At 41.4% G+C, this 57,671-nt stretch carries 58 protein-coding genes (1 of these 58 running past the window's edge); 53 read left to right on the top strand and 5 right to left on the bottom strand.

All coding sequences use genetic code 11. The annotated features are described in order from the left end of the window. From BN2425_RS09635 to BN2425_RS09480, 32 genes are all read left to right on the top strand, one after another. Nucleotides 1–1,978, top strand: the 3' portion of a protein-coding gene (locus BN2425_RS09635; RefSeq protein WP_042458284.1) for a heme lyase CcmF/NrfE family subunit. The gene continues 5 nt to the left of window position 1, outside the view; 1,978 of the gene's 1,983 nt are visible here — the last part of the coding sequence; its start codon lies beyond the left edge, outside the window; the stop codon is at nt 1,976–1,978. Nucleotides 1,979–1,980: 2 nt separating this feature from the next. Beyond that, nucleotides 1,981–2,484 (top strand): cytochrome c-type biogenesis protein, encoded by a 504-nt coding sequence (locus tag BN2425_RS09630; RefSeq protein WP_042458281.1) that lies wholly within the window; start codon nt 1,981–1,983, stop codon nt 2,482–2,484. A gap of 12 nt (nt 2,485–2,496) precedes the next feature. Further along, a complete protein-coding gene (locus BN2425_RS09625) occupies nt 2,497–2,871 on the top strand; it encodes a hypothetical protein (RefSeq protein WP_042458278.1) in 375 nt (124 codons plus the stop codon). Next, nucleotides 2,868–3,863 (top strand): hypothetical protein, encoded by a 996-nt coding sequence (locus BN2425_RS09620; protein ID WP_042458275.1) that lies wholly within the window; start codon nt 2,868–2,870, stop codon nt 3,861–3,863. The genes BN2425_RS09625 and BN2425_RS09620 overlap by 4 nt, the downstream gene beginning before the upstream one ends. Before the next feature lie 25 nt (nt 3,864–3,888). Further along, nucleotides 3,889–4,593, top strand: coding sequence for a heme ABC exporter ATP-binding protein CcmA (ccmA, locus tag BN2425_RS09615; RefSeq protein WP_042458272.1), 705 nt, complete (start codon nt 3,889–3,891; stop codon nt 4,591–4,593). Then, nucleotides 4,590–5,270 (top strand): heme exporter protein CcmB, encoded by a 681-nt coding sequence (locus BN2425_RS09610; RefSeq protein ID WP_042458268.1) that lies wholly within the window; start codon nt 4,590–4,592, stop codon nt 5,268–5,270. Before ccmA ends, BN2425_RS09610 begins: the two co-directional genes overlap by 4 nt. Before the next feature lie 3 nt (nt 5,271–5,273). Continuing rightward, nucleotides 5,274–6,035 (top strand): cytochrome c biogenesis protein, encoded by a 762-nt coding sequence (locus tag BN2425_RS09605; protein ID WP_074433037.1) that lies wholly within the window; start codon nt 5,274–5,276, stop codon nt 6,033–6,035. Nucleotides 6,036–6,046: 11 nt separating this feature from the next. Continuing rightward, the gene (locus tag BN2425_RS09600; protein ID WP_081798036.1) at nt 6,047–6,178 is read left to right on the top strand and encodes a CcmD family protein; all 132 of its coding nucleotides are present in this window, start codon (nt 6,047–6,049) and stop codon (nt 6,176–6,178) included. Between the two features lie 69 nt (nt 6,179–6,247). Then, nucleotides 6,248–6,757 carry a TlpA family protein disulfide reductase gene (locus BN2425_RS09595; RefSeq protein ID WP_042458265.1) on the top strand — a complete coding sequence of 170 codons (510 nt, stop codon included), beginning with the start codon at nt 6,248–6,250 and terminating at the stop codon, nt 6,755–6,757. A gap of 442 nt (nt 6,758–7,199) precedes the next feature. Next, on the top strand, nt 7,200–8,117 hold the full coding sequence (gene spoIIIAA, locus BN2425_RS09590) for a stage III sporulation protein AA (protein WP_042458262.1): 918 nt from the start codon (nt 7,200–7,202) through the stop codon (nt 8,115–8,117). Beyond that, complete coding sequence (spoIIIAB, locus tag BN2425_RS09585; protein WP_042458259.1) at nt 8,118–8,633, top strand: stage III sporulation protein SpoIIIAB; 516 nt, start codon at nt 8,118–8,120, stop codon at nt 8,631–8,633. It abuts the gene before it with no gap. A gap of 11 nt (nt 8,634–8,644) precedes the next feature. Next, the gene (gene spoIIIAC, locus BN2425_RS09580; RefSeq protein ID WP_042458257.1) at nt 8,645–8,848 is read left to right on the top strand and encodes a stage III sporulation protein AC; all 204 of its coding nucleotides are present in this window, start codon (nt 8,645–8,647) and stop codon (nt 8,846–8,848) included. 16 nt (nt 8,849–8,864) lie between these two features. Beyond that, nucleotides 8,865–9,254 carry a stage III sporulation protein AD gene (spoIIIAD, locus tag BN2425_RS09575; protein ID WP_235714599.1) on the top strand — a complete coding sequence of 130 codons (390 nt, stop codon included), beginning with the start codon at nt 8,865–8,867 and terminating at the stop codon, nt 9,252–9,254. An 86-nt stretch (nt 9,255–9,340) separates the two neighbouring features. Further along, nucleotides 9,341–10,540: a stage III sporulation protein AE gene (spoIIIAE, locus tag BN2425_RS09570; protein ID WP_074433035.1), complete on the top strand. Its 1,200-nt coding sequence runs from the start codon at nt 9,341–9,343 to the stop codon at nt 10,538–10,540. Between the two features lie 16 nt (nt 10,541–10,556). After that, complete coding sequence (gene spoIIIAF, locus BN2425_RS09565; protein WP_042458250.1) at nt 10,557–11,186, top strand: stage III sporulation protein AF; 630 nt, start codon at nt 10,557–10,559, stop codon at nt 11,184–11,186. After that, nucleotides 11,179–11,847 carry a stage III sporulation protein AG gene (gene spoIIIAG / locus BN2425_RS09560; protein WP_042458247.1) on the top strand — a complete coding sequence of 223 codons (669 nt, stop codon included), beginning with the start codon at nt 11,179–11,181 and terminating at the stop codon, nt 11,845–11,847. The genes spoIIIAF and spoIIIAG overlap by 8 nt, the downstream gene beginning before the upstream one ends. Nucleotides 11,848–12,007: 160 nt before the next feature. Continuing rightward, nucleotides 12,008–12,565, top strand: coding sequence for a SpoIIIAH-like family protein (locus tag BN2425_RS09555; protein WP_042458244.1), 558 nt, complete (start codon nt 12,008–12,010; stop codon nt 12,563–12,565). 365 nt (nt 12,566–12,930) lie between these two features. Beyond that, entirely contained in the window at nt 12,931–13,437 is a 507-nt protein-coding gene (accB, locus tag BN2425_RS09550) for an acetyl-CoA carboxylase biotin carboxyl carrier protein (protein ID WP_042458241.1), read from the top strand. 17 nt (nt 13,438–13,454) lie between these two features. Continuing rightward, entirely contained in the window at nt 13,455–14,810 is a 1,356-nt protein-coding gene (accC, locus tag BN2425_RS09545; protein ID WP_042458240.1) for an acetyl-CoA carboxylase biotin carboxylase subunit, read from the top strand. 18 nt (nt 14,811–14,828) lie between these two features. Further along, entirely contained in the window at nt 14,829–15,236 is a 408-nt protein-coding gene (locus BN2425_RS09540; protein ID WP_042458236.1) for an Asp23/Gls24 family envelope stress response protein, read from the top strand. Nucleotides 15,237–15,417: 181 nt separating this feature from the next. Further along, nucleotides 15,418–15,810 (top strand): transcription antitermination factor NusB, encoded by a 393-nt coding sequence (gene nusB / locus BN2425_RS09535; protein WP_042458233.1) that lies wholly within the window; start codon nt 15,418–15,420, stop codon nt 15,808–15,810. Nucleotides 15,811–15,852: 42 nt separating this feature from the next. After that, nucleotides 15,853–16,707 carry a bifunctional methylenetetrahydrofolate dehydrogenase/methenyltetrahydrofolate cyclohydrolase FolD gene (gene folD / locus BN2425_RS09530; protein WP_042458230.1) on the top strand — a complete coding sequence of 285 codons (855 nt, stop codon included), beginning with the start codon at nt 15,853–15,855 and terminating at the stop codon, nt 16,705–16,707. 124 nt (nt 16,708–16,831) lie between these two features. Next, nucleotides 16,832–18,196 (top strand): exodeoxyribonuclease VII large subunit, encoded by a 1,365-nt coding sequence (gene xseA, locus BN2425_RS09525; protein WP_042458429.1) that lies wholly within the window; start codon nt 16,832–16,834, stop codon nt 18,194–18,196. Continuing rightward, complete coding sequence (locus tag BN2425_RS09520; RefSeq protein ID WP_042458226.1) at nt 18,180–18,413, top strand: exodeoxyribonuclease VII small subunit; 234 nt, start codon at nt 18,180–18,182, stop codon at nt 18,411–18,413. The genes xseA and BN2425_RS09520 overlap by 17 nt, the downstream gene beginning before the upstream one ends. A gap of 2 nt (nt 18,414–18,415) precedes the next feature. Further along, nucleotides 18,416–19,306, top strand: coding sequence for a polyprenyl synthetase family protein (locus BN2425_RS09515; protein WP_042458223.1), 891 nt, complete (start codon nt 18,416–18,418; stop codon nt 19,304–19,306). Between the two features lie 149 nt (nt 19,307–19,455). Then, on the top strand, nt 19,456–21,351 hold the full coding sequence (gene dxs, locus BN2425_RS09510; protein WP_042458220.1) for a 1-deoxy-D-xylulose-5-phosphate synthase: 1,896 nt from the start codon (nt 19,456–19,458) through the stop codon (nt 21,349–21,351). 4 nt (nt 21,352–21,355) lie between these two features. Continuing rightward, nucleotides 21,356–22,189: a TlyA family RNA methyltransferase gene (locus BN2425_RS09505; RefSeq protein WP_042458218.1), complete on the top strand. Its 834-nt coding sequence runs from the start codon at nt 21,356–21,358 to the stop codon at nt 22,187–22,189. 174 nt (nt 22,190–22,363) lie between these two features. Beyond that, nucleotides 22,364–22,813: a transcriptional regulator AhrC/ArgR gene (ahrC, locus tag BN2425_RS09500; RefSeq protein WP_042458215.1), complete on the top strand. Its 450-nt coding sequence runs from the start codon at nt 22,364–22,366 to the stop codon at nt 22,811–22,813. A gap of 16 nt (nt 22,814–22,829) precedes the next feature. After that, nucleotides 22,830–24,530 (top strand): DNA repair protein RecN, encoded by a 1,701-nt coding sequence (gene recN / locus BN2425_RS09495; protein WP_042458212.1) that lies wholly within the window; start codon nt 22,830–22,832, stop codon nt 24,528–24,530. A gap of 151 nt (nt 24,531–24,681) precedes the next feature. Next, nucleotides 24,682–25,968, top strand: a complete 1,287-nt coding sequence (gene spoIVB, locus BN2425_RS09490; protein ID WP_042458209.1) for a SpoIVB peptidase — start codon at nt 24,682–24,684, stop codon at nt 25,966–25,968. Between the two features lie 268 nt (nt 25,969–26,236). Beyond that, nucleotides 26,237–27,031, top strand: coding sequence for a sporulation transcription factor Spo0A (gene spo0A, locus BN2425_RS09485; RefSeq protein WP_042458205.1), 795 nt, complete (start codon nt 26,237–26,239; stop codon nt 27,029–27,031). 152 nt (nt 27,032–27,183) lie between these two features. Beyond that, the gene (locus BN2425_RS09480; protein ID WP_042458201.1) at nt 27,184–27,909 is read left to right on the top strand and encodes a glycerophosphodiester phosphodiesterase; all 726 of its coding nucleotides are present in this window, start codon (nt 27,184–27,186) and stop codon (nt 27,907–27,909) included. Between the two features lie 26 nt (nt 27,910–27,935). On the opposite strand, the gene BN2425_RS09475 is transcribed toward BN2425_RS09480, so the two are convergent. Further along, a complete protein-coding gene (locus BN2425_RS09475) occupies nt 27,936–28,175 on the bottom strand; it encodes a DUF2627 domain-containing protein (protein ID WP_042458198.1) in 240 nt (79 codons plus the stop codon). Between the two features lie 166 nt (nt 28,176–28,341). Here BN2425_RS09475 and BN2425_RS09470 point away from each other — a divergent pair, with 166 nt between their 5' ends. The 15 genes from BN2425_RS09470 to BN2425_RS09400 all read left to right on the top strand — a co-directional run bounded on the left by BN2425_RS09470 (nt 28,342) and on the right by BN2425_RS09400 (nt 46,650). Next, nucleotides 28,342–30,417, top strand: coding sequence for a sigma-54 interaction domain-containing protein (locus tag BN2425_RS09470; protein ID WP_042458195.1), 2,076 nt, complete (start codon nt 28,342–28,344; stop codon nt 30,415–30,417). Nucleotides 30,418–30,592: 175 nt separating this feature from the next. Further along, nucleotides 30,593–31,696: a branched-chain amino acid dehydrogenase gene (gene bcd, locus BN2425_RS09465; protein ID WP_042458192.1), complete on the top strand. Its 1,104-nt coding sequence runs from the start codon at nt 30,593–30,595 to the stop codon at nt 31,694–31,696. A 71-nt stretch (nt 31,697–31,767) separates the two neighbouring features. After that, entirely contained in the window at nt 31,768–32,886 is a 1,119-nt protein-coding gene (gene buk / locus BN2425_RS09460; protein WP_042458426.1) for a butyrate kinase, read from the top strand. Between the two features lie 20 nt (nt 32,887–32,906). After that, complete coding sequence (lpdA, locus tag BN2425_RS09455; RefSeq protein WP_042458189.1) at nt 32,907–34,328, top strand: dihydrolipoyl dehydrogenase; 1,422 nt, start codon at nt 32,907–32,909, stop codon at nt 34,326–34,328. 36 nt (nt 34,329–34,364) lie between these two features. Then, nucleotides 34,365–35,357 carry a thiamine pyrophosphate-dependent dehydrogenase E1 component subunit alpha gene (locus tag BN2425_RS09450; RefSeq protein WP_042458187.1) on the top strand — a complete coding sequence of 331 codons (993 nt, stop codon included), beginning with the start codon at nt 34,365–34,367 and terminating at the stop codon, nt 35,355–35,357. Nucleotides 35,358–35,369: 12 nt separating this feature from the next. After that, complete coding sequence (locus BN2425_RS09445) at nt 35,370–36,353, top strand: alpha-ketoacid dehydrogenase subunit beta (RefSeq protein WP_042458184.1); 984 nt, start codon at nt 35,370–35,372, stop codon at nt 36,351–36,353. Nucleotides 36,354–36,425: 72 nt separating this feature from the next. Next, nucleotides 36,426–37,724 carry a dihydrolipoamide acetyltransferase family protein gene (locus BN2425_RS09440; RefSeq protein ID WP_042458181.1) on the top strand — a complete coding sequence of 433 codons (1,299 nt, stop codon included), beginning with the start codon at nt 36,426–36,428 and terminating at the stop codon, nt 37,722–37,724. A gap of 124 nt (nt 37,725–37,848) precedes the next feature. Beyond that, nucleotides 37,849–39,717, top strand: a complete 1,869-nt coding sequence (locus tag BN2425_RS09435; protein WP_042458178.1) for a methylmalonyl-CoA mutase family protein — start codon at nt 37,849–37,851, stop codon at nt 39,715–39,717. Nucleotides 39,718–39,733: 16 nt separating this feature from the next. Continuing rightward, nucleotides 39,734–41,896 carry a methylmalonyl-CoA mutase gene (scpA, locus tag BN2425_RS09430; protein ID WP_406603188.1) on the top strand — a complete coding sequence of 721 codons (2,163 nt, stop codon included), beginning with the start codon at nt 39,734–39,736 and terminating at the stop codon, nt 41,894–41,896. Continuing rightward, entirely contained in the window at nt 41,896–43,017 is a 1,122-nt protein-coding gene (gene meaB / locus BN2425_RS09425; RefSeq protein WP_042458173.1) for a methylmalonyl Co-A mutase-associated GTPase MeaB, read from the top strand. Before scpA ends, meaB begins: the two co-directional genes overlap by 1 nt. 80 nt (nt 43,018–43,097) lie before the next feature. Beyond that, nucleotides 43,098–43,535: a BrxA/BrxB family bacilliredoxin gene (locus tag BN2425_RS09420; RefSeq protein WP_042458170.1), complete on the top strand. Its 438-nt coding sequence runs from the start codon at nt 43,098–43,100 to the stop codon at nt 43,533–43,535. A gap of 251 nt (nt 43,536–43,786) precedes the next feature. Beyond that, the gene (locus BN2425_RS09415) at nt 43,787–44,566 is read left to right on the top strand and encodes a transporter substrate-binding domain-containing protein (RefSeq protein ID WP_042458167.1); all 780 of its coding nucleotides are present in this window, start codon (nt 43,787–43,789) and stop codon (nt 44,564–44,566) included. Nucleotides 44,567–44,647: 81 nt separating this feature from the next. Further along, nucleotides 44,648–45,307 (top strand): amino acid ABC transporter permease, encoded by a 660-nt coding sequence (locus tag BN2425_RS09410; RefSeq protein ID WP_042458164.1) that lies wholly within the window; start codon nt 44,648–44,650, stop codon nt 45,305–45,307. After that, nucleotides 45,300–46,022 (top strand): amino acid ABC transporter ATP-binding protein, encoded by a 723-nt coding sequence (locus BN2425_RS09405; protein WP_042458161.1) that lies wholly within the window; start codon nt 45,300–45,302, stop codon nt 46,020–46,022. The genes BN2425_RS09410 and BN2425_RS09405 overlap by 8 nt, the downstream gene beginning before the upstream one ends. A gap of 115 nt (nt 46,023–46,137) precedes the next feature. Further along, a complete protein-coding gene (locus BN2425_RS09400; RefSeq protein WP_081798035.1) occupies nt 46,138–46,650 on the top strand; it encodes a L,D-transpeptidase in 513 nt (170 codons plus the stop codon). Between the two features lie 63 nt (nt 46,651–46,713). Here the strand turns inward: BN2425_RS09400 and prli42 are convergent, their stop codons facing one another. Continuing rightward, nucleotides 46,714–46,812 carry a stressosome-associated protein Prli42 gene (gene prli42 / locus BN2425_RS22485; protein WP_154663481.1) on the bottom strand — a complete coding sequence of 33 codons (99 nt, stop codon included), beginning with the start codon at nt 46,810–46,812 and terminating at the stop codon, nt 46,714–46,716. A gap of 163 nt (nt 46,813–46,975) precedes the next feature. On the opposite strand from prli42, the gene mce reads away from it, so the two are divergent. From mce to BN2425_RS09380, 4 genes are all read left to right on the top strand, one after another. Further along, complete coding sequence (gene mce, locus BN2425_RS09395) at nt 46,976–47,389, top strand: methylmalonyl-CoA epimerase (RefSeq protein WP_042458155.1); 414 nt, start codon at nt 46,976–46,978, stop codon at nt 47,387–47,389. Continuing rightward, nucleotides 47,389–48,939 (top strand): acyl-CoA carboxylase subunit beta, encoded by a 1,551-nt coding sequence (locus BN2425_RS09390; protein WP_042458152.1) that lies wholly within the window; start codon nt 47,389–47,391, stop codon nt 48,937–48,939. The genes mce and BN2425_RS09390 overlap by 1 nt, the downstream gene beginning before the upstream one ends. A 92-nt stretch (nt 48,940–49,031) precedes the next feature. Further along, nucleotides 49,032–50,153, top strand: coding sequence for a tripeptidase T (locus tag BN2425_RS09385; RefSeq protein ID WP_042458149.1), 1,122 nt, complete (start codon nt 49,032–49,034; stop codon nt 50,151–50,153). A 74-nt stretch (nt 50,154–50,227) separates the two neighbouring features. Then, nucleotides 50,228–51,502, top strand: a complete 1,275-nt coding sequence (locus BN2425_RS09380) for a DNA polymerase IV (RefSeq protein ID WP_042458146.1) — start codon at nt 50,228–50,230, stop codon at nt 51,500–51,502. 90 nt (nt 51,503–51,592) lie between these two features. Here BN2425_RS09380 and zwf read toward each other — a convergent pair whose 3' ends face one another. After that, entirely contained in the window at nt 51,593–53,062 is a 1,470-nt protein-coding gene (gene zwf / locus BN2425_RS09375; RefSeq protein WP_216628805.1) for a glucose-6-phosphate dehydrogenase, read from the bottom strand. 226 nt (nt 53,063–53,288) lie between these two features. Between zwf and rnz the strand changes: the two genes are divergently transcribed. Both rnz and BN2425_RS09365 read left to right on the top strand, forming a co-directional pair. After that, nucleotides 53,289–54,215: a ribonuclease Z gene (gene rnz / locus BN2425_RS09370; RefSeq protein WP_042458141.1), complete on the top strand. Its 927-nt coding sequence runs from the start codon at nt 53,289–53,291 to the stop codon at nt 54,213–54,215. A 56-nt stretch (nt 54,216–54,271) separates the two neighbouring features. Further along, entirely contained in the window at nt 54,272–55,390 is a 1,119-nt protein-coding gene (locus BN2425_RS09365; RefSeq protein WP_042458139.1) for a Gfo/Idh/MocA family protein, read from the top strand. Nucleotides 55,391–55,562: 172 nt separating this feature from the next. Here the strand turns inward: BN2425_RS09365 and namA are convergent, their stop codons facing one another. Together namA and proC are read right to left on the bottom strand one after the other, a co-directional pair. Beyond that, entirely contained in the window at nt 55,563–56,585 is a 1,023-nt protein-coding gene (namA, locus tag BN2425_RS09360; protein WP_042458137.1) for an NADPH dehydrogenase NamA, read from the bottom strand. Between the two features lie 89 nt (nt 56,586–56,674). After that, nucleotides 56,675–57,514, bottom strand: coding sequence for a pyrroline-5-carboxylate reductase (gene proC / locus BN2425_RS09355; protein WP_042458134.1), 840 nt, complete (start codon nt 57,512–57,514; stop codon nt 56,675–56,677). Nucleotides 57,515–57,671 lie beyond the last annotated feature (157 nt).

Below are 57,671 nucleotides of genomic sequence, written 5' to 3'. Positions count from 1 at the left end.
TTTATTCTCTAATGCAATAATCTATTTAGGATTAGCTATCTCGTTATACTCACTTCTTATTATCACTCTTGGAATCAGCACGAAAAATCAAAAATTTGTTAATAGTGGAAAAGGTGGAATTATTGCTCTGCTTTTATGTTCTTCTTTAGCCATGCTATCACTGTTGTATCTTTTGGGAACATCGCAGTTTCAATATGTGTATGTATCAGACTATACAAGCAGCGAGCTGCCGATCATTTACAAGCTTACCGCCTTATGGGCAGGAAATTCCGGATCCCTGTTATTGTGGACGTTTTTCTTAACCCTTTACACAGCAATGATTGCCTTCTCGAGAAAAATGAAAGGGAATCCAATGGTTCCCTATATTTCTGCCATTCTAATGGCGAATGCGGTATTCTTTTTCTTCATATTGGCCTTTGTCTCTAAGCCATTTGCAATTCTAGACGCAATTCCAATTGAAGGTAAAGGTTTGAATCCAATGTTGCAAAACCCAGGGATGATTATTCACCCAGTAACGCTTTATCTTGGTTACGTAGGTCTTGCCATACCGTTCGCATTTGCAATGGCGGCGTTAATATTGAAAAATGTTGACGATTTTTGGATAAAGATGACTAGGCGATGGACGATTATTGCTTGGCTATTCTTAAGTCTTGGAAATATTTTCGGGGGCCAATGGGCGTATGTTGAACTTGGCTGGGGCGGCTACTGGTCCTGGGATGCGGTTGAAAATGCCTCATTTATGCCATGGCTAACAGCTACTGCTTTCTTGCATTCTGTTATGATTCAAGAACGTAAAAATATGCTCAAGGTGTGGAATATTAGCCTAATAATTGTATCATATGCTTTGACCCTTTTTGGAACATTCTTGGTGCGAAGTGGTGTACTGACAAGTGTACACGCATTCGCCAACTCGAATTTGGGTCTCTACTTCTTAATCTTTATGGCAATTGCTGTTATTGGAGCACTCTACGTGCTGATGAGCCGCTACAATTTATTAAAACGCAGTGCAGGAGAGTTTCAATCCCTTATCTCAAAAGAAAGCAGCTTTTTAGTCAACAATCTTTTGCTTGTTGGGGCTGCATTTGCAACATTCTGGGGAACCATTTTTCCACTTGTGTCAGAAGCAGTCAGAGGAACCAAGGTTACAGTCGGACTGCCGTTCTTTAACAAAGTAGAAGCTCCGATTTTATTATCTATGATGTTCGTCATGGCGGTTTGTCCTTTGTTAGCCTGGCAAAAATCTACGGTTAAGAATTTAAGAAAGAACTTTCTCGTGCCGGCTATAATTGCTGTAGCTGCAATGGGATTAATGATCTTCTTGGGTATGCATAAAGCATGGGCCGTTATTGGCTATGGGGTAATTGCCCTCTTACTTATTACTCATTTCTTGGAGTTTTACCGTGGTGTCAAGGCGCGGAGAAAAATGACCAAAGAAAAACCACTTGTAGCTCTATATCGGTTAATGATCCGTAATCGTCGCAGGTATGGCGGGTATATGGTTCACTTAGGAATTGCTTTTATTGCGATGGGAATTATCGGATCACAAAACTATGATTTGGAGACAATGAAAACGGTACCGCTTGGAGGATCGATTGAATTAAAAGATTACCGACTCAACTACGAACGTCTTGATCAGAAAAAGGAAGGTGTCAATGATATCGTTTATGCTGATATAACGGTATTTAAAAACGGTAAAAAACTAGGAACCTATCAACCTGAAAAGGTATTCTACGGAAATTGGGATCAGCCTTCCTCTGAAGTCTCAATTATCTCTTCTATGAGAGAAGACCTGTATGTCGTTTTAAGTGCATGGGAAGATGACGGCAAAGCAACCTTTGTGGTAAAAATTAACCCAATGATGAATTGGCTATGGGTCGGTTCTTTCATGATTGTTATTGGTGCACTTTTTGCAATCTGGAATGGGAAATATGGTAATGTCACTCCAAGGTACACTGGGGTGTGCAAAGAGGTGGCATAAACATGAAGAATAAAGTATATCTCGGTTTCCTTATTCTGTTCGTCATTTTTCAAACTCCGCTATTGCGGGTACACGCAGCCGAATTTGATTACAAATCTGCTGAATTCAAAGCGGTGGCTTCCCAATTTCGCTGTACCTGCGGATGCGGGCAGGATCATTTTGAGTGTGATCCAAATACCTGCAATGAGACCAAAGAATTTAAGCAAGATTTAGTTGATATGATGAAAAAAGGATGGGATAAAGATAAAATCCGTGATTATTATGTCAACATTTATGGAGAAGAAATACTCACTGCCCCAGAAAAAAGCGGCTTTAGCTTAGCTGCCTGGACTCTTCCTTTTGCAGCAATAGGCATTGCTGGAGCCGGATTGTTCTTTGTCATCCGTAAATGGGTAAAAAGAAAAGCTCCTGACGAGACGAATGAAACGGTACAGGATATAGAAGAGGAAGTTGAGGGGGAAATCCTATCTTCCTTAATTGATGAAGAACGTAAAAAGTATCTTTAGGATGTGAACGTTATGCCGGATATCTCCCTTATTTCCATAATATTTACAGCAGCATTGACATTGGTTTGTTTATTTTTAATCTTATCCCCGTTACTTAAGTGGGATACATACTTTCAGCATAAGACGGGCGGCCAGGATTTATCCATTTCAAAAGAAGCACTGTTAACAACTTTGAATGAATTGGAATTCGAGTACAAAATGGATAAAATATCGCACGCCGACTATAAAAATTTACGGAAGCAATATGAGGTGGAAATTGCGAATATTCTTCAGGAAGAGGAACGATTGCAAACAGTCAATATTGACGAAGAGCTGATGGCCGAAGTGGAAAAAGAAATTGAACTGCAAATGAAAAGCTATAAGAAGCAAAAGGGGGATGTAAAGTGATTAAGAAAATCACCATATTCCTTCTTGGGTGGCTGTTTTTATTTCCAAATTTCGGGCAAGCAGCGGCTGCTGACTCAAACATTGTAATTGATATGGATTATCTCGTTGTTAGTCCCGGGGAAGACGAATCTACCAATATGATGAACATGGTGAATTATTCGAATCCCTCAGATCAGGATTATAAAGGGGACGGACAAGGTGAGGCGGTATTAAAGGTTACCCTTCCTAAAGGGATTAAGGACTTAAATTTTTCGGATAGCAAAATTGCCTTTAAACAGACAGAAACTGGTTTTATTACGACAACTCCAATACCTGCAAATCAAACCATGGTACTGCCCTACAGTTATCGGGTCGAAAAAGGGAAAGAAATAAACCTCACTGTAGACTATTCGGTCCAGTTGTTCCAAATACTTGTGCCAGAGGGGATGGGCAGTATAGAAATTAAAGGAACGGATTATACCAGTCAAGGTCTTTTCAAATTTGATGATCAAAACTATTGGGGATACAGTATTGAAAATATAAAAGCGAATCAAACATTCACTATTTTCTACAACAAAGACATACAGCCTAAAAGTGATACGGCGCTGGCAGAGACAGATAGCACCAATAAAAGTACTAGCTCTGTTACACGAACGGCACCTGCCTTCCATAACCCAGGCCATTTAAGAATGTGGGCCCAATCACCTTTGCACAGATTTAACCCGCATGTGTTTTTAATTATTATGGGTGCCATCGTCATTGCGGGTGTTTCCTACTATATTTACTTTAGAAGAAAAGCTAGATTTGAGCAGGAGCGGCTTGGTGCAGATAAAGAAGAGAAGGCCTTTAAGCTGTTAATGTCTAAGCAAAAAGCCATTATGGATAAAATTATTGAGCTAGAAGAAACCTTTGGTGACGGGAAGCTGACCGAGAATGAATATCAAGCAAAGCTTAATGCCTATAAACAGCATTTAGTACAGGTGAAATTAAGTTTACGTGAATTCATAGAGTAGCTTGCTAGTAAGGGAGGAACAACCAATGATAGAAATAACCAAGCTGACAAAGCAAGCAGATAATAAGTTGATACTGCGTGGTATTGACATCAAGGTAAGCAAAGGGGAAACAGTGGCTATACTTGGTCCAAATGGTGCCGGAAAAAGTACATTGTTAAAGATTATTGCAGGCTTGATTAAACCAACATCCGGGTTAGTTAAAATGAAAGGCTTGGACATAAAAAAAGATGGCTTCGAAATAAAGAAAAGTATCGGTTATTTACCTCATGCTAGTTTACTATATGACCATTATTCACCATTAGAAAATCTTGTTTTTTTTGGGAAGCTTTATGGAGTGGAACAAGTAGAAGAGAGGGCGGTTCAACTAGTGAAAGAGGTGGGGTTATCCTTTTTTCTGCATGATCCCGTTAAAAACTTTTCCCGTGGAATGGTACAGAGGATTGCCATCGCCAGAGCGATTATCCACGACCCGGAAATCCTCCTTTTAGATGAGCCGCATACAGGGTTGGATCAAGGTGCGATGACGATCCTTAATAATGTCATCTTAACTATGAAAAATAAAGGGACAACCACATTAATGGTTACCCATGATTTTAAACAGGCGGCAGAAATTTGTGACCGGATTATTATTATTAAAAACGGGAAACTAGTGGACGATTTTCAAGTGAAAGATCAATCAATCGAATTGGTAACTGAAAAGTATGCGAGGCAACTGGAGGGAGTGTCATGAACCTAGTGAAATCCGCTCTTTTGCTAGCAAAAAAGGACTTGTTTTCTGAGTGGAAAACAAAACAAGTGCTTGTTACCCAAATTATCTTCGCCAGCTTGGTGATTGTGGTATTCAGCTTTGCCTTTGACCCGTCCAATAATATGACAAAGGCGGTCATCCCGGGAATTATCTGGGTTATTATCGTGTTCGCAGGAATATTAGGCTTAAACAGATCGATTGTCTCCGAACAGCGAAATGACACAATGTATGCTCTATTAGTGGCACCGATGGAGCCTGCAGGAATCTATTTAGGAAAGTTCATTGCTAACTTTACCATGATCATGATTGTCGAAACCATTGCTATTCCATTTTTGTTTTTGCTGTTTGATTTCAATATGGCCGGAAGTATACCCTATTTCATTCTTATCATTTTTGTTGGTAGTTTTGGATTTGTTTCCATTGGGACGTTTTTAGCTGCATTGGCTGGAAACTCAAAAAGTAGTGAAATGTTGCTTCCGTTACTGCTGTTTCCAATCGCAAGCCCTGTCCTGATTGGGGTTACCCAGGCAACGAGAATTGTTTTATCGGATATGAGCAAATTATCGAGCGCACTGGCTTGGACCCAGATGGTTACATCCTATGATGTTATTTTCTTTGTAATTTCATTATTCTTAATTGATTATGTACTGGAGGTTTAAGCAATGAGTATGAATCTCGAACAAGAGAAACCACTGCTTCCTGATTCTCCGCTCTCAAAATCAAAGAGCGCCTATCTGCCAAAGGTATTACTTGGCAGTACCATTATTACGATGTTGACATCAATTTATTTTATTTTCCTTTATGCAGAGGAAGAAAAGACAATGGGGGCTGCTCAAAAGATTTTTTATTTTCATGTCAGTTCCGCATGGGTTGCCTTTTTTGCCTTTTTCATAACTTGCTTATTTAGTATTTTGTTCCTGGTTAAGCGTCAAAGAATATACGATACATACGCGTATGTGTCCGCTGAAATTGGTGTAGTTTTTACCATTATTGTTTTAACAACAGGTCCTATTTGGGCGAAATCAGCTTGGAATACATGGTGGGTCTGGGAGCCGCGGTTGATTACCACACTAATTCTCTTCTTCCTCTACATTGCTTATATCATGATCAGGCAAATGGATGGGGTCTGGGATAAAAAGGCCCGGCTGGCCTCTGTATTTGGCATTATTGGTTTTGTAGATGTTCCCATTGTTTTCTTTGCCATTCGCTGGTGGCAGACCAAATTGCATCCGGTCGTATTTGGCGAAGGATCGGACCAATCAGGAGGCGGCATTGCACCTTCCATGCTTGCTGCATTGTTAATTTCCATTTTAGCTTTTACAATTCTTTATGCCTACTTGTTAAATAAAGGCGTCACACTTGAAAATTTGAAAATAAAGGTTGAGCAGTATAAAGAAAAGTTAAGAATGGATATCGAAAATTAGGAGGAATCAAGATGACTTATCAATATATGTATGCGGCCTATACAGTAGCTTGGGTGGTTATTTTTGGCTATCTTTTCATTTTGGACAGAAAACAAAGCAAGCTCAAGAAGGATATTGAATTTTTAAAGCAATTGGAGAAATAGAACCAATAAGGCTGACAAGGAAGTCAGCCTGTATTGTACAACACCCCAGGATCGTATGGAGGCGTTACGATGAAAAAACCGATTATTAAATTATTCGTGTTAGTTTTAGTAATTAGCATGTTTGGGTTTTTTGGATATAGCCTGGTCACAAAAGGAAAACACACAGATGTGGGGGATCAGGCATATTCTTTCGTGCTGCCTAATTATAATGGTACAACAACCCAACTTGAGGATTTTAAAGGCAAAGTGGTGATATTGAACTACTTTGCAAGCTGGTGTGCTCCATGTAAGGAGGAATTTCCTGAACTGGCGGCATTTCAAAAGGATTATGGAATTAAATATCCTTTATTAATGATCAACCGTGGTGAAACCGTTGACCGCATTAAAAAAGTCTCTGAAAACAACAAGGAGGGAATGACCTATTTATTTGACTATAATGCAAAAGTTTCAAAACAATTTAATGTAACGGGACAACCCGAAACCTTTGTTATTGATAAGCAGGGGATCATCAGAGAACATTATAATGGCCCCGTCACTGAAATGCAGTTATACAACTGGGCTAAAAAATATGATAATTAATATAAAAAGAGGATTGAATCATTTAAATGATTCAATCCTCTTTTTTGTTCTTGGCTCTGTTAAACGATACTGTTAAATTTTTTAACTCTGTCAATTGGAGCGGAAGGCGCTCGACTCCTCGAAAATCCTCCATTATGCTTTCGCATAATTTCGTGCGAAAAAAGTTTATGGAAGCTTTCCTTGTGCTATCGCATTTTCTTCGTGGGTAGATTCGAGGGTGACTTTCAGTGTCCTGCGGGAGTACCCGGCACGCCCGCGGGTTCGCTGAGCTTCTTTCGCTGCAATCAACAGCCAAATTTAACAGAGCCTTGTTTTTAAATGAATTAAATAGAAGAAAAGAATAGGGTGAATTGCTAGTCATAATGTGGCCAAGCAGGCATACATTTTAAATAGCGAGATACTAGAAAATCAGGAAACCAATGCAATAAAGGAGGTAGCCATTTTGGAAACGATTCTAAGCTTTTTGCCAAAAAACATTGTAGAACAAATAAAACAAATCCCTCCTAAACAGCTCGAAGAATTAGAAGAAATTAGAATAAGGATTCATCGTCCAATGGAATTGTCGTTAAAGGGTACGCCGTACTTTTTATCGTATATCATTCAGCCGGAAGATGCCTTTCATCTGTTAAATAAAATCAGCAGCTACTCCATTTATACCCTAGAAGAGGAGCTTAAGCGTGGGTATATCACCGTTTCAGGAGGGCATCGAATCGGTCTTGCCGGTAAGGTCATTTTAGAGGAAGGCAGGGTAAAGGCGATTAGAGATGTTTCTTCGTTTAACATTCGGGTTGCTAGAGAAAAAATCGGCATCGCCAACACTGTTATCCCCTTTATATTTAAGGGGAACTGGCAGAATACCATGGTAATTGGGGCACCGCAAACGGGAAAAACCACCTTGCTTCGTGACATTGCCAGGATCATTTCAACTGGGGAGAGAAACATTCCTGCCAGCAAGGTGGGCATTGTTGATGAACGAAGTGAGATTGCTGGATGTGTCAATGGGGTTCCACAATTATCATTTGGTCATCGCTTAGATGTACTAGATGCATGTCCAAAAGCCGAGGGAATGATGATGATGATCCGCTCTATGAGCCCTGAGGTGTTAATTGTGGATGAAATTGGACGCTGGGAAGATACGGAGGCAATACTCGAGGCAGTTCATGCCGGAATCAAACTGGTCATGACAACTCACGGGACGAGCCTGCAAGAGATAACGGGGAGACCTACTCTAAAACAAATTATCGACCAAAAGATATTTCAGCGGTTTATTGTCCTTAATAGAAGTGCTGGTCCCGGAACCATTACTCATATACTGGATGAGTCTGGAAGAGAATTGAAGCAAAAAGTGAGCGTGACATAAATGGTTAAATTAATTGGCGCCATATTTATTATTGTTGCGACAACATTGACAGGATTCGAGGCTTCCAGGCACTTTAGTGATCGGCCCAAACAGTTACGGGCTTTAAGGAGCGCATTGCAATCACTTGAGGCTGAAATCATGTATGGGCACACCCCTTTGCATGAGGCATCAAGGAGGTTGGCAGAACAGTTGTCAAAGCCGCTATCCACTTTCTTTGGGACCTTTTCTCAGAAATTAATGGATACGGAAACGACCGTTAAAGAAGCATGGCAAACCAGCTTAAAGGAAGTATGGGGTGCCACGGCTCTCAAAAATGCAGAATTTGAGATTATGAAGCAATTTGGAGAAACCCTAGGACGCCATGATCGCTTTTCCCAACAAAAGCAGATTATGCTGACTCTTACCCATTTAGAAAGAGAAGAAGCTAACGCTGTCCAAGCACAAGCAAAATATGAAAAAATGGTCAAGAGTCTGGGATTTTTGTCAGGCTTGCTGTTGATTATTCTACTATTTTAGGGGGAAAAGCAATGGGTTTAGAAGTGGATATTATTTTTAAGATAGCCGGAGTAGGCATTGTAGTGGCATTTCTGCATACCGTCTTAGATCAGGTAGGTAAAAAAGAGTACGCCCAGTGGGTAACACTGTTTGGATTTATCTACATTTTGTTTCAAGTGGCATCCATTGTGAATGATTTGTTCCAAAAAATAAAATCGGTGTTTTTGTTCCAATAGAAGGGAGGGCTTTGCGATTGAAATTCTTAAAATAGTCGGCATCGCGCTGATCGCTACTTTTCTATCTTTAATTGTTAAAGAGCAAAAACCTAACCTTGCCTTCCTGTTAATTGTGTTTGTCGGCTGTTCCATCTTTCTTTTTTTGGTAGATAAGATCTATGAGATCATCCACATGCTCGAACGCCTTGCGTTAAATGCCAAGGTAAATATGGTATATGTGGAAACAATTCTTAAAATTATTGGCATTGCTTATATTGCTGAATTTGCAGTCCAGATTACCAAAGATGCTGGACAAGGAGCCATTGCTTCAAAAATTGAATTAGCAGGGAAGATTATCATTCTAGCAATGGCAATACCAATTTTGACCGTGTTAATTGAGACCATAATCAAGTTGATTCCAAGTTAAATCCAGGACTGAAGGATAAAGCAAACGGAGCGCTCAGTCCAATTGGCGGGAGCAGGAGCGCTTACGTTCCTAAAGAGGTGTATTCATTGAAGCAGAGGCTGCAGTTTATTCCAATAATTATTATTTTCTATCTACTTTTTTTACCGTCAGGTGTACAAGCCATTGAAAATACGGAAGATACCACCACTCCTCACTCACCTCAGGAACTGGTTGATGCTCAGCTGGACACATTGGATTTATCTGAACTGACAAAGTTTTGGGAAGATATTACCGATAAATATGGCGGCTTTTTGCCGGAAAGCCAAAAGGGGAGTCTATATGATTTTATTAAAGGGGAGAAAGACTTCTCGTTTAAACAGTGGGGGCAAGGATTTTTAAAATTTATCTTTCATGAATTTACTGCAAATGGAAAACTACTTGGAACCTTAATTATGTTGGCTGTTTTCAGCATGTTCCTGCAGTCGATGCAAAACGCTTTTGAGAAAAGCAATATTAGCAAGGTTGCCTATGCCATCGTTTATATGGTTTTGATGATACTTGCACTCAATAGCTTCCATATTGCTATCACCTATACCACCGAAGCGATTGAAACGATGATTTCATTCGTGCTTGCTCTGATTCCGATTTTACTTGCCTTAATGGCTGCTTCTGGCGGGCTTGTTTCAGCAGCCTTTTTCCATCCGGTTATCCTGTTTTTAATGAATATAAGCGGGATGTTTATGCAATATATTATCCTTCCGCTGCTTTTTTTAGGCACCTTACTCAGCGTTGTCAGCACCATATCGGAACAGTATAAGGTTACACAATTGGCTGGATTGTTGCGAAATTGGAGTATTGGCTTAATGGGTTTATTTTTAACGATATTTTTAGGGGTTATATCTGTACAGGGGGTGTCAGCAGCCGTTACGGATGGAATTGCGATCCGAACTGCCAAGTTTATCACAGGGAATTTTATCCCGGTTATTGGGAGAATGTTTACCGATGCCACTGATACGGTTGTCAGTGCCTCTGTTTTGTTAAAAAACACCGTTGGTATTGCCGGTGTGGCGATTCTGTTGTTAATTGTTGCATTCCCGGCTCTTAAAATCTTAATGATCTCTTTTATTTATAAGTTTGCAGCCGCCATCCTGCAGCCATTAGGCGGGGGGCCAATCATTACCTGCTTGGATATTATCAGCAAAAGTGTAATTTATGTTTTTGCGGCATTAAGCATTGTTTCCCTTATGTTCTTTTTAAGCATCACGGTAATTGTGGCCGCTGGAAATTTAACCATGATGATGAGATAGGGGGTGCGTAATTAAAATGGAATTTTTAAAAGAGTGGGTAACCAGCATCATTCTCTTTATTCTGCTAGCAACCGTTATAGATATGCTCCTTCCCAATTCAGGCTTTCAAAAATACACAAAAATGGTAACAGGGTTACTATTGATTGCGATTATTCTCACCCCGATTTTAAAAGTCATCTCTAAGGATTTTGAATCAACGATTGCAGCGATTCCATCTGTTGGAACTTCTGAAGAAAAAAATATGAAAAATTTAATAGATTTGAAGAAAAAAGAAATACAAGCCTCCCAAGATGCATATATTTTAGAAGAAACGGCTGTTCAGCTGAAAAGCGGAGTTAAAGAGGAGTTGATGGAGAAATACGGATTGGAGATAGCAAAAATCGATATTGAAAGGAATGAACAAGGGGACAAAGCATTTCCAGATAACCTCCAAAAGGTAATGATTCAATTAAAACAGCCGGATACAGACAGTAAGGTAGTGGAAGCAATTAAACCAATACAAATAAACACTGAAACACCTCTTCCATCTCAAAAAGCATCAGATGAAACAGATAAAGTTGCTGCATTTCTAGCAAAAAAATGGGATGTATCCAAAGAAACAATTGAAGTATCGATAGAAGGGGGGATCCAAAACAAAAATGAGTAATAATCATGGACCGTTTTCATGGTTCAAAAAACTCCTAAAACTTGACAACGAAACTAGCGAAGATAAACCAGGAAAAAAACCAAGCAAATATCAATATATGGTGCTTGTCCTTTGTATTGGTGCAGCCTTTATGATTGTGGGCAATGTAGTCCTGACACCAGGAGGCAGTACTGAAGCAAACAAACAGGCAAGTACAAATCAAACAGAACCAGGCGAGGATGTTCCTGCCTTCGGGGTGAAAAAAAGTTCTAGTAATCAGGCAATTGAAGACTATGAAGAAAAGTATGAGACACAGTTAGAGAAGGCCCTCCAAGAAGTCTTAGGTGTAAAGGATGTAACAGTGGTGGTTACAATTGATTCAACCGCTCGTAAAGTTCTCGAAAAAAATCAAGTGACAAAGGAACAGACAACCGAGGAAACTGACCGGGAAGGCGGGCAAAGAAAGGTACAAGATATCTCAACCGATGAACAGGTTGTTATCATTCGAAATGGAGAAAAAGAGGTTCCGATTGTAGTAGAAACCAAAAAGCCTGACATACGCGGCGTCATGGTTGTAGCCAAGGGTGCAGAAAATATCCAAGTAAAAAAATGGATTGTAGAAGCTGTAACCAAAGTCTTAGGAGTACCTAGCCATCGGGTTGGGGTATTCCCTAAAAAATAGGCTCTGTCAAATTTTTTTAACTCTGTTGATTGGAGCGGAAGGTGCTCGACTCCTCCGGGAGTTGGAGGCTCCCGGGCCCGCCAGCGGGAACGCTTAAGCGCCGGGAGCAGAAATCAACAGCCAAATTAATAGAGCAAAAAATAAAAGGAGGATTTTAATCATGCTATTAAAAAAACAAACAGTTTGGTTATTAACAATGTTAAGTCTTGTAGTTGTCCTATCCGTCTATTACATTACTTCCCCAGAACAAAAAACAAATGACGTTGCACAAGTGAAGCAGGAAGCCAAGGATGAAGCGAAAACTAAAACAAAAACGAACACCGAAGCCAAGGATGATAAGACTATTGTTTCTACCATTGCCGGAGATGCTGAATTTGAAAAACTGCGCATGGCTCTTGAGGAATCTCGCAGCAAGCAGCAAGAGCAGTTAACAAATATTGTTGCATCCACCAATCTTCCAGCAGACGAGCGAAGCAAAGCCAAAGACCAAATGGAAAAGCTGACTGAGACTGCGCAAAAGGAAGAAATGCTGGAGTCTTTCATCAAGACAATGGGCTATGAGGATGTCCTTGTCAGAGCAGATGGGGAGAAAGTGAATGTCACAGTAAAATCCAAAAATAAACCTTCTGCTTCTGAGGCTAACAAGATTATTCTTGAAGTAAAGAAAGAAATAGGAGAAACGAATTTTGTCGCTGTTACTTTTCAGCCTTCTAAATAAGTAATGAAAAAACAGAACGCATTGTTAAAGTGTACAAAGGAGAGCTGAATGGCTTTCCTTTGTTTAATTTACGTTAAAAAGGAAAAAATAAACTTTTAATAGTTATAAATGGACATCATATTTCACATTTTTACCAGAAAATATTATGATGAAAGAAGGGGAGTTTCTCCATATTACGAAAAATAGCTTATTGAACTAATAGGAGATATTATCGTATAGTATTAGTAGCTAGTCATGAATAATACTCGCCGGCTAATGAACCCTTAAGGTTAAGACAAAGTCGCAGTTGCACTACTAATGAGTTAAAAGTTTAGATGGTGAATGGTAATGAAATGAAAATTTAAAAGCACAAGGGGTGTATCTTCATGCTGAAAATACAAGAAATTCGTGAATTAATTAAACTAGTAGACCAATCAAGCATTGATGAGTTTGTATATGAAAATGAAGGCTCGAAAATTAAAATGAAAAAGACTGGAACAGCCACAGTGGCAACGCTACAGCCTGTTGTCCAAGCACCTCAAGTCCCTGCTGCACTTCAGGTACCACCTGTTGCCGTTAATGAGCAGGCGGCACCAGTTTCTGTACAGGAGCCCGCACAAGAACAAGCAAACAAAGAATCAGTTTCTGTAGAAAACTTACATAAAATCACTTCACCTATGGTGGGCACTTTTTATGCTTCCCCAAGTCCAGATGCTGATTTGTACGTAAAACCAGGTTCAAAGGTATCAAAGGATACCGTAGTCTGTATCGTCGAGGCTATGAAATTATTCAATGAAATTGAAGCTGAAGTGGATGGAGAAATTGTAGAAGTTTTGGTGAAAAATGGACAGCTAGTAGAATATGGCCAGCCATTATTTTTGGTAAGACCTTAAGTTAGGAGCGTAACAGGATGATAAGAAAACTGTTAATTGCAAATAGAGGAGAAATTGCAGTCAGAATCATTAGGGCTTGCCGAGATATGGGAATCGAGTCGGTGGCTGTATTTTCTGAGGCAGATCGTGAGGCATTGCATGTTCAACTGGCTGATGAAGCCTATTGTATTGGACCAACATCTTCAAAAGACAGTTACTTAAACGTGGCCAATATCATCAGTGTGGCCAAGTTGACAGGTTGCGACGCCATTCACCCGGGTTATGGTTTCTTAGCTGAAAATGCCGATTTTGCTGAACTTTGCCGTGAATGCAGTATTACCTTTGTCGGACCAAGTCCAGAAGCCATAAACAAAATGGGAACCAAGGATATTGCCAGAGAAACGATGAGAGAAGCAGGCGTTCCAATTGTACCTGGATCTCAAGGAATTATCAGTGATGTTGATGAAGCAATTGAATTGGCGAACAAAATTGAGTATCCAGTTATCATAAAGGCCACTGCTGGCGGCGGCGGAAAAGGAATTCGTGTTGCAAGAAACGAACAAGAATTAATTAAAGGCATTAATATTACTCAGCAGGAAGCATTAACAGCTTTCGGTAATTCAGGCGTCTATCTGGAAAAATATATAGAGGATTTTCGGCATGTTGAAATCCAAATTCTCGCTGATAATTATGGAAATACCATTCATCTAGGCGAGAGGGATTGTTCCATCCAGCGTCGTCTCCAAAAGCTTCTAGAGGAATCACCTTCGCCAGCATTAGATGGAGAAATTCGTACTGAAATGGGAAATGCCGCTGTAAAGGCTGCAAAAGCAGTTGATTATTCTGGTGCTGGAACAGTAGAATTTATATATGATTACCGCAACCGTAAATTTTATTTTATGGAAATGAATACTCGGATTCAGGTGGAGCACCCCGTTACGGAGCTTGTCACTGGGGTGGATTTAATTAAGGAACAGATTCGGGTAGCTAATGGGGAAAAGCTTTCATTGACCCAACAAGACGTCACGTTCACGGGATGGGCAATAGAATGCCGGATTAATGCTGAAAATCCGGAGAAAAACTTTCTCCCATCAGCAGGGAAAATTAAAATGTACTTGCCGCCAGGTGGACTTGGAGTCCGAATTGATTCTGCAGCATATCCTGGTTACACCATTCCACCTTATTATGATTCCATGATTGCCAAAGTGATCGCATATGGCAGTACCAGGGATGAGGCAATTGCCAGAATGAAGCGTGCACTGAGTGAATTTGTGGTAGAAGGCATTCACACCACCATTCCGTTTCATTTAAAGTTACTTGAACATGAAAAATTTGTTGAAGGGGCATTTAATACAAAATTCCTGGAAATATATGATGTAATGAAAACTGTATAATAATTGGAGGTGTTTGGGATGAGTGAGTTTAATATTTTAGAGATGGAACAGGATAATGATGGCCTGGGCAAGATTGAGATCGCACCCGAAGTCATCGAAGTAATTGCAGGCATTGCAGCATCTGAGGTGGAAGGCGTGTCAGGGATGCGCGGTAACTTCGCCACAGGAGTAGTGGAGCGGTTAGGTAGGAAAAACCATGGCAAAGGTGTGAAGGTAGAGCTATCTGAAACTGGCATAAAAATTGATGTGTACTGTTTAATTAAATTTGGCATTTCCATTCCTACAGTTGCTGGAAAAATACAAGAAAATATTCGTCAGGCTTTACTAAACATGACAGCTTTAGAGGCTGAGGAAGTTAATATCCATGTCGTTGGCGTTCAATTTGAAAATCAAAAGCAAGAACCTGCCATCGAGGAAGAAGTCTAATTTTAAAAACCAAAGGGTCAACCTTTGGTTTTTCTATTGAAACAATCATTTCTAAACAGTGCGAATCCCTGTTAGTTATGCTATTATCTTTTTATGTGTAAGGTTTTCTATTTGTTTAATACTAAATAATGTATATAAATGGGCAAAACTAGTTGAAATGGTTAAAGGAGATATAAGTATAATGAAAAGACGAACAGCCAGGGAAAAAGCATTGCAAGCACTATTTCAAATTGATGTCAGCAACAGTGAACCATCAGAAGCACTTCATCATGTATTGGATGGACAAGCAGGTGATGAATACCTATCAAAGCTTGTTTTCGGTGTGGTTGAACATATGTCTGAAATAGACCCGCTTATTGGTAAAAACCTTGAAAAATGGTCGATGGATCGTTTGGCACCTGTAGACCGGAACATTCTGAGAATCGCCGCTTATGAATTAAAGTATTTACTTGATGAAGTCCCAGGGAATGTGGTTTTAGACGAAGCAATTGAAATTGCCAAAGTCTATGGAGATGATCAATCAAGCAAATTTATTAATGGCGTGCTTTCAAAAGTGAAACAACAGCTTAGCTAATGAAAAAATTTAAGGTGCAGGAAAGGGCAAGGGGGAGAAAAAATGACTGCAGTGTTGATTAATGGAAAAGAAATTGCCGCTAAAAAACGAATAGAAATTGCAGAAAAGGTGAAGGACTTAAAGAAAAAGGGTGTTACCCCAGGGTTGGCTGTTATTCTGGTAGGCAACAACGATGCCTCTAGGACATATGTCCGCAATAAAGAAAAAACTTGCCAAGAACTTGGCATGAATTCTTTGCTGATTGAACTAGATGAAGATGTGGCTGAGGATAAATTACTTGATAAGATTCTAGAATTAAACAATGACCCCGCGATCCATGGGATTTTGGTACAGCTTCCGCTTCCTAACCATATTAAAGAAAGTAAGGTAATTGAAACTATATCACCTTTAAAAGATGTTGATGGCTTCCACCCCATTAATATTGGGAGAATGATGACAGGACAAGATGCCTTCTTGCCTTGTACGCCATATGGAATTATGGTGCTGCTTGAGGAGACGGGGATCAACATTGAAGGCAAACATGTCGTTGTCGTGGGAAGAAGTAATATTGTTGGCAAACCAGTTGGACAATTATTTTTAAACCAAAATGCAACAGTTACTTATTGTCACTCCAGGACCAAAGATTTGAAGTTACATACTAAGCAGGCTGATATTGTGGTAGCAGCCGTTGGAATCGCTAATTTTATTACGGCCGACCATATTAAAGAAGGGGCAGTCGTGATTGATGTAGGAATCAATCGCAACGAAGCAGGGAAACTTTGCGGTGATGTGAAATTTGATGAGGTGAGCGAGAAGGCTGGGTATATTACCCCAGTGCCTAAGGGAGTTGGCCCAATGACAATTACCATGCTGATGTATAATACCTTAAAATCTGCGTCACAAAGTTTAGACCGATAGTGAGTAATTAAAATTGTCCTTATCTTATAATGGTAATCAGCCGGTCATTTTGCGGACAAATTCATTGGCTGATACTATAATGGATAAGGACAGTTTTTATTCTCTCTTTTATGAAGGAGCCGTTATGCAGGAACAACAATACCTAACTGTGAATGCGTTAACTAAATACATAAAACGAAAATTTGATGCTGACCCGCATTTGCGTGATATCCATGTCCGTGGAGAAATTTCAAACTTTAAACAGCATTCAAGCGGTCACATGTATTTTACCTTAAAGGATGAAAAGGCCCGTATCTTGGCCGTAATGTTTTCTAGTAATACCAGGCACATGAAGTTTATTCCTGAAAATGGAATGAAAGTCATTGTGAAAGGCGATATCACGGTATTTGAACCAAGCGGACAGTATCAAATCTATGTCAAAGCCATGCAGCCAGATGGCGTTGGCGAATTATTTTTAGCATATGAACAATTAAAACAAAGACTGGAAACCGAAGGTTTGTTTGCAGCTCAAAATAAAAAGCCATTGCCGTTATTTCCAAACACGATCGGGGTCATCACTTCACCGACAGGAGCTGCAATTAGGGACATTATTACAACGATTAAAAGACGATATCCGATTGGAAGGATTCTTGTTTTGCCTGCTCTAGTCCAAGGTGAACAAGCTGCTCCGTCGATTGCCAAAGCTATTGAAAAGGCCAATGCGATGGGGGAGATTGACGTATTAATCGTTGGCCGGGGTGGTGGCTCTATTGAAGAATTATGGGCTTTCAATGAGGAACTTGTCGCCCGAGCGATTTATCAATCAAGGATTCCGGTTATCTCCGCTGTCGGTCATGAAACGGATTTTACCATAGCGGATTTTGTTGCAGACCTTAGAGCACCAACCCCTACGGGTGCTGCGGAACTGGCTGTCCCACACATTGAAGAATTAATGGACCGTGTATTACAGCGGCAGACGAGACTCATGCGATCCATAAGGGAAAGATTCCGATTTGAAACAGAGCGTCTGAATCGGGTTCAAAGGTCGTATGCCTTCCGCTACCCGAAACGATTATATGAGCAAAAGCTAGAACAGACTGACAAGCTTACTGAAATGCTCGTACGAAATACGTCGCGATTAATTACGGGAAAAAAGGAACAGCACGATTCCCTTAATAAACGGTTCACGCGGAACCATCCCCGACAGGTTTTAACCGAAGCTAAACACAAGTTTGAAAGAATGGATAGAGACATGAACCGGGCACTTCAACAAACAGTAACTAAAAAACAAACTGATTTTGACAAAATACTTGCTACTCTTCAAGCTTTGAGCCCGTTGAGAATCATGGAACGAGGCTTTAGTTTGGCTTATACGAAAAACAATCAGATTTTAAAAAGTGTAACGCAAGTGAAACCAGACGAACAAGTTCAAATACAATTAAATGATGGGCAGGTATACTGTAAAGTAGAGACCATAGAGGGGGGCGATAAAAATGCCATCGGAAAATAATTTATCTTTTGAAGAAGCGATGACAAAACTGGAACGGATTGTAGAAAAGCTTGAAGAAGGAGATGTTCCTTTGGAAGAGGCCATTAGTATTTACAAAGAGGGCATGGAACTATCAAAACTATGTCATGATAAATTAAAAAGTGTTGAGGAACAATTAACTCAAATCATTACAGAGGATGGAAGTACTGAGAGTTTTTCAATCGATGAGGAGGATTAGTGGTGGAAACCAGGTTAGATTCATTTGCTCGAGAATATAAAAATCTGCTGGATAATGAACTCCGCAGGTTAGTAGAACAGCTAGATGCTCCACCAATCCTTAAGGACTCGATGATTTATTCTTTAGAAGCCGGCGGGAAGAGGATACGGCCTTTGCTTTTATTTGCTACCCTTGATGCTTTTGACGTTAATCCAAAAAATGGGCTGTGGGCGGCAGCAGCGATCGAAATGATTCATACCTATTCGCTCATCCATGATGACCTGCCCAGTATGGACAATGATGACTTAAGAAGAGGAAAGCCAACCAATCATATTGTATTCGGAGATGCTGTAGCTACTTTAGCAGGAGATGCACTGTTAACCTACAGTTTCGAAGTGATAGGAAATACACCTGTTGAATTTGCCACTGCTGAAACTAAACTTAAATTGATGCTCGAAATGGCCAAGGCTGCCGGTGCCGAAGGAATGGTTGGCGGTCAGGTGGCTGATATGGAAGGAGAAAACCAGGAACTTACCCTTGAGGAACTTGAGTATATCCATATCCATAAAACAGGTAAGCTGTTGGGTTATAGTGTCCAAGCCGGTGCGATTTTGGCCTTGGCTGACCAGGCAGTACTTGACTATCTCCGGAAATTTGCTCATCACCTGGGTCTTGCCTTTCAAATCAAGGATGATATTCTTGACTTGGTGGGCAATCAGCAAGTGATCGGTAAACCTGTAGGAAGCGATACAGCAAATCACAAAAGCACTTATCCTAGATTATTGACATTGGAAGGTGCCAAGGATGCTTTAAAGCAGCAAATTATGAACGCCAAGGAAAGTCTTCAAAAGACGGGATTAAACACAACCCTTCTAATGGAACTGACGGATTTAGTTGCTTCACGGGATCGTTAAAAAACAGTTATTTGAGGCAATATAATTAGTATGTTATAATGAGTTGAAATCTAGAAACCGTGAACAATGCCGTTATCACGTCCGTGTTAGCGGCTTATTTTTAAATTGCCGCTAGAGAAGAAAAAGTTACGAAAGTGAGTGATCCAGATATGGATCTATTATCAATAAAAGACCCTTCCTTTCTTAAAGGAATGTCAAACGCCGAGTTGGAGGTATTAAGCAGAGACATCCGCCGTTTTCTTATCGAAAAGCTTTCGGTTACCGGCGGCCATATTGGACCGAATTTGGGGGTAGTGGAATTAACGATTGCCTTACATAAATGCTTCGATAGTCCAAAAGATAAACTCATTTGGGATGTCGGACATCAGTCTTATGTCCATAAAATTCTAACAGGAAGAGCTGCAGAATTTGATACACTACGACAGTTTAAAGGTTTGTGTGGTTTTCCAAAGAGGGTGGAAAGTGCTCATGATGTTTGGGAGACCGGACATAGTTCTACCTCCTTATCAGCAGCCATGGGTATGGCAATTGCTAGAGATTTAAAAAAAGAAAAGCATTATGTGGTACCGGTGATTGGTGATGGGGCGTTAACCGGCGGTATGGCGCTGGAAGCGTTGAATCATATTGGACATGAAAAGAAAGATATGATTGTCATTTTAAATGACAATGAAATGTCAATTGCGCCTAATGTAGGTGCCTTGCATAATATACTTGGACAATTGCGGACAGCTGGTAAGTACCAATGGGTAAAGGATGAACTTGAAGTCCTATTGAAAAAGGTTCCTGCTGTAGGCGGGAAATTGGCTGCTACTGCAGAGAGGATCAAAGACAGTCTGAAATATCTATTTGTATCCGGCATGTTTTTCGAAGAATTGGGCTTTACCTATTTAGGTCCAATTGATGGCCATAATTTTGAAGCATTATTTGAGAATCTCGCTTATGCCAAGAAAACCGAAGGACCGGTTCTCCTTCACGTTCTAACTAAAAAGGGCAAAGGGTTTAAACCAGCAGAAACTGATAAAGTAGGGACTTGGCATGGAACAGGTCCATATAAAATGGATACTGGGGATTTTGTGAAACCTAGCAAAAAACAACCACCAGCTTGGAGCAGTTTGGTAAGTGAGACCGTTAGGCGAATTGCTCGTGAAGATGACCGAGTAGTAGCGATCACACCGGCAATGCCTGTCGGTTCTAAACTGGAGGGATTTGCCCATGAATTCCCGGATCGTATGTATGATGTAGGGATCGCAGAACAGCATGCAGCAACTGTTGCTGCAGGCCTTGCAACTCAGGATATGAAGCCGTTTCTGGCGATTTACTCCACCTTTCTGCAGCGGGCTTACGACCAGGTTGTGCATGATATCTGCCGGCAAAACTTAAATGTCTTTATTGGCATTGACCGTGCAGGATTAGTTGGTGCAGATGGAGAGACCCACCAAGGAGTTTTCGATATCGCGTTTTTAAGACATATTCCTAATATTGTGTTAATGATGCCGAAGGATGAAAATGAAGGCCAGCATATGGTTTATACGGCTCTAAATTACGATGACGGGCCAATTGCCATGAGATTTCCGCGCGGTAACGGAATCGGTGTGCCATTAGACGAGAATTTAAAAGCCATTCCTATCGGGTCTTGGGAGGTTTTGAAAGAAGGTTATGATGCTGCTATTTTAACCTTTGGTACCACTATACCTATGGCAATGGAAGCTGCCATGCAGCTCGAAAAACAAGGGATTTCGGTACAGGTTGTAAATGCCCGGTTTATTAAACCTATGGATGAAACCATGCTGATAAAAATTTTAGATATGAATATTCCAATCCTCACGATAGAGGAGGCTATCTTACAAGGTGGGTTTGGCAGTGCCGTTCTTGAGTATGCCCATAGTCAGGGATATTATCACACGCAAATTGACAGAATGGGTATACCGGATCAATTTATCGAACATGGAGATGTGGCTTCACTCCTTGAAGAAGTAGGTCTGACTTCAGAGGAAGCTGTAAAACGGATCTCGATTATGGCCGGGAAAAAACAGCAAAGGGCTTAACAAAATGAAAATGAAAGAACGTTTAGATGTTTTATTGGTTGAAAGAGGTTTGTGTGAGACCCGAGAAAAAGCAAAACGGGCGATTATGGCGGGCTTGGTCTATACAAATGAAGAGCGGCTCGACAAACCCGGTGAAAAAGTAGGAATCGATATCCCGCTTCATGTAAAAGGTAATGCTATCCCTTACGTCAGCCGGGGGGGATTAAAGCTGGAAAAAGCGTTAAAGGTTTTTGATGTATCTGTAGCAGATAAGGTCATGTTGGATATCGGTGCATCGACAGGTGGATTTACGGATTGTGCTTTGCAAAACGGTGCCAAAATGTCCTATGCTTTGGATGTCGGATACAATCAGCTGGCTTGGAAGTTGAGACAGGATGAACGGGTTATTGTCATGGAACGAACCAATTTTCGGTATGTGACTCCTGCTGACTTGCAAGGAGAAATGCCAACGTTTGCTACTATTGATGTTTCCTTTATTTCGCTAACGTTAATTTTGCCAGTATTAAAAACCTTGCTTGTACCTGGTAGTGATATTGTAGCCCTGATCAAACCTCAATTTGAGGCAGGACGTGAACAAGTCGGCAAGAAGGGGATAGTCAGGGATGAAAAAGTCCATCTACAGGTCATTGACAAGATTATCCGCTTTTCTTTAGAACAGGGATATGATGTAAGAGATTTGTCTTATTCTCCGATTACCGGGGGGGAAGGGAATATCGAATTTCTTATTCATTTAAAATGGCAGGGAAAAGATGGACATCAGGGAAGTAATCAATTACGGCTTTCTTCTGATGAAGTAGTAAAGGAAGCACATAAAGTGTTACATTCGAAACAAGAATAAGTCTGATGAAAATTTTTAGAAAAGGATAAGCGACCTGAGCTTATCCTTTTTATACATTTTCATTTATTTTCATACAAAGTTTGCATGACAAATTTGGTTAAATCGGCTAACATATGGATAGAAGAGACATGTTAGTAGAGATAACTAAGATGTTTTAAACGTCGAGGTGAAAAGATGAATAAGGGACAACGACATATTAAAATAAGAGAAATTATTGCCAGTAATGACATTGAGACACAGGATGAGCTTGTCGATGAACTAAGGAACGCAGGTTATAATGTAACCCAGGCAACCGTTTCACGGGACATTAAGGAGTTACATCTTGTCAAAGTGCCTTTAACAGATGGCAGATATAAATACAGCTTACCGGCTGACCAAAGGTTTAACCCGTTACAAAAATTAAAAAGAGCATTAGTGGATGCGTTTATCAGGATTGATTCGGCGGGACATTTGCTTGTGATGAAATGTCTGCCTGGAAACGCTATGGCAATAGGTGCACTAATCGACCATCTTGACTGGGATGAGATACTTGGCACCATTTGTGGTGATGATACCATGCTGATTATTTGCCGTACACCGGAAGACACAGAGACCATCACACAAAGATTCCTTGATATGCTCTAATTTGGAGGAGTGTTTCATGCTTTTAGAACTTTCAATTAAGAATTTTGCTATCATTGAAAAATTAACCATTTCTTTTGAAAAGGGTTTAACTGTTCTAACAGGGGAAACGGGAGCAGGAAAGTCCATTATCATTGATGCTATTCATTTATTAATAGGAGGCAGAGGATCGGCAGAATTTGTCCGTCACGGTGAGGATAAAGCTGAAATTGAAGGATTATTTCAAATAGATGATATCCGGCATCCTGTGTATCAAAAAGCGTTGGAATTTGGGATAGAGATTGAAGAAGGAATGATTATTCTACGGAGGGATATTGCAAAAACGGGAAAAAGTGTTTGCCGAATTAATGGCAAACTGGTTACCATCTCTACATTGCGTGAAATCGGAGGCACTCTAGTCGATATTCATGGTCAACATGAACACCAAGAACTTATGGATGAAACAAGACATTTACCGTTGCTTGACCAGTTTGGGGCAGAAGAGATTGCAAATTCACTTAAAGAGTACCAGGAAGTTTTCCGCCGATATGAACATTCTAGGCAGAAACTAAAGGCATTAAGTGAAAATGATCAACAAATGGCCCATCGACTCGATTTGATCATATTCCAATTGAATGAGATTCAAAAGGCAGATTTGAAACTTGGTGAAGATGACGAGCTTTATGAAGAAAAAAGCAAATTAGGCAATTATGAGAAGGTTTATGAAGCTTTCCAATTAAGCTACAACGCTTTAAACGGGGAGCAAAAGGGTCTTGATTGGCTTGGTATGGCAATGAACCATTTAGAGGATGCTGCTTCCCTTGACACGGGCAGCCGCTCTATATACGATGCAGTAGCGAATTCCTTTTATCAGTTGGAGGATGCCGCCAATCTAATAAGACAACAATTAGACCTGTTAGAATTTGACCCTCAAAGACTTAATGAAATTGAGGATCGGCTAAATGAAATCAACCATTTAAAAAGAAAATACGGAAAGACGATTCAGGAAATATTAGAATATGCCGCAAAAATTGAAGAAGAAAGTGATACTATCCAAAATAAAGAATCACGGATTGAAGAGCTAGAGAAAGAACTGGTATCCGTAAGAAAAGACCTGGCTTTAGAAGCCAGAAATCTGAGTGACCTTCGTCAAAAAACAGCTAAAAAATTGACAGGACTAATACATAAAGAACTAAAGGAATTATACATGGAAAAAACAGTATTTGAAATCCGTTTTGAAACGGATTTGCAGCATTTTTCAAATACAGGTGCGGACCATGTTGAATTTTATATTACAACAAACCCAGGAGAACCACTAAAGCCTTTATCCAAAGTAGCATCCGGTGGTGAATTATCACGGATTATGCTTGCGTTAAAAAGTATTTTTTCTAAACATCAAGGTGTCACCTCGATTATTTTTGATGAAGTGGATACGGGTGTCAGTGGAAGGGTTGCCCAAGCGATTGCAGAAAAAATCTATAAAGTGGCAGTTGATTCACAAGTTTTATGCATTTCCCACCTGCCTCAGGTTGCAGCTATGGCAGATACCCATTTATTCATCTCTAAGGAGATTAATGCAGGGAGAACGAAAACATCGGTACATTCATTAAGTGAAGCGGAAAAGATTAAAGAAATTGGCCGAATGATTTCCGGTGTGGAAATTACGAGCTTAACCAAACAGCATGCTGAAGAATTGTTGCAGTTGGCGGTAAAAATTAAGGAAGAAACCCCAGTTTCATGACCGAAAACATGTTATTTTTATAAAAAAATGAAAAGCTATCCAACATGGGTAGCTTTTTTATTAAGGGCAAAGTTATAAATGACTGGTAAGGAGGCAAAATTAAAGATGTAGCCATTTATATTGTAGAAAAGAAGCGAGGAGAGTGAAAAATTTGAAATTAGAGCTATTACGAAGAATTATTGGTGGAATTCTCCTTGTTTCAATCTTTAGCCTTATTTTTTTTCAGCCTATGCGTGAATATGTAAAAATTCCGAAAACGATTACCGTTTTTGAAGGACAAAGTATTAAGATACCCAAAGCTTCTCCAGTTTCAGCTCAGCTTAAGTCCCAAAGCAATCTCACACTTGATCAGGGAAAACGGTCCATATCTTTAACAGCATCGGAATCAGGTAAAAATGAGATGCTTTTAGAATATGCAGGAATCCCAATAAAAAAGGTAGATGTTAATGTCTTAAAAGACTTTCGGGTACTTCCAGGTGGTCAATCTATTGGTGTTAAACTAAATACAGTTGGCGTTTTAGTGGTAGGTCATCATTTAGTCAATACGGCTAACGGAAAAAAATCTCCAGGTGAATTGGCAGGAATAAAAGTTGGCGATATTATCACCGAAATCAATGGGAACAAAATTGAAAAAATGACGGATGTAGCACCATATGTTCAAGCTGCTGGTCAAAACGGGAAATCACTTGATATGGTAATAAGCAGAGAAAATGGGAAATTTACGACAAAATTAACTCCATTAAAGGATAAAGGGGAAAATACCTACAAGCTAGGTTTGTATATCAGAGACTCTGCCGCAGGTATTGGAACGATGACCTTTATCCATCCGGAGTCAAAAAAATATGGAGCATTAGGCCATGTGATTTCGGATATGGATACGAAGAAACCGATTGTTGTCGAAGATGGTCAAATTGTCCGATCTACAGTAACCTCAATTGAAAAGGGCAGTAACGGAGATCCAGGTGAAAAACTGGCCCGTTTCTCATCAGACCGTGAAATAGTTGGAAATATTACAAAGAATAGTCCATTTGGTATTTTTGGTGAACTAAACAAAGACTTAAGTAATGGAATTATGGACAAACCTCTGCCAATCGCTTTATCACATCAGGTTAAAGAAGGACCTGCGAAGATATTGACAGTGGTAGATAATGACAAGGTAGAAGAATTTAATGTTGAAATTGTCAGTACCATCCCGCAGAAATTTCCAGCAACAAAAGGCATGGTGATAAAGGTAACCGACCCAAAACTTCTGGAAAAAACAGGAGGAATTGTTCAAGGAATGAGCGGAAGTCCAATCATTCAGAACGGCAAGCTGGTTGGTGCTGTAACCCATGTTTTTGTAAATGACCCAACGTCTGGTTATGGGGTTCATATAGAATGGATGTTAAATGAAGCGGGAATTAACATATATGAAATGCCAAAAGAAAAAGCCAGTTAAACCAAGGGCAAAATAGGTGTAAACTCCTATTTTGCTTCTTTTTTATGTAAAGATTTTTCGACAAGCAGACTTTGATCATTGGTTTATTTGCGCTTTTCGTCGAAAAAACGAGAATAACTTAGAAAAGATAAGATTTTATCACTATTTTAAGAAATATTAAAAAAATGAGAGGAATTTTTGTTGCATTGTCGAATTTCTAATTTAGAATAGAGTTAGATGATTATGCTAAATAAAAAATAGATGGAATTCGTATTGAGGAGGAACCAAGTTGAAAAAGATAAAAGTCTGCGTTGTGGATGACAATAGAGAACTTGTTGAATTATTAGAGGACTATATATCATCTCAGGAAGATATGGAAGTTGTCGGCGTCGCTCATAATGGTCAGGAATGTTTAGATATTTTAAGCTCAACTGATCCAGATGTTCTGGTTTTGGATATTATCATGCCACATCTTGATGGATTGGCTGTTCTTGAACGACTACGTGAACTGAAAAAAGGAGTACTGCCGAACGTTATCATGCTGACGGCTTTTGGCCAGGAAGATGTAACAAAAAAAGCTGTTGAACTGGGAGCATCTTATTTTATTTTAAAACCATTTGATATGGAAAACTTAGGAAGCCACATTCGCCAAGTCAGCGGCAGCAGAACAACAGTTTCCGCAAGAAAGACTACAGCAGGAAGCTACCGGGCTCAGAGTGAACAAAAACCCAAAAATTTAGATGCTTCGATTACAAGTATTATTCATGAAATTGGCGTTCCAGCTCACATTAAAGGGTATCTTTATCTTCGTGAAGCCATTGCAATGGTTTTCAACGATATTGAATTATTAGGGTCGATTACCAAGGTACTGTACCCAGATATTGCTAAAAAGTATAATACCACAGCCAGCCGCGTTGAAAGAGCCATCCGCCATGCGATTGAAGTAGCATGGAGCCGTGGAAATATTGATTCGATTTCGTCTTTGTTTGGCTATACAGTCAGCATGTCAAAGGCAAAGCCAACCAACTCTGAATTCATCGCCATGGTTGCGGATAAACTGCGTCTTGAGCATAAGGCATCTTAATAAAAAAAGTCCACTATAAAAAAGCCTCTGTCTAGAGGTTTTTTTTTATTAATCTGTTCGGTGCTAGGGGAAAACTTAAAGGAACGTGCATAAGCTGGTTTTGGAAGTTTTTTTTAGATTTATTCTGCACAAAATGGATAGGAAGTGAGCAGATGACGCAAATCTTTGCACACCGGGGATATTCCGCTTCTTTTGCAGAAAATACCATGAGTTCCTTTATCGAAGCAGGGAACGCAGGTGCAGATGGGATAGAACTGGATGTTCAATTAACAAAAGATGGCGAAGTTGTCGTCATTCATGATGAAAAAGTGAACCGTACGACAAGCGGCTACGGGTTTGTAAAGGATTTTTTATTTAAAGATCTTAGAAAGCTGAATGCCAATAAAAAAGGTGCTAAAAAAGAACCAATTCCTGCATTAGAAGAAGTTCTTGAATGGTTAAAGACGAACAATCTCCAATGTAATATCGAGTTTAAAAATGGTTTAATCCCATATGACGGAATGGAGGAGAAAGTAGTTCAGCTTGTCCGTAAATATGACTTATCACAAAGGATTATTTTTTCTTCCTTTAATCATTACAGCATTGTCTACAGTTATCGCTTAGCCCCGGAAATTGAGACAGCGCCCTTGTTTATAGAGAGTATTTATATGCCGTGGATTTATTCGCAATCCATTCGGGCGAAGGGAATTCATCCCAAGCATTCGACATTACCTGACCATATTATCAAAACAACCATGGAAAATGGAATTGCTGTTCGGCCTTATACGGTCAATAAAGATGCCCATATGCACCGTTTTTTTAAAATAAACTGTTCTGCCATTATTACTGATGACCCTGTGAAGGCAATACAACTAAGAAAGTTGTACCAAAAAGGATGACTCTGCGTAGAGTCATCCTTTTTAGGTTAATTCGATTTTTTGAATTTAGTTTGAACTTTATTTCGTTTTCGGTCCCGGTGCAAAATAAAACCGGCAATAAACCCAATACCGCCTACGCATAAAATGAGTCCGGCTGCAAATTGAAGCCATAGTTTAGGAAAAGGGGCATCCAAAATTCCAAATGTCATGTCCCGCATCAATTTTATTCCCCACACCGCAAGTATTCCAGGGAACACCAAAATCAGTAGAGCTATAATTCGCTTCATTTTTTTAGTCCTTCCACCATTCTTTTCTCTTACAAGAATAATAGTACATGGATAGGATTTGTCAAGATAACTGGTTCGTTCTAAAATGAAAGTATGAAAAAGATTTCATATATTTTTCCTCGTATTGAAAATTTTGGCCCACTCATTGTTAAGGGAGAGAAAGAATATGCAAAAGGTACTGATTGTCGGGGCTGGAAAAGGCGGCACTGCCGTTTTAAAAATCTTAAAGGAATCAGAAATGTTTCATTTAACAGCGGTGATAGACAAGAATCAAAATGCTCCGGGCATTTTATATGCAAGAAAAGAAAAGATCCCGACGGGGGAAAATTGGGGTCCTTTTTTGGATGAAAACATAGACATCATTATTGAGATTACTGGGGATGATCTCGTTTTTAAAAATTTAAGAGATCATAAGCCGAAGCGAACGGTCCTAATACCTGGCAGTGTTGCATTTCTTGTTTCAAAGTTAATGGAGGAAAAGGAAGAACTAATCCAAAAACATCAGTATGAATCCTATCTTCAAGAATTGATTTTTAATGCTACTAATGATGGGATGGTAGTTATCGATAACCAAGGGTCTGTCATTCTATTCAACAGGCGTGCTGAAGAGATGATGGGGGTAAAAAAAGAGGATGCCCTCGGTAGTTTTGTTGTGGACGTGATACCGAAAAGCAGGCTGCCAATTATTTTAAAAACGAAACGGGTGGAAACGAACCAAGAAATGCTCTTGGGCAATGGGCGAAAGATCATTACCACAAGAATTCCAATTTTAGAGGAAAACGGAACATTAATAGGCGCGCTTGCAGTATTTAAGGATATTACGGAAGTTGTAAACCTGGCTGAGGAAATCACCGATTTAAAAGAAATTCAAACCATGCTACAAGCTATTATTCACTCTAGTGATGATGCCATTTCTGTTGTTGATGAATATGGACGGGGGATTCTGATTAATCCTGCTTATACAAGATTAACGGGTCTTACCGAGGAACAAGTGATTGGTCACCCGGCCACTGCAGATATCTCTGAAGGTGAGAGTATGCACATGAAGGTGCTGCAAACTAGAAGAGCTGTGCGGGGAGTTCCAATGAGAGTGGGACCAAGTAAACGAGAAGTGATTGTCAATGTAGCTCCCATTATCGTCAATGGTAAGTTAAAGGGGAGTGTTGGCGTCATTCACGATATGTCGGAGATGAAATCACTCAGCAGGGAATTAAATCGTGCCAGACAGCTCATTAGGACATTGGAGGCAAAATACACGTTTGAGGATATTATTGGAATTTCAGATGAAATGACGCTTGCTATTGAACAGGCAAAACTTGGAGCCAAAACCCCTGCAACAGTGCTCCTGAGGGGGGAATCCGGTACGGGGAAAGAACTATTTGCCCACGCAATCCATAACGCAAGTGACAGAAAGTATAACAAATTCATCCGGGTGAATTGTGCTGCCATCTCTGAGTCTTTATTAGAAAGTGAACTATTTGGCTATGAAGAAGGGGCCTTTTCTGGTGCTGTCAGGGGCGGAAAAAGGGGTTTGTTTGAAGAGGCCAACAACGGAAGCATTTTTTTGGATGAGATTGGGGAACTTTCTGCCAATACCCAGGCAAAGCTGCTTCGGGTACTTCAAGAACATGAAATCATCCGGGTAGGGGGAACAAAGCCGCTAGCCATCAACGTGCGGATTATTGCAGCAACAAACGTCAATTTGGAGAAGGGGATTGCCAAAGGGACGTTTCGGGAAGACTTGTATTATCGGTTAAATCGAATGCCTATCCATATACCTCCACTGAGGAAAAGAAAGCAGGAAATTCCTGCACTCTGTGAAAGATTGATTACAAAAATTAATCGTGATTATGGGCGCAATGTAGAAGGAATAACCGAAGCCGCATTAAATCAGCTTATGAGATATGATTGGCCTGGGAATGTGAGAGAATTAGAAAATATCCTTGGAAGAGCCATTATTTTTATGCATTACACAGAAACACTCATTGATGTTCACCACCTGCCTGAATTAATGAACCGCAAGCAGGCAGGCGAACCTGCTGTTATTAATGAAAATGGGTCATCTAGTATTGGCCGTCCTTTATCGAAAATGGTAGAGGAATATGAGTCTAGGGTTATTCAACAAACGCTATTGCAATGCAATGGCAATAAGACCGTAACTGCTAAAACATTAGGTCTTTCGGTACGGAATTTATATTATAAGCTAGAAAAGTATAAGCTTGAAAATAATAGCATGCAATAATTTTCATAGTAAGAAAAATATTGCAGATTTCTAATATATGAGTAAAGCGTTTACATAGCGATAAATATGGCATGAAAATTGCATATTACTTTAACGAGTATTTCAGTAAGCTACTATACCGTACCTAAATTGGGAAAAAAATGAGTTTTTATTTATTTGAGGAGGAAAAGGAAATATGGAAATCTTTAAATACTTGGAAAAATATGATTATGAGCAGCTTGTTTTCTGTCAAGATAAGCCATCCGGACTCAAGGCTATTATCGCGATACACGATACAACCCTCGGACCTGCCTTAGGTGGAACGCGGATGTGGACGTATGCTTCAGAAGAAGCGGCAATTGAAGATGCCCTCAGGCTTGCTCGTGGCATGACCTATAAAAATGCTGCTGCCGGTTTAAATCTAGGCGGTGGGAAAACGGTCATTATTGGAGATCCTCGCAAAGACAAAAGTGAAGAATTATTCAGGGCTTTTGGCAGGTATATTCAAGGTCTTAATGGAAGGTATATTACAGCCGAGGATGTGGGGACTACAGTTGCAGATATGGATATTATTCATGAAGAAACGGATTATGTCACCGGTATATCCCCAGCCTTCGGATCATCTGGTAATCCCTCGCCTGTAACTGCTTATGGTGTGTACAGGGGAATGAAAGCAGCTGCCAAAGAAGCATTTGGAAGTGACTCACTCGAAGGCAAAGTGGTAGCAGTCCAAGGGGTCGGCAACGTTGCCTATACACTTTGCCGTTATTTACACGAAGAAGGTGCCGAGCTCATTGTAACGGACATCAATAAAGAGGCTGTGAGCCGTGCAGTAGAAGAGTTTGGGGCACGCGCTGTCGATCCGAATGAGATTTATGGAGTGGAATGCGATATTTATGCGCCATGCGCGTTGGGCGCAACTATTAACGATGAAACCATTCCTTTGTTAAAGTCTAAAGTCATTGCTGGATCGGCTAACAATCAATTAAAGGATGCACACCATGGAGATCTAATTCATGAAATGGGAATCGTCTATGCACCTGATTACGTCATTAATGCCGGCGGTGTCATCAACGTAGCGGATGAACTTTACGGATATAATCATGACCGGGCAATGAAAAAAGTAGAACAGATATACACTAGTATCGAAAAAGTGATCGAAATATCTAAACGTGATGGCATTCCAACATATTTGGCCGCCGACCGGCTGGCAGAAGAACGAATCGAGAAAGTACGCAATTCCAGAAGTCAATTTTTGCAAAACGGACATAACATTCTAAGCCGAAGGAGAACAAGATAAGCAATCTCTTTCATAAGGACAAAAATGGATTCCTGTTTAGGGTTGACATATTAGTGACTAAAATAACAAATATGGGGGTTTGCAACTTGCCAAATTTGGAGCATCGAATACTCGTCATCAACCCGGTGTCAACTTCCACTAAAATAGGAGTTTTCGATAATGAATTTTGTATATTTGAAAAAAACATTAATCACGATCATAAAATACTGAATTCCTTTTCTGAATTTTTTAGCCAAAGTGATTTTAGAAAGAATGCAATTTTGGAAACACTGGTTCATGAGGGCTTTAATCTATCTAAACTAGATGCAGTATGCGGATGCGGCGGCTTGCTGCGTCCAATCGAGGGAGGTAAGTATGCTGTTAACGATAGTATGCTGGATGATTTGAGAATCGGTTATTCCGGACAGCATGCTTCCAATCTGGGAGGAATTATTGCTGGTGAAATTGCAGCAGGTCTAAATATACCAGCCTTTATTGTTGATCCGGTTGTAGTTGATGAAATGGATCCCATTGCAAGAATTTCAGGCTTGCCTTTTATAGAAAGAAAAAGTATTTTTCATGCCTTAAATCAAAAGGCTGCAGCAAGAAAAGCTGCGAAACAGCTTGGAAAGCCGTATGGTGAATTAAATTTTATTGTCGCCCATCTGGGGGTTGGAATAACCGTTGGCGCTCATAAACATGGAAGAGTCATTGATGTAAACAATGGGCTGAATGGAGATGGACCATTCAGCGCTGAACGCGCCGGTACCGTACCGGCAGGCGACCTGGCCACACTTGTGTACTCAGGAAAATACAACCAGGATGCTATTATGCAGATGTTAGTAACACAAGGGGGACTCGTTGGTTATCTCGGAACTAATAATCTCCTAGAAGTGGAAGGCCAGATCACCAAAGGTAATCAGCAGGCAAGACTTATTTATGAAGCAATGGCCTATCAGGTATCCAAGGAAATCGGCTCCGCCAGTGCGGTCCTTTCGGGGAAAATTGACGCTATTGTTTTAACTGGCCCACTTGCGCATAGAAAAGAATTTGTCAAATCCATTGTTAGCCGGATTAGTTGGATAGCTGATACCATCGTGGAACCCGGTGAAGACGAATTGCAGGCATTGGCCGAAGGCGTGCTCCGTGTGTTACAAGGTGACGAGAAAGCTAGGGAATATCCTGAACACCATATGACAGTAAAAGTGTAGATTTTTAGGGAGGAAAAATTGTGGCACAAGAGTATGATTTAGTCATTATTGGCGGCGGCACGGGCGGTTATGTTGCCGCTATTCGCGCCTCACAGCTTGGCTTAAAAACAGCTATTGTTGAAAAGGGGAAACTAGGAGGAACCTGCCTCCATAAAGGCTGTATACCAAGTAAAGCTTTGCTGCGGAGTGCAGAAGTTTATAAAACAGCTAGACAAAGCGAGAACTATGGGATTGTTACAAGCGAAGTAACTGTTAATTTTGCAAAAGTTCAAGAACGAAAATCAACCATTGTTGAAACGCTCCACCGTGGTGTAGAGCAATTAATGAAAAAAGGGAAAATAGATATTTATGGTGGGATAGGCCGGATTCTTGGCCCCTCTATTTTTTCTCCACTGCCTGGTACGATCTCGGTTGAAATGAACAACGGGGAAGAAAATGAGATGCTGCTACCTAAAAATGTCATTATTGCCACTGGCTCAAGACCTAGGTCGCTCCCAGGTTTAGAAATTGATGGGGAGTATGTCCTGACATCTGATGAAGCATTGGAATTAGAAACATTACCCAAATCGGTTATCATCGTAGGTGGTGGGGTCATCGGGATAGAGTGGGCATCGATGCTCGCTGATTTTGGTGCAGAAGTGACCGTTCTAGAGTACGAAGATCGGATTATCCCGACAGAGGATAAGGAAGTCTCAAAGGAAATGCAACGGTTGTTAAAGAAAAAGGGGATAAAGATCATCACCAATGCCAAAGTACTGCCTGAAACGCTAAGTAAAAATGCAGGCGTATCCATTTCAGCGGATGTGAACGGGGCCAATAGAGAATATACGGCAGAGCGACTTCTAGTTTCCGTTGGGCGGCAGGCAAATACAGAAGGATTAGGTTTGGAAAATACAGAAATACAAATAGAAAAGGGGCTTATTGTCACCAATCAATTCTTTCAAACAAAGGAATCCCATATCTATGCAATCGGTGATGTGATCGGGGGACTGCAGCTGGCACATGTTGCATCCCATGAAGGAATCATAGCTGTAGAGCATATGGCGGAAAAAAACCCCGCTCCTCTTGATTATCATTTGGTTTCTAGGTGTATTTATAGTAATCCGGAAGCTGCGAGTGTAGGACTAACAGAAGAACAGGCAATACAAAAAGGTTTTCAAGTCAAAGTTGGTAAATTTTCTTTTCGGGCTATTGGGAAAGCTCTCGTTTATGGGGAAGCTGATGGTTTTGTCAAAATTGTTGCTGATACAGGAACGGATGACATCCTAGGGGTACACATGATTGGGCCCCATGTTACGGACATGATTTCGGAAGCGGGTTTAGCAATGGTGTTGGATGCGGTGCCATGGGAAATCGCCCATACTATCCATCCGCATCCAACTTTATCGGAAGCGATTGGGGAAGCGGCATTGGCAGTTGATGGAAGAGCCTTGCATGGATAATATGGATTATTATGGACAGTCAGGAGGTAGACATGGATGGTTAAAAAGCGTCACGAATCATTAGGTTTAAGTGATGAAGCTGTATTAGATATGTACGAAACCATGCTTTTAGCCCGGCGCATTGATGAACGGATGTGGCTGTTAAATCGTGCCGGTAAAATACCGTTTGTCATTTCATGCCAAGGGCAGGAAGCAGCCCAAGTTGGTGCTGCTTTTGCTCTGGATCGGAGTAAGGATTATGTGCTCCCATATTATCGTGATATGGGGGTGGTACTAACCTTTGGGATGACGGCTAAGGAAATCATGCTGTCTGGTTACGCAAAGGCGGAGGATCCAAATTCCGGTGGCCGGCAAATGCCGGGACACTTTGGACAAAGAAAGAACCGTATAGTTACAGGGTCATCCCCGGTAACAACACAAGTGCCTCATGCAGTAGGTATCGCTTTAGCAGGGAAAATGGAAAAAAAGGATTTTGTCTCGTTCGTAACCTTTGGGGAAGGTTCCTCTAATCAAGGGGATTTTCATGAGGGGGCAAATTTTGCGGGGGTTCATAAACTTCCCGTCATATTCATGTGTGAAAATAACAAGTATGCGATTTCCGTTCCTGTTGAGAAACAACTGGGCTGTGAAAAGGTTTCCGATCGTGCTATCGGCTATGGAATGCCCGGGTTTACGGTAGATGGAAATGATCCGTTGGAGGTTTATCGGGTTGTAAAGGAAGCTGCTGACCGTGGCCGCAGGGGTGATGGACCAACCTTAATTGAAACCGTCTCCTACCGCTTAACGCCGCATTCATCCGATGATGATGATCGTTCCTACCGGGCACCGGATGAGGTGGCTGCAGCCAAAACACAGGACCCTATTATTACTTTTGGTGCCTATTTAAAAGAAGTGGGCGTCCTTGATGACCTGCTTGAATCCCAAATCAACAACAGAGTCATGGAGGCTGTTAACGAAGCGACGGATTACGCGGAGAATGCTCCATATGCAGCACCAGAGCATGCTCTGAACTATGTATATGGCGAGTAAGGGGGAAGGAATATGGCGATTATTTCATACATTGATGCCGTAACCATGGCCATCCGTGAAGAAATGGAACGTGACCCGAAGGTGTTTGTACTCGGGGAAGATGTAGGGAAAAAGGGCGGGGTATTTAAGGCCACTCAAGGTTTATATGAACAATTCGGAGAAGAACGGGTAATCGATACCCCGCTGGCGGAATCTGCGATAGCAGGTGTGGGAATAGGCGCTGCTATGTATGGTATGCGTCCAATTGCAGAAATGCAGTTTGCTGATTTTATTATGCCCGCTGTAAATCAAATTATTTCAGAGGCTGCCAAAATACGTTATCGGTCCAACAATGATTGGAACTGTCCGATTGTCATTCGGGCTCCATATGGCGGCGGTGTTCATGGAGCACTATACCATTCCCAGTCAGTTGAAGCCGTATTTGCCAATCAGCCGGGATTAAAAATTGTAATGCCTTCGACTCCGTATGATGTAAAAGGGCTCCTAAAAGCTGCCATTCGTGATAATGACCCTGTGTTATTTTTTGAGCATAAACGGGCCTATCGATTAATTAAAGGCGAGGTGCCTGCAGAGGACTATACACTGCCAATCGGGAAAGCAGGTGTCAAACGGGAAGGTGAAGATATCACGGTAATCACCTATGGCCTTTGTGTGCACTTCGCCTTGCAGGCAGCTGAAAAATTAGCAGAGGATGGCGTATCGGCACACATTCTTGATTTACGTACCGTATACCCGCTTGATAAAGACGCCATTATTGAAGCTGCTTCTAAGACAGGAAAGGTGCTGTTGATTACAGAGGACAATAAAGAAGGCAGTATCATGAGTGAGGTGGCGGCCATTATTGCCGAACATTGTCTGTTTGATCTAGATGCACCAATTAAGCGGCTGGCTGGGCCTGATGTACCGGCTATGCCGTATGCACCAACAATGGAGAAGTATTTTATGGTAAATCCGGATAAGGTTGAAAAAGCTATGCGGGAACTTGCCGAGTTTTAATCAAAACAATGGCGGTAGGATTCTGCCGCTTAAATCTGTGCTGGAACAGAAGTTTCACAGGGGGTATGACCATTGACTGTTGAACAAATTAAAATGCCGCAATTAGGCGAAAGTGTTACGGAAGGTACAATAAGTAAATGGCTTGTTGCGCCTGGAGACCACGTAAATAAATATGACCCGCTAGCAGAGGTCATGACCGATAAAGTAAATGCGGAGGTACCCTCTTCCTTTTCAGGTGTTATTAAAGAACTAATTGCCGAAGAGGGAGATGCACTGTCTGTTGGAGAGGTAATTTGTACGATTGAACTAGAGGAAAGCAAAGTTGAAGCTTCTGCTGCGGTTCAGGAAAAACAACCTGATGTTAAGACCGCTGAAACTGGGGATTATCAGGAAGCAAAGGCACGCTACTCTCCTGCTGTGTTAAAGCTCTCTCAAGAGCACAACATTGACTTAACACAGGTGAAAGGAACAGGTGCTGGCGGCCGGATTACAAGAAAAGATTTACTAAAACTCATTGAGTCAGGCACCATTCCTACAGCAGCTCAGCAGGCTGAAAGGATGATTTCGGCTGTAGAGCCAAAAGAGGATCAGAAGCTTGAGCAAGCTAATGTGGGGATGTCGGCAACTGGGGGCATTTCAGCACCACCACCAGTTAATTTCCCAGTCGCTATAGGAGACATTGAGATTCCCGTGAGTGGTGTCCGTAAAGCAATCGCGACAAACATGTTGCGTAGTAAGCATGAGGCACCGCACGCTTGGACCATGGTTGAAGTCGATGCTTCCAACCTTGTTGGTTACCGAGATTCTATCAAGGAAGAATTTAAGTCCAAGGAAGGTTTCAATTTAACCTACTTTGCTTTCTTTGTTAAAGCGGCTGCCCAGGCCTTAAAAGAATTCCCCCAGATTAATTCGATGTGGGCAGGGGATAAAATCATTCAGAAAAAGGACATCAATATTTCCATTGCAGTTGCAGCCGACAATGCATTATTCGTTCCAGTAATTAAAAATGCCGATGAGAAAACGATAAAAGGAATCGCCCGAGAAATATCTGAGCTGGCTGTAAAGGCCAGAACGGGCAAGCTTCGTCCGGAGGATATGCAGGGCGGTACATTTACCGTAAATAATACTGGTTCTTTTGGTTCTGTCCAGTCCATGGGGATCCTTAATTACCCGCAAGCCGCTATTTTACAGGTAGAGTCCATTGTAAAACGACCGGTTGTCATAAATGGAATGATTGCTGTAAGGGATATGGTAAATGTATGTATGTCACTGGACCATCGGATATTGGACGGTTTGATTTGTGGGCGATTCCTGCAGCGTGTAAAACAGATTATTGAAAATACATCCAAAACTACTACTTCAATATATTAAAGAAAATCGCTGTCGAAAATGGCAGCGATTATTTATATTGATTGATAGCGTTTTCTATTCTACAATAAAATTAATTGAATTTTATGATTTTTGACAACTCTTTAGAAAGGGGAATGAAAAAGGTATGCAAAATATCAGAAATCAGTCTTTTCCTTTTCCATTATTTCAAGAATGGGAGGAACGAGCTCGAGAGTCTTTAAAAGGCAAACCGCTAGAAACACTAGAGAGTGTTACATATGAAAATATTACATTGAAACCAATCTATACCCAAGATGATGAGCAGGTAGTACCCCAGTATCCCGGTGGTTCAGATTGGAGAAGGGGAATTAACCCATTGGGATATTTGACTAGGGAGTGGAAAATCGCCCAGCGGATAAAAGCTGTTACACCAAGGGAACTTAGGGATAGGCTTAGGGTGGCATTTGAAAACGGCCAAACAGCCATTTCGTTTGAGGTAACAAAAGGTCTAATAGAAAGTAATAGTTATTTAGAGTTCTGCTCTCACAGCCCTTTTGCCATCAATTCGAAATGGGACTATGCAGAATTTTTAACGTACCTCCTAAACAAACAGCATGTTGCCGGTGAAGTAACCGGATATATTGCTAATGATCCCCTTTCCCTTTCGGCAGAACGTGGTGAACTTGACCAAAACTTATTAAAGTCCTGGCCAGATTATATTGTAAAAGCAAATCAATATCTTCCAAAACTTCGAACAGTTCTTGTTGATATGTCCTCTTATCATAACGGTGGAGCATCCGCCGTACAAGAAATTGGTATCGCTGCGGCGACAGGCATATTTTATCTTGAAAAGCTGATGGAAGCGGGGCTCGAACTAGATAAAGTCCTTTCTAGAATGGTTTTTCAATTCTCCGTCGGTAGCGAATTTTTTACAGAGTTAGCCAAAATTAGGGCAGCCCGAATTGTATGGGGAAGAATTACCTCCCTTTTTGGAGCAAAACCACAAATGCAAGGAATGGAGATTGCGGCAGAGACCTCCCAATTTACGATGACGCTTACTGACCCGCATGTTAATCTGCTTCGAACAGCGAATCAGGCGTTTGCCGCCGTTTTAGCTGGTGTACAGTGGCTGCACATTACACCGTTCGATGAAATAACCGGTTCAACCCCTTTATCTGAACGGATTGCCCGCAATGTTCAGCTGATTTTAAAAGAAGAAGCCCAGCTTAAGAAAATCATCGACCCAGCCGGCGGATCGTGGTATCTTGAATCACTGACAAATCAGTTAGCAGAGGAGGCTTGGAAATTTTTCCAAGAAATCGAATCGAAAGGCGGCATACTTGAAGTTTTACAGAACAATTGGCTGCAAGAGCAAATTGAAACCGTTTTTATTAAAAGAAACAAAGATGTCTTGACGAGAAAGCGAAGTATTGTTGGTACCAACGTTTATGCAAAAGTTGATGAATCCCTTCCTGAGTTAGTACAGACCAACCAAGGCTATGATCAGGAAGATGCTGGTTTCGGCTTAGGAATCCCATTTACAAAGATTCCGCAAAGGAGGTTATCTGAACCCTTTGAACAGCTAAGAAACAGGGTGAAACGACTCGAGGCTAAAATGGGTGTGTCTGTGACGGTCGGAATGCTTTGTCTTGGTGAGCTAAAGCAGCATAAACCAAGGCTTGATTTTATGAAAGGTTTTTTAGCTGCTGGGGGAATACAAACTATTGAAAGCAGCCAGTTATTCCATTTGGAGCACGCAATACAATTTTTACAGCAGGAACAACCAAAATGGGTATGCATTTGCGGCACCAACGACCAATATGAACAAATTGGACATGAACTGCTTGCTTCAATAAAGACAGCCTTTCCCAATCTATTCATCTGTTTAGCAGGACTTCCGGAAAAAGGTAAGCAGGAGCAGTGGGAAAAAGAGGGGATTGAGCAATTTATTCATACAAAGAGCAATTGTTATGAAACCATTTCAGCCATTTTGACTAGCCTGGAGGTGTCATCCATTGAAGAAACAAAAGCCTGATTTTAAAGGTTTGCCCTTGTTTGATACACCTAACTTACTTAATAAGGAAGAATGGGAAGAATTGGCCGAAAAAGAACTGCAAGCTTCCATAGAAAATTTGCTTTTTGAAACAAATGAACAAATTCACTTAAAACCGATTTATACCAAATCGGATTTGAATGGATTAGAGCATATTCATCATTTGCCTGGCATTCCGCCATATACAAGAGGGCCGTATCCGACGATGTATGTAAACCGGCCTTGGACCGTCCGGCAATATGCCGGATTTTCAACAGCGGAGGAGAGCAACGCGTTTTATCGTCGAAACCTGGCAATGGGTCAAAAAGGATTATCGGTGGCCTTTGACTTGGCTACACATAGAGGCTACGACTCTGATCATCCAAGGGTAGTGGGCGATGTTGGTAAAGCTGGGGTTGCCATTGATTCGATTCAAGATATGAAAACCCTGTTTGAGGATATCCCATTAGACAAAATGTCCGTTTCGATGACCATGAACGGGGCGGTCCTGCCGATTATGGCTTTTTACATCGTCACGGCAGAGGAGCAGGGGGTTACCCAAGATAAGCTCTCAGGTACCATTCAAAATGATATTTTAAAAGAATACATGGTCCGTAACACGTATATTTATCCCCCGGAAATGTCGATGAAAATTATTGCTGATATTTTTGAATATACGTCAAAGTACATGCCAAAGTTTAACAGTATCAGTATTTCTGGCTATCATATGCAGGAAGCGGGGGCCCCTGCTGATCTTGAATTGGCCTACACACTGGCTGATGGTTTGGAGTACGTAAGAACCGGGCTGAAGGCGGGAATTGATATCGACTCCTTTGCGCCAAGGCTGTCATTTTTCTGGGCAGTTGGCATGAATTATTTTATGGAAGTGGCCAAAATGCGGGCGGCACGGTTTATTTGGGCAAAGATGATGAAATCATTCCATCCTAAAAACGAAAAATCAATGGCATTGCGAACACATTCGCAAACATCTGGGTGGAGTCTGACGGAGCAGGATCCGTTTAATAATGTAACCAGGACCCTAGTAGAAGCACATGCGGCAGCCATGGGCCATACCCAATCCTTGCATACCAATGCATTGGATGAAGCGATTGCCCTTCCTACTGATTTCTCCGCGCGGATTGCCAGAAATACGCAATTATTCTTGCAAGAGGAAACAGGCGTCACAAAAGTCATTGACCCGTGGGCAGGATCCTATTATGTGGAGAAGCTTACGGATGAATTAATCAAACGGGCATGGGAGCACATTGAAGAAATTGAGAGTTTAGGTGGTATGGCAAAAGCGATTGAAACCGGTCTGCCAAAAATGCGAATTGAAGAAGCAGCAGCCAAAAGGCAGGCACAAATTGATTCCGGCAAAGAAATCATCGTGGGTGTAAACCGCTACCGATTGGAAAAAGAAGAGCCAATTGATATATTGGACATCGATAATACAGCTGTAAGATTAAAACAAATTGAAAAATTGAATCAACTGAAAGCAAGCCGTGATGAACAAAAAGTAGTAGAAGCTCTAAATGCTCTTGCTGCGGCAGCGGCAGGTGGAGAAGGTAACTTATTGGAACTGGCTGTTCAGGCAGCACGAGTGCGGGCGACATTGGGGGAAATCTCCGATGCAATTGAAAAAGCGGCTGGACGGCACAAAGCCATGATTCGTTCGATTAGCGGAGTATACAGCAAAGCCTTCAATAATGAAGAGGACATCCAAGAAGTTCAAAAAATGACAGAAGAGTTTCTCGAAAACGAGGGAAGAAGGCCGCGGATTTTGATTGCAAAAATGGGCCAAGATGGTCATGACCGCGGGGCAAAGGTCATTGCCACAGCATTTGCTGATCTAGGGTTTGACGTTGATGTCGGTCCTCTGTTTCAAACACCAGAAGAAACCGCCATGCAGGCAGTTGAAAACGATGTTCATGTAATCGGCATGAGTTCGCTAGCCGCCGGTCACAAGACGCTGTTGCCTCAGCTTGTGGCAGAATTGAAGAAACTGGGCCGGGAAGACATATTAGTAGTAGTTGGTGGTGTCATTCCTGCACAAGATTATCAATATTTATATGATCATGGAGCAGCGGCTATTTTTGGGCCAGGTACCATCATTCCGGTGGCAGCGCAAAAGGTAATCAAGGAAATCTATAAACAGTTGGGTTATGAGGAAGTGGCGCAGTAATGGCTATGGACGAACGCCCTGAAAGCAGCCCCACTGGACAAAGGACGTTTTTGACCACGATTAAACAAGGCTTGGAGCATGAGATTCTTCCAGATTCCATTCAAAAAAATATCCGTTTTCAAAAACGCAAAAATAACGAGCCATCGATAGATGAATTATTTGAAGGAATTCTTCGCGGAAACAGGAGCGTTTTGGCTAGGGCCATTACGCTTGCAGAAAGCAATGCAGAGCAACACTTTCAAAAAGCCCAATCCCTGTTGCAAAGATTACTGCCTTACACTGGAAACTCGCTCCGAATCGGAATTACCGGGGTGCCTGGGGCGGGAAAAAGCACATTTATCGAATCCTTCGGAATGTTTTTATGTGAACAAGGGTTTCGTGTCGCCGTTTTGGCGATTGATCCTAGTTCCAGCATTAGCGGAGGAAGTATTCTTGGTGACAAAACGAGGATGGAACAACTGTCAAAACACCCACAGGCATTTATTCGGCCATCTCCAACTGCGGGGAAGTTAGGTGGAGTTCATCGCAAAACAAGGGAAGCGATGCTGATTTGTGAAGCCGCAGGTTTCGATGTGATTCTCATTGAAACCGTCGGGGTTGGCCAAAGTGAAGTCTTAATTCGCGATATGGTCGACTTTTTCATGCTGTTAGTTCTAACTGGTGCTGGGGATGAATTGCAAGGGATGAAGAAGGGAATTATGGAGCTTGCAGACGCCGTCATTGTTCATAAGGCAGATGGTGCCAATAAACAAAAGGCCGAAAAAACAAAGCAGGAATATAATCGGATTTTACACTTCCTGCAGCCTGCGACAAAAGGTTGGGAAACCAAAGCCTATACGTGTTCCTCCTTAACAAAAGAGGGGATTAGCGAGTTGTGGCAGATGATTCAAATGTTTGTAGACTCAGGAAAAGCTTCTGGTGTATTCGAGGCAAGAAGAAAAGCACAATCAAGGGAGTGGTTATATTCAATCATTGCCGATCAACTCCATTTTCAGTTTTATCATCATCCCAATGTAAAAGTTGAACTTCCAAAGTTGGAGAACCAGGTGATTGCTGGAGAAATGACGGTCGCCAGTGCAGCTGAAACACTATACCGACTGTTTATGGATCAGAAAAAGTAGCATATGGAACTCATTCATTTGAACTAATCCTATTTTAACTGTTATGATATAGGTATATAGATTTAAGAAGGAGTGATCTTATGAGCATGGATTTTAATATATTCATGAACGATGTTGTTCGCCAAGCACGGCAAGAAATCGTTTCTGCTGGATATGAAGAACTAAAAACACCCGAAGAAGTAGATGAGGCACTAACACAAAAAGGCACCACATTGGTCATGATCAATTCTGTCTGTGGCTGCGCCGGTGGTGTCGCCCGTCCTGCAGCGGCCTATGCCGTGCATTATGATAAGCGCCCTGACCGCTTGGTAACTGTCTTTGCCGGACAGGATAAAGAGGCCACGGAAAAAGCAAGAAGCTATTTCACCGGATATCCGCCATCCTCACCATCATTTGCTCTGTTAAAGGACGGAAAAATTTGTACGATGGTGGAAAGACATCAAATTGAAGGTAATGATCCAGCAACTGTTGTGGCAAAACTACAACAAGAATTTGAAAAATACTGTGAAGAAGTATAAATTATTAGCAAATAAAAAAGGCCATTTTCCTATCGAAAATGGTCTTTTTTATTTGGTAAAACTTACATTATAAAAATATCGAGGAATTTTTAAAAATATATTTGCATAATTATTAAACTGTGTTAAAATTCAATACGTTGAATAATTATTAACTTAATACACTATTATTCTACTGAATAGTATCGTAATGTATTCAGAATATGTAGAAAATATTAATAAGAATAGTCAGATAACTTATAGGAGGAAAACATATGAAAAAGGGATTTATTTTATTAACTTCAATGGTTTTGGCAGCAGGATTATTGGCTGCTTGTGGTTCGAGTGAAAAGACAAGCAAAGCTGCCAGTGATAAGAAAGTATTGGTAATGGGAACTTCCGCGGATTATGCGCCATTCGAGTATATCGAAACAGAGAAAAGTGACGAAATCATTGGTTTTGACGTGGATTTGGCAAAGTCGATTACCAGCAAACTTGGCTATAAGATGGAAGTCAAAGACATGGATTTCAATGGTCTTGTACAAGCTCTAAAATCAGGTCAGGCAGACTTTGTTTTAGCTGGTATGACTCCTACGGAAAAAAGAAAGAAAAATGTGGATTTCAGTGATATCTACTATAACGCGAAATTCATGATTGTTTCCAAAAAAGACAGCGGCATTTCCAAAGTAGAAGACCTAAAAGGCAAAACGGTTGGTGTCCAGCTTGGCTCGATTCAAGCAGATAAAGCAAAAGAAATTAATAAAGAGACCCCGATCAAAATTGAAGATCGCAATCGCATCCAAGATCTTATCCAAGAAATCAAATCAGGCCGATTTGATGCGGCAATCATTGAGGACACCGTTGCGAAGGGCTATTTTACCAAAGAAACCGAGCTGGAAGGCTTTACACTTAAGGACGATCCTGAAGCAGGCTCTGCCATTGCGTTTCCTAAAAACAGTGATCTAACTGAAAAGTTTAATAAAGAGCTAAAGGAAATGAAAGAAAATGGCGAACTGGATAAATTAGTCATTAAATGGTTTGGCGACAAACAATAACATCGATTACCCAATGAGACGTTTGGAAAAAAGAATTGCTTCCGGACGTCTCTGCTATTTTTAATAGGAAGGACGATAATAATGAATTTGGATTTTGCACAATTTATCCCTTCTCTGCCCTATATTTTAAAAGGTGTTTTAGTAACCTTGAAAATTGTTCTATTAGCGGGGGTATTGGGATTTATTTTTGGTATTATTTTATCTTTGTTTAAGATAAGTTCGATCAAAGTTCTCGGCTGGTTTGCCGATCTCTATACGTCGATTTTCCGCGGAACTCCGCTTGTTCTACAGCTTATGCTGATATACTTTGGGTCACCGCAAATCTTTGGTTATCAAATAGAACCTTATACGGCTGCTGTATTATCCTTTTCACTAAATTCCGGAGCCTATATCTCAGAGATTATCCGTGCCGGAATTCTAGCGGTTGATAAGGGACAACAGGAAGCAGCGATGGCATTAGGCGTACCTTATAGAAAAATGATGTGGGATATTATCCTGCCGCAAGCATTAAAAAATATCTTGCCCGCATTGTTGAATGAATTTATCTCCTTGACCAAAGAATCAGCCATTGTCACCACAATTGGAGTAATGGATGTTATGCGCCGTTCTTATCAGGTAGGCGCGGAATATTATTCATACTTTGAACCATTATTAATTGCCGGTCTGATTTATTATGTGCTGGTTATTGCCTTAACCTTCTTGGGAAAAGCAGTTGAAGGGAGAATGAGACGCAGTGATTAAGATAGAGAAATTATATAAAAACTATGGAAAACTTGAGGTATTAAAAGGGATTACCACTTCCATAAAAACAGGGGAAGTAGTGGCTATTATTGGGCCATCCGGGTCCGGAAAGTCTACTTTCTTGCGCTGCATGAACTATTTAGAAAAACCGACGGACGGGAAGATTTGGTTTGGTGATCAGGAAATAACTGATAAGAAAACAAATATTATGAAGGTCCGACAAAATGTCGGCATGGTGTTTCAACACTTTCATCTTTTTCCTCATAAAACGGTCCTGGAGAATCTGACCTATGCACCAATCAAGGTGAAAGGCTTATCGAAAGCGGAAGCAGAAAAAATAGGTTTAGAGCTGCTGGAAAGGGTAGGTTTGTCCGACAAGGCGAGCGAATTTCCTAATCGGCTGTCAGGAGGTCAGAAACAGCGGGTAGCGATTGCAAGGGCATTGGCCATGCAGCCGGAGGTCATGCTTTTCGATGAACCAACATCCGCCCTTGACCCTGAGATGGTAAAAGAAGTGTTAGACGTTATGAAGTCATTAGCCCATACAGGTATGACAATGGCGATTGTGACGCATGAAATGGGCTTTGCCAAAGAAGTAGCGGATCGTGTGCTTTTCTTGGATAATGGGATGCTTGTTGAAGACAGTCCACCACAAGAATTCTTTACTAATCCCAAGAGCTCGAGGGCACAGGAATTCTTACAAAAAATGTTATAAAAACTTTTTGATTCAAGATGGTCTTAATAGGCCATCTTTTTATTTTGTCAGAAAAATGGAACATGAATGAGCGAGATAAATCAAGGGAAACTAAGGAAAAAGGCAGGTGGTTTATTTGCTAAAAATTTTATCATCAGTCCTGTTTACAATTTTCCTATCGCCACTGTGGCCATTAGGTCCCAACCCATTACCAGGTGACCCGTTTGTTATTGTGAATAAAAGTACAAACGAACTAGCGTATATTAAGGATAACCGAGTTCAAACGACAGTAAGCGTGGGTACAGGTAAAACGCAAGAAATGACTCCTGAAGGCTTATTTACCATAACAGTAAAAGCAAAAAATCCCTATTACCGTCGCAGCAATATCCCTGGTGGAGACCCGAAGAACCCGCTTGGTGCCCGTTGGATAGGGTTTGATGCTAGAGGAACTGACGGCAGAATTTATGGCATCCATGGGACTAATCAACCTGCATCAGTGGGGAAATATATATCACAGGGCTGTATCCGTTCACAAAATGAGGTAATCACCTCATTATTCCCGATGATTCCATTAGGTACAAAAATACTAATTATCCGTTCAAATCAATCTTTTGAACAGTTAGCAAAAGAATACGGTGCGATCAAATAATGGAAAAGAGGATGACTTTCATTTGGGCTCAGTACCCGTTTAGTCATCCTCTTTTTATGTGGATTAGGAAAGAAACCGGGCAATACCAAGGAGGAGGGTAGAGGCAAGCATAGCGATTAGCATTAAATAGACAATTACTTTTCTTGTTCTTTTATTTCTCACTGGGTAAATACCTCCTTATTGCAAACTGCTATACAAACATTTTACATGGACGAGTCAAGTTAAACAACGGAACGGATCTGGGAAAATAGGAAGGATTTATGAATTTTTTCTAGAATAATTTAATTATCGAAAAAATGTTAATATTGAGATAAGGGGAGAAATCATGATTAAGAAGGTTGACCATATTGGTATAGCAGTCAAGTCACTTGATGCGGCTCTTCCTTTTTACATGGGGGTGCTCAAGCTGCCGCTGTTAAAGATTGAAGAGGTTGAAAGCCAAAAGGTAAGAGTAGCTTTTTTACAGGCAGGGGAAACCAAGCTTGAGCTCTTGGAGCCGATTTCATCGGAGAGCACAATCACCAAGTTTATTGAAAAACGAGGTGAGGGAATTCACCATGTTGCGTTGGGGGTCGAATCGATTGAAGAAAGAATTAGTGAAATGCAAGAGCAAGGAATCCGGATGATTGATGAGAGCCCAAGGCTAGGTGCTGGGGGAGCACAAATCGCCTTTATGCATCCAAAATCAGCCTCCGGTGTGTTAGTTGAGCTATGCGAAAAAAAGGAGATGAAGGGGTAATGGTGGACATCTTCGAAAGACTCAATGAATTATATGATAAAAGAAGGGAGATTGAACTTGGCGGCGGCGACGAGCGGATTGATCAACAGCATGCTAAAGGAAAATTAACAGCCCGTGAACGGATTGATTTGTTAGTTGACAGAGGCACCTTTGTCGAGTTAAATCCATTTATTGAACATCGGACCAATGATTTTGGCTTGGATGAGCAAAAAGGCCCTGGAGATGGGGTCGTTACTGGCTTTGGGAAAGTTAACGGCCGTCCGATTTACTTATTTTCACAGGACTTTACTGTTTTTGGTGGGGCATTAGGTGAAATGCATGCCAAGAAAATTGCTAATGTCATGGACTTGGCCGCCAAGAATGGGACACCATTTGTTGGATTGAATGACTCTGGAGGGGCACGAATTCAAGAAGGAGTCGTTTCACTGGATGGATATGGACATATTTTTTACCGGAATGCGATTTACTCCGGTGTTATTCCACAGATTTCCGTCATAATGGGACCGTGCGCCGGGGGAGCGGTTTATTCGCCAGCAATTACAGATTTTGTTTTTATGGTAGAAAACACCAGCCAGATGTTTATTACAGGACCAAAAGTAATTGAGACAGTGACAGGGGAAAAAATTTCTCCGGAAAATCTTGGCGGAGCTGCCGTCCATAATTCAATCAGTGGTAATGCCCATTTTAAAGCCGCATCAGAAGAGGAAGTGCTGCAACACGTTCGCAAGCTCCTAAGCTATCTTCCACAAAACAACCAAGAGAAGACTCCAAGATCTGAACAGCAGCACGATGATGATTATCGACCAGACTTAATCGATGTAGTCCCATTTGATGCTGTGCGTCCCTATGATGTCCGCAGAGTCATTGAACAAGTTGTGGACGAAAATTCCTTTATGGAAATTCACCAAGATTTTGCTAAAAACATTGTTGTCGGATTTGCTAGAGTGAAAGGAGAAGCCGTTGGACTGGTCTGCAACCAGCCTAAGGTAATGGCTGGCGGCTTGGATATTGATTCCTCAGATAAGGCAGCCCGGTTTATTCGGACCTGTGATTCTTTTAATATACCAATTATTACGTTCGAGGATGTCACGGGCTTCTTCCCAGGTGTTAAACAGGAGCATGGCGGAATAATTCGACATGGAGCGAAAATATTGTTTGCTTATTCAGAAGCCACTGTTCCGAAACTTACCGTTATTTTAAGAAAAGCATATGGAGGGGCTTACGTGGCCCTAAATAGTAAGTCGATCGGAGCTGACCTCGTTTTTGCTTGGCCAAATGCCGAAATTGCAGTTATGGGGCCGCAAGGGGCAGCCAATATTATTTTTGCTAAGGAAATCCAAAACAGTGAAAATCCTGAATTGACCCGCCAGCAAAAGATTGAAGAGTATCGCCAAAAGTTTGCCAATCCGTATGTTGCTGCCAGCAGAGGGATGGTGGATGATGTAATTGACCCAAGGGATACGCGAATTAAGATTGTTCAAGCATTAGAAATGCTGCGGAATAAACAAGAATCAAGACCTGCTAAAAAGCACGGGAATATTCCTTTATAACACTACATCTGTATCAGCCAGCCTTTCATTTGATGGCAGCAATCGGAAAAGGTATACTGATATAGTGAGTACATATTATGGAGGTCTTCTAGATGATTAATCAGGAACGTCTGTTAAATGAATTTTTAGAGCTCGTTCAAATTGAATCGGAAACAAAAAATGAAGCACAAATTTCCAAAGTTTTAAAACAAAAGTTCACCGACTTAGGTCTTGAAGTAGTGGAAGATGATACTACCTCTGTTACCGGACATGGTGCTGGCAACTTAATTTGCACTCTTCCAGCAACAAAAGACGGAGTTGATCCCATTTACTTTACATCCCATATGGATACCGTTGTACCGGCAAAAGGCGTAAAGCCATCGATTAAGGATGGATATGTGGTAACGGATGGCACCACAATTTTAGGTGCGGACGATAAAACCGGTTTGTCCGTTATGCTGGAGACCATTCGGGTGTTGAAGGAACAAAATATCCAACATGGGCTGATTCAGTTTGTGATTACGGTTGGAGAGGAGTCTGGTCTTGTTGGCGCAAAAGCCCTAGATGCCTCATTGTTAAAAGCAAAATACGGCTACGCACTTGATAGTGATGGGCTTGTAGGAAACGTAGTGGTAGCTGCTCCTACCCAGGCAAAAGTAAACGCTGTAATATACGGCAAAACGGCTCATGCGGGTGTTGCACCGGAAAAAGGAGTTTCAGCAATCACGATTGCCGCAAAGGCGGTTTCAAAAATGCCATTAGGCAGAATTGATAAAGAAACGACTGCTAATATTGGCCGATTTGAAGGCGGCCAAGCAACCAATATTGTCTGCGATCGTGTGGATATTTTAGCTGAGGCCCGTTCACTAGTTCCTGAAAAAATGGAAGCCCAAGTAAACAAAATGAAACAGGCATTTGAATCGGCTGCAGAAGAAATGGGCGGCCGAGCCGAAGTCGAAGTGAAAGTCATGTATCCAGGATTCAAATTTGGCGAAGGTGACCAAGTGGTGGAAATTGCCCGCAGTGCAGCAGCAAAAATTGGCCGCAGCTGTGAATTGCAGGAAAGTGGCGGTGGCAGTGATGCGAACGTCATCAACGGTTTAGGGATTCCTACTGTCAACCTTGCTGTCGGTTATGAAGAAATTCATACTACTAATGAACGAATGTCTATTGATGAATTGTATAAATTGGCAGATATGACTTTGGCGATTATTGATATTGTCGCTAATCAATAAGGATTTCCAAAGGAGGGTCTTTGACTCTCCTTTTTGTTATACTAAAGTTATAGACAGAAGTAAGGATGATCAAGTTGAAAGAAATGTATCCGAAAAAAGGGCGGGTCATTTTACATGTTGATATGAATAGCTTTTATGCTTCGGTTGAAATGGCCTATGACCCGCGTTTAAAAGGAAAGCCGGTGGCGATTGCCGGCAATGCGGAAGAGCGGAGAGGCATCATTGTTACCTGTAGTTACGAGGCGAGAAAATTTGGAGTGAAAACGACGATGCCGCTTTGGGAGGCAAAAAAACTATGCCCGCAGCTAATCGTCAAAACGCCTAACTTCGATCGGTATCGTGCGGCTTCTATGGGCATGTTTACCATTTTACGTAACTATACAGATTTGGTCGAGCCTGTCTCGATTGATGAGGGATATATGGATATTACCCAATCGTATGAACTGGGCAGCCCCGTCGAAATTGCCGAAAACATACAAAAGCGGATATATGAGCAGCTTGATTTACCCTGCAGCATCGGAATCGCTCCTAATAAATTTCTAGCCAAAATGGCCTCCGATATGAAAAAACCAATGGGAATTACGATCCTTCGTAAACGAGATATTCCGCTTATTCTGTGGCCTTTACCTTCAGGTGAAATGCACGGGGTGGGAAAGAAAACGGCAGAGAAATTAAAAACTATTGGAATTGTAACGATTGGTGATTTGGCAAAGGCCAATGAATTGCAGTTGAAAACACTGCTCGGCATAAATGGTGTCCGACTGAAGGAACGGGCAAACGGAATGGATGAACGCCAGGTCGATCCAGCTTCCGTTGAGGAATTTAAAAGCATTGGTAACTCCACCACATTGCCTAAAGATGTCAGCCATCAGCAGGAACTTTTCCACGTACTTGAGTCGCTTGCGGAAACCGTTTCAATCCGCATGAAGCGAAAGAACGTTCTTGCGGCGACTGTAGGGATTACTATCCGATATAAAGACCGTAAGACCATAACAAGAAGCAAGAAACTTGCAAATCCGCTGCAGTATCAGGAGGATCTTGCAAATGTTGCTAAACAGCTTTTCCTAAAGCATTGGAATGGCGACCCTGTCCGCTTATTAGGGATTACCGGCTACGACTTAATCGAGCAGGATTCTGCCTATAAGCAGTTAGATTTATTTACCTTTGAAAAAGATGCAAAAAAAGAACCATTGTTAAAAACATTATCAGATCTTCGAGACAAGTACGGCAATTCTATCATTGAAACAGCTGGTACCCACAAGGAAGACCCAGCTGATGTTGGTACTGCAACAAGTTTTAATAAGGACTTTCTTCGTTCTTTTCCGAACAAACTGGAAGATGAAGACTAAAACAGGCTCCATTGCATGATAGCAACTGGAGCCTGTTTATTTATGAGGCCATGAGAGCAATTCCGCTTGAAGAAGTCCGTAGCCGGTATCTTATTTACAGACATCGACATCCATATTATTGACTGGCCACCAAAAGAATCCGTCTTTTTCTACTAGCTCATCGGCTGCTTTAGGTCCCATGGAGCCTGCCTGATAATTTGGAAAGTTATCCTCTTTAGTCTGTTCCCAATAAGCTGAGATTTTATCAACAAAGGCCCAGGAATAGGCCACTTCATCCCAATGCGTAAAGTTAGTAGCATCTCCCCGCATACAATCAAAAAGCAATTTCTCATAGCCCTCTGGAGTATTCATGGCATTTGTTCCGGTATTGGCAAAACTTAGTTTAACCTCTTGTGCATCGAGGTGTCCGCCGGCTTTTTTGGCATTAAGATGAAGGGTAATTCCTTCTTCTGGTTGGATGTGAATGACCAGGAGGTTAGGATTTAAAACCTTTTCGGTCTGATAATACAAATTCATTGGGATATCTTTAAATTGAACCACGATTTTTGTTGTTTTGGCTGCCATCCGCTTCCCCGTTCGGATGTAAAACGGAACGCCAGCCCAGCGGAAATTATCGATTTTAAATTTTCCTGCCACAAACGTCTCCGTATTTGAATTTTGATTTACCATTGGTTCATCGCGATATTTAGGTACGGGATTACCATCAATGGTACCTTCCCCATACTGTCCGCGGACAAAATAATCTTTGACCTGTTCTCCTTCAATCATTCTAAGCGCCCGAAATACTCTAACCTTTTCAGAGCGAATTTCATCAGTTGTCAGGCGAATCGGTGGTTCCATTGCAAGCAAAGCCACCATTTGCAGCATATGGTTTTGCACCATATCTCTTAGGGCCCCGCTTGTCTCGTAATAACGGCCCCGTTCCTCTACTCCCAGTGTTTCACTGGAGGTAATTTGAATATTGGAGATGTAACGGTTATTCCAAAGTGGCTCAAAAATGGCATTAGCAAATCGGATTACTTCAATATTCCGGACCATTTCCTTTCCTAAATAATGGTCAATCCGATAGATTTCATCTTCAGAAAAGGCTGTTCGTATCTGATTGTTTAATTCTATGGCTGAAGCAAGGTCGTGGCCAAATGGTTTTTCAATCACCAGCCGCTTGTACCCAGTTACATCCGTCAGGCCGTCTGATTTTAAGTGAAGGGCAATGGTACCAAAGAATTCAGGTGCCATGGCGAGATAAAAAATACGGTTTCCTTCCAACTCGTAGCGCACATCGATTTGGTCAGCGGAATTTTTTAATGCGACATAGGAGGCTGAATCCGTCACATCATGTGATTGATAATAAAAATGTGAAACAAATTCATCCAGATCGTTTTTGATACCCAATGATGACACGACGGAATCACGGACATTCTGCTGAAATTCCTCGTTTGTTAACGACCTTCTGGCAACGCCTATAACGGCAAATTTATGTAGTCTGTTTTTCTCATATAACCGATAAAGGGAGGGAAATAATTTCCGCTTGGCTAAATCGCCAGTAGCCCCAAAAATCATAATTAAGGAAGACATGTTTTGTTCCACAATCGAAACCTCTCTTTTAACTGGCATATTTTTCTTATGTACAAAAACTGATTAAATTTTAACGGTTTTTCTTAGAATTCTCAAATATAATGGATTGCATGTAAACAATTCTTTTATGCTTTATCGACCTATGGAGCATTAAATAAAAGTTTATGCTATAGTTACCCTATAAGCAGGGCAGGAAAGAGAGGCGTTGATAATGGAGGTATTTTTCTTAGGGACAGGCGCAGGAGTGCCCGCAAAACTTCGTAATGTCACATCGATAGCTCTTAAGCTCCTTGATGAACGGGGAGCCATTTGGATGTTCGATGCGGGCGAAGCTACCCAGCATCAAATTTTACATACATCCATTAAACCACGGAGGATTGAAAAAATATTTATTACCCATCTCCATGGTGATCATATCTATGGACTCCCCGGCTTATTGGCAAGCAGATCGTTTCAAGGCGGAGAGTCCGAAGTTACCGTTTATGGGCCAAAAGGCATTAAAGATTACATCCATGCAAGCCTTTCGGTTAGCCAGACTTATTTAAAATACCCATTAACCGTCATCGAGATTGACGAGGGTGTTATTTTTGAAGACGGCCAATTCTTGGTAGAAGCACGGCTTTTGGACCATGGAATCACATCCTACGGATATCGGATTGTGGAAAAAGACAAGCCGGGCACCTTGCTTGCTGATAAGCTTAAGGAAGCAGGCATACAACCGGGCCCAATTTTTAGAAAAATAAAAAGTGGCGAAGCCGTTTCACTTGATGATGGCAGGGTGATCAATCCGCAAGAATTCCTTGGTCCTCCACAAAAGGGCAGAATTGTTACGATACTAGGGGACACTCGCTTTACCGAGAATGCCGTAAAGCTTGCTCAAAATGCAGATTTGTTAGTCCATGAAGCAACATTTGCCAAGGGAGAAGAAAAACTAGCAAACGAGTATTTCCACTCGACCACCAATCAGGCGGCAATCGTTGCTCAACAAGCTGGCTGCCAGCAATTATGTTTAACCCATATCAGTGCCAGGTACGACAGAAATGCTTCCAAAGAGTTAGTGAAAGAGGCGATGGAAGTCTTTGCTAATATTGACATAGCGGAAGACTTTAAGGAAATCTCAATTCCTCCTTCAAAATAATTTACGAGTAAGTATGTATTGTCTAATTAAAATAAACTGCAAATGGGGGAAGAAATATGGGTATTAAGGTTGGGATCATTGGAATTGGAAATATGGGGAAATCCTATGCCCTTACATTAGACCAGGGCTTAATTGCTGGGGCGGAGTTATCTGCCGTTTGCGGCCGGAACACCCAGCAGGAATGGGTAACAACAAATCTGAAAGCTGAAGTAAAGTTTTTCGATGATGAAAATGCTTTTTTTAATGAAGCCAAAATGGACGCTTTATTAATTGCTACCCCGCATTACAGCCATCCGGAGCTTGCGATGAAAGCTTTTGCCAAAGGTATGCATGTTCTGCTGGAAAAGCCTGCTGGGGTCTTCACAAAGAATGTAATAGAGATGAATCAGGCGGCAGCAAAAAGTGGAAAAGTATTTTCTATGATGTTTAACCAGCGGACTAACCCGTTATATCAAAAATTACGGAATCTAATCCTTGCTGGTGAGCTTGGCGAAATCAAAAGGACAAATTGGATTATCACGGATTGGTACCGTTCCCAAAGTTATTATGATTCAAGCCATTGGCGGGCCACATGGAAAGGTGAGGGTGGAGGCGTACTTTTAAATCAAGCGCCACATCAATTAGACTTGTGGCAATGGACGACCGGTCTTGAGCCAAAGCGTGTCCATGGGTTTTGCCATAATGGTAAATACCATGATATTGAAGTTGAGGATGATGTCACGGCTTATGTAGAATATGAAAATGGTGCAACAGGTGTATTCATCGCCTCGACAGGTGAGGCTCCGGGGACGAACCGTTTCGAAATTCAGGGCGACCGTGGAAAAATCGTAGTTGAAAATAATGCCCTTACTTTTTATCGATTGACCCAGTCGGAACGAGAATTTAATGCAACGTATAAAGGCGGTTTTGGAAAACCGGAATGCTGGACAATTGATATTCCGGTAGCAGGTGAAAACACAGCCCACCAAGGGATCATCCAAAATTGGATTGATGCGATCACCAAAGGAACCCCACTACTTGCGCCAGGAGAAGAGGGCATTAAGGGAGTAGAACTCGCCAATGCCATTTACTTGTCTTCATGGTTAAATCAAACGATAGAATTACCAGTCAATCCCGACTTCTATTATGAAAAATTACAAGAAAAAATCAACCAATCGGTGAAAAATTATAGATAGGGAGTAATAAGTAGCCAAATCAAAACCAATAATAAAGAGCTGATTCACAATAGGGTTTCTACCCCTGTGAGTCAGCTCTTTTTAATGGCTGTGTTAAACTTGGTCGTTGCCTTCCCAATCAACTGGTAAAAAAAATCAACACTGTCCTTTAACAAAGCCAATTAATAAATATTTAAATATTCCAGCCTCGTTCGTATTGCTTTGGTGACTCGAGGGACACTCCAAGTTCTTTAGCTGCCCTTCTTGGCCAGTATGGGTCACGCAGCAGTTCCCTCGCAAGAAAGACTAAATCAGCGCGGTTGTTTTCCAAAATCTCCTCTGCATGGACAGGGGAAGTAATTAATCCTACAGCACCTGTGGAGATGTCAGCGCCGTTTCGAATCGTTTCAGAGTATGGCACTTGGTAGCCTGGATAGGTATGAATATGTGCAGGTACGACCGCGCCCGAGCTTACATCAACTAAATCCACGCCCTGCTCTTTCATCCATTTGGCAAACCGTATGTAATCCTCAGGAGATAGCCCGCCCTCTGTATAATCATGAGCTGAAACTCTAACAAATAGCGGTCCGTCCCAAACCGTTTTCACCGCATCAATGACTTCGCGGAGAATTCGATAGCGATTTTCTGCTGAACCGCCATACTGATCCTTTCGTTTGTTGCTTAGTGGGGAGAGGAATTCATGAATTAAATAGCCGTGGGCGCCGTGAATTTCAATGACGTCAAACCCGGCTTTCTTTGCCCGTTCCGCGCCATCTTTGAAAGCAGCCACAGTTTCTTTAATATCCTCTAAAGTCATCTCTTTAGGAATCTTGCTTTTTTCGTTAAAAGCAATCGCCGAAGGAGCGATGATTTCTCCATCCAATACCGCTTTTCTACCGGCATGGGCGAGTTGAATGCCTATTTTGGCGCCATTCTCTTTTACAAGCCCGGTCAATTCTTGTAAACCCTCGATATGATCTTCACTCCAGATTCCCAAATCCTCTGGTGAAATCCGGCCTTGTGGAGTGACGGCGGTAGCTTCGACAATGATTAGCCCAACCTGGCCTACCGCCCTCGTGGTATAGTGAGTCCGGTGCCAGTTTTGGACACGGCCATCTTGGTTATGGCTGGAATACATACACATTGGCGCCATGACAATGCGATTTTTAAGCGTCAAGCCCTTGATTGTGTAGGGAGTAAATAATTTTGCTGCCATTAGAAAAGCCCTCCTGTTTGTTTAATACCATAACTAGTATAGCAAATGTTGGAGTACCTCATGTGTTCTTGCGCTCGGGCACTTTGGAATTAATGTTTCCCTACGGTTAGCTTAGAACTCAATGCTTCGCCCAGTTTCTTCGATTGGGCAGTGGCTGCTTTAATACACGAAACAAATGCTTGTTGCACCCCATGTTCTTCCAGGACACGGATTCCGGCTTCCGTTGTACCTCCTGGGCTGGTCACTTCACGGCGTAATTGCTCCGGTGACTTAATTGAGTTTTTCACCATTTCCGCCGCGCCGATTAAAGTTTGGATAATAAGCTGTTGCGCCATTTGCTGTTCAAGCCCAATTTCCGCCGCACTCTCTTCCATTGCCTCGATTAAATAATAAATGTAGGCGGGGCCGCTACCGGATAGCCCAGTAACTGCATCAAGCTGTTCTTCTTCCACAAAAGCTGCTAAACCTACAGACTCAAATAATATCTTCGCGGTTTCTACTTGGCTCTTGGTCACCCGCTCGTTGACGGCAATGGCAGTTGCGGATTTCCCAACCGCCGCAGATGTATTCGGCATGGAACGGGCAATCGATAGTGGCTTATCTGCCAGCAATTCGATGGTCTTCATTGATACACCGGCCAGCACGGAAACAATCAGCATTTCCTTGTTTAAATGCTCACGAATAGATTCGATGGCATTCCCCGCATCCTTTGGCTTCATGGCCAGCATCACCATTTCTGCACCTTCAAAAAGTGTTGGCAAGTCATAGGTAGCTTGGATTCCATAACGATCCTGTAATTCGGTTAATCGTTCCTTATTAGAGTTATTTGTTACCCAAACATTATTTCTATCGATTAATTTCTTTTCGAGAATACCGGAAATTAAGGCTTCAGCCATCGAACCGGCACCCACAACAACGATTTTTTGCATAAGTATTCCTCCTTTTTATCATTAGGCTCTGCTCATTTGGCTGTTGATTTCCGCTCCAGTCGCTCAGCGAACCCGCGGGCGTGCCGGGGGGAGCCTCCTCGGCGCTGAAGCGCCTGCGGGGTCTCCCCAGCCCCGTACTCCCGCAGGAGTCGAGCGC

The organism is Neobacillus dielmonensis (assembly GCF_000612665.1).
Classification (GTDB): Bacteria; Bacillota; Bacilli; order Bacillales; family Cytobacillaceae; genus Neobacillus; species Neobacillus dielmonensis.
The sequence above is the reverse complement of the archived record's forward strand: the minus strand, read 5'-3'. Positions and strand labels throughout refer to the sequence as shown.

Coding starts and splice junctions, on each gene's coding strand:
- BN2425_RS09555 (WP_042458244.1), top strand. CDS start 12,008: ATGCTATTAAAAAAACAAACAGTTTGGTTATTAACAATGTTAAGTCTT.
- zwf (WP_216628805.1), bottom strand. CDS start 53,062: ATGATTTTTGGGGCTACTGGCGATTTAGCCAAGCGGAAATTATTTCCC.
- BN2425_RS09630 (WP_042458281.1), top strand. CDS start 1,981: ATGAAGAATAAAGTATATCTCGGTTTCCTTATTCTGTTCGTCATTTTT.
- BN2425_RS09470 (WP_042458195.1), top strand. CDS start 28,342: ATGCAAAAGGTACTGATTGTCGGGGCTGGAAAAGGCGGCACTGCCGTT.
- spoIIIAB (WP_042458259.1), top strand. CDS start 8,118: ATGGTTAAATTAATTGGCGCCATATTTATTATTGTTGCGACAACATTG.
- xseA (WP_042458429.1), top strand. CDS start 16,832: ATGCAGGAACAACAATACCTAACTGTGAATGCGTTAACTAAATACATA.
- BN2425_RS09520 (WP_042458226.1), top strand. CDS start 18,180: ATGCCATCGGAAAATAATTTATCTTTTGAAGAAGCGATGACAAAACTG.
- recN (WP_042458212.1), top strand. CDS start 22,830: ATGCTTTTAGAACTTTCAATTAAGAATTTTGCTATCATTGAAAAATTA.
- BN2425_RS09480 (WP_042458201.1), top strand. CDS start 27,184: ATGACGCAAATCTTTGCACACCGGGGATATTCCGCTTCTTTTGCAGAA.
- BN2425_RS09435 (WP_042458178.1), top strand. CDS start 37,849: ATGCAAAATATCAGAAATCAGTCTTTTCCTTTTCCATTATTTCAAGAA.
- BN2425_RS09475 (WP_042458198.1), bottom strand. CDS start 28,175: ATGAAGCGAATTATAGCTCTACTGATTTTGGTGTTCCCTGGAATACTT.
- BN2425_RS09600 (WP_081798036.1), top strand. CDS start 6,047: ATGACTTATCAATATATGTATGCGGCCTATACAGTAGCTTGGGTGGTT.
- BN2425_RS09505 (WP_042458218.1), top strand. CDS start 21,356: ATGAAAATGAAAGAACGTTTAGATGTTTTATTGGTTGAAAGAGGTTTG.
- ahrC (WP_042458215.1), top strand. CDS start 22,364: ATGAATAAGGGACAACGACATATTAAAATAAGAGAAATTATTGCCAGT.
- BN2425_RS09385 (WP_042458149.1), top strand. CDS start 49,032: ATGATTAATCAGGAACGTCTGTTAAATGAATTTTTAGAGCTCGTTCAA.
- accB (WP_042458241.1), top strand. CDS start 12,931: ATGCTGAAAATACAAGAAATTCGTGAATTAATTAAACTAGTAGACCAA.
- BN2425_RS09420 (WP_042458170.1), top strand. CDS start 43,098: ATGAGCATGGATTTTAATATATTCATGAACGATGTTGTTCGCCAAGCA.
- mce (WP_042458155.1), top strand. CDS start 46,976: ATGATTAAGAAGGTTGACCATATTGGTATAGCAGTCAAGTCACTTGAT.
- dxs (WP_042458220.1), top strand. CDS start 19,456: ATGGATCTATTATCAATAAAAGACCCTTCCTTTCTTAAAGGAATGTCA.
- proC (WP_042458134.1), bottom strand. CDS start 57,514: ATGCAAAAAATCGTTGTTGTGGGTGCCGGTTCGATGGCTGAAGCCTTA.
- BN2425_RS09540 (WP_042458236.1), top strand. CDS start 14,829: ATGAGTGAGTTTAATATTTTAGAGATGGAACAGGATAATGATGGCCTG.
- BN2425_RS09390 (WP_042458152.1), top strand. CDS start 47,389: ATGGTGGACATCTTCGAAAGACTCAATGAATTATATGATAAAAGAAGG.
- spoIIIAG (WP_042458247.1), top strand. CDS start 11,179: ATGAGTAATAATCATGGACCGTTTTCATGGTTCAAAAAACTCCTAAAA.
- nusB (WP_042458233.1), top strand. CDS start 15,418: ATGAAAAGACGAACAGCCAGGGAAAAAGCATTGCAAGCACTATTTCAA.
- accC (WP_042458240.1), top strand. CDS start 13,455: ATGATAAGAAAACTGTTAATTGCAAATAGAGGAGAAATTGCAGTCAGA.
- BN2425_RS09625 (WP_042458278.1), top strand. CDS start 2,497: ATGCCGGATATCTCCCTTATTTCCATAATATTTACAGCAGCATTGACA.
- BN2425_RS09610 (WP_042458268.1), top strand. CDS start 4,590: ATGAACCTAGTGAAATCCGCTCTTTTGCTAGCAAAAAAGGACTTGTTT.
- meaB (WP_042458173.1), top strand. CDS start 41,896: ATGGCTATGGACGAACGCCCTGAAAGCAGCCCCACTGGACAAAGGACG.
- folD (WP_042458230.1), top strand. CDS start 15,853: ATGACTGCAGTGTTGATTAATGGAAAAGAAATTGCCGCTAAAAAACGA.
- BN2425_RS09605 (WP_074433037.1), top strand. CDS start 5,274: ATGAGTATGAATCTCGAACAAGAGAAACCACTGCTTCCTGATTCTCCG.
- rnz (WP_042458141.1), top strand. CDS start 53,289: ATGGAGGTATTTTTCTTAGGGACAGGCGCAGGAGTGCCCGCAAAACTT.
- BN2425_RS09365 (WP_042458139.1), top strand. CDS start 54,272: ATGGGTATTAAGGTTGGGATCATTGGAATTGGAAATATGGGGAAATCC.
- spoIIIAC (WP_042458257.1), top strand. CDS start 8,645: ATGGGTTTAGAAGTGGATATTATTTTTAAGATAGCCGGAGTAGGCATT.
- ccmA (WP_042458272.1), top strand. CDS start 3,889: ATGATAGAAATAACCAAGCTGACAAAGCAAGCAGATAATAAGTTGATA.
- namA (WP_042458137.1), bottom strand. CDS start 56,585: ATGGCAGCAAAATTATTTACTCCCTACACAATCAAGGGCTTGACGCTT.
- bcd (WP_042458192.1), top strand. CDS start 30,593: ATGGAAATCTTTAAATACTTGGAAAAATATGATTATGAGCAGCTTGTT.
- BN2425_RS09445 (WP_042458184.1), top strand. CDS start 35,370: ATGGCGATTATTTCATACATTGATGCCGTAACCATGGCCATCCGTGAA.
- BN2425_RS09595 (WP_042458265.1), top strand. CDS start 6,248: ATGAAAAAACCGATTATTAAATTATTCGTGTTAGTTTTAGTAATTAGC.
- spoIIIAF (WP_042458250.1), top strand. CDS start 10,557: ATGGAATTTTTAAAAGAGTGGGTAACCAGCATCATTCTCTTTATTCTG.
- BN2425_RS09415 (WP_042458167.1), top strand. CDS start 43,787: ATGAAAAAGGGATTTATTTTATTAACTTCAATGGTTTTGGCAGCAGGA.
- BN2425_RS09450 (WP_042458187.1), top strand. CDS start 34,365: ATGGTTAAAAAGCGTCACGAATCATTAGGTTTAAGTGATGAAGCTGTA.
- BN2425_RS09410 (WP_042458164.1), top strand. CDS start 44,648: ATGAATTTGGATTTTGCACAATTTATCCCTTCTCTGCCCTATATTTTA.
- buk (WP_042458426.1), top strand. CDS start 31,768: ATGGGGGTTTGCAACTTGCCAAATTTGGAGCATCGAATACTCGTCATC.